The 57264-nt window shown below is 37.1% G+C and carries 65 protein-coding genes, 1 pseudogene and 1 other annotated feature (2 of these 67 running past the window's edge); of the genes and pseudogenes, 59 read left to right on the top strand and 7 right to left on the bottom strand.

Annotated features, from left to right (window positions below):
• The 6 genes from ctaD to MLOOGBEN_RS24800 form a co-directional block, all read left to right on the top strand.
• Positions 1-236: the 3' end of a cytochrome c oxidase subunit I gene (gene ctaD, locus MLOOGBEN_RS24825; RefSeq protein WP_179160963.1), read on the top strand. The gene continues 1636 nt to the left of window position 1, outside the view; only the last 236 of its 1872 coding nucleotides appear in the window; the start codon falls outside the window, past its left edge; its stop codon occupies positions 234-236.
• Positions 236-865: a cytochrome c oxidase subunit 3 gene (locus MLOOGBEN_RS24820; RefSeq protein WP_179160962.1), complete on the top strand. Its 630-nt coding sequence runs from the start codon at positions 236-238 to the stop codon at positions 863-865. Before ctaD ends, MLOOGBEN_RS24820 begins: the two co-directional genes overlap by 1 nt.
• Positions 866-869: 4 nt before the next feature.
• Positions 870-1205 (top strand): cytochrome c oxidase subunit IVB, encoded by a 336-nt coding sequence (gene ctaF, locus MLOOGBEN_RS24815; protein WP_179160961.1) that lies wholly within the window; start codon positions 870-872, stop codon positions 1203-1205.
• A 125-nt stretch (positions 1206-1330) separates the two neighbouring features.
• Positions 1331-2239 (top strand): cytochrome c oxidase assembly factor CtaG, encoded by a 909-nt coding sequence (gene ctaG / locus MLOOGBEN_RS24810; protein ID WP_179160960.1) that lies wholly within the window; start codon positions 1331-1333, stop codon positions 2237-2239.
• 96 nt (positions 2240-2335) lie between these two features.
• On the top strand, positions 2336-2800 hold the full coding sequence (locus MLOOGBEN_RS24805; protein ID WP_179160959.1) for a DUF420 domain-containing protein: 465 nt from the start codon (positions 2336-2338) through the stop codon (positions 2798-2800).
• Positions 2801-2887: 87 nt separating this feature from the next.
• Positions 2888-4060: a GNAT family N-acetyltransferase gene (locus tag MLOOGBEN_RS24800; RefSeq protein WP_179160958.1), complete on the top strand. Its 1173-nt coding sequence runs from the start codon at positions 2888-2890 to the stop codon at positions 4058-4060.
• Between the two features lie 271 nt (positions 4061-4331).
• On the opposite strand, the gene MLOOGBEN_RS24795 is transcribed toward MLOOGBEN_RS24800, so the two are convergent.
• Complete coding sequence (locus MLOOGBEN_RS24795) at positions 4332-4691, bottom strand: YugN family protein (protein WP_179160957.1); 360 nt, start codon at positions 4689-4691, stop codon at positions 4332-4334.
• 166 nt (positions 4692-4857) lie between these two features.
• Between MLOOGBEN_RS24795 and MLOOGBEN_RS24790 the strand changes: the two genes are divergently transcribed.
• Together MLOOGBEN_RS24790 and MLOOGBEN_RS24785 are read left to right on the top strand one after the other, a co-directional pair.
• Entirely contained in the window at positions 4858-5292 is a 435-nt protein-coding gene (locus MLOOGBEN_RS24790; protein WP_179160956.1) for a CBS domain-containing protein, read from the top strand.
• Between the two features lie 202 nt (positions 5293-5494).
• On the top strand, positions 5495-6526 hold the full coding sequence (locus MLOOGBEN_RS24785; protein WP_179160955.1) for a CAP domain-containing protein: 1032 nt from the start codon (positions 5495-5497) through the stop codon (positions 6524-6526).
• 34 nt (positions 6527-6560) lie between these two features.
• Here the strand turns inward: MLOOGBEN_RS24785 and MLOOGBEN_RS24780 are convergent, their stop codons facing one another.
• Both MLOOGBEN_RS24780 and MLOOGBEN_RS24775 read right to left on the bottom strand, forming a co-directional pair.
• Complete coding sequence (locus MLOOGBEN_RS24780; protein WP_179160954.1) at positions 6561-6929, bottom strand: hypothetical protein; 369 nt, start codon at positions 6927-6929, stop codon at positions 6561-6563.
• Positions 6930-6952: 23 nt separating this feature from the next.
• Positions 6953-7441, bottom strand: coding sequence for a PaaI family thioesterase (locus MLOOGBEN_RS24775; protein ID WP_179160953.1), 489 nt, complete (start codon positions 7439-7441; stop codon positions 6953-6955).
• Positions 7442-7580: 139 nt separating this feature from the next.
• On the opposite strand from MLOOGBEN_RS24775, the gene MLOOGBEN_RS24770 reads away from it, so the two are divergent.
• The 5 genes from MLOOGBEN_RS24770 to MLOOGBEN_RS24750 all read left to right on the top strand — a co-directional run bounded on the left by MLOOGBEN_RS24770 (position 7581) and on the right by MLOOGBEN_RS24750 (position 10227).
• Entirely contained in the window at positions 7581-7979 is a 399-nt protein-coding gene (locus tag MLOOGBEN_RS24770; RefSeq protein WP_179160975.1) for a YlbD family protein, read from the top strand.
• A gap of 17 nt (positions 7980-7996) precedes the next feature.
• Entirely contained in the window at positions 7997-8236 is a 240-nt protein-coding gene (locus MLOOGBEN_RS24765; RefSeq protein WP_179160952.1) for a YlbE-like family protein, read from the top strand.
• A gap of 346 nt (positions 8237-8582) precedes the next feature.
• Positions 8583-8969: a hypothetical protein gene (locus tag MLOOGBEN_RS24760; RefSeq protein ID WP_179160951.1), complete on the top strand. Its 387-nt coding sequence runs from the start codon at positions 8583-8585 to the stop codon at positions 8967-8969.
• A gap of 58 nt (positions 8970-9027) precedes the next feature.
• Positions 9028-9471, top strand: coding sequence for a YlbF/YmcA family competence regulator (locus tag MLOOGBEN_RS24755; RefSeq protein WP_179160950.1), 444 nt, complete (start codon positions 9028-9030; stop codon positions 9469-9471).
• A 480-nt stretch (positions 9472-9951) separates the two neighbouring features.
• Positions 9952-10227 (top strand): YlbG family protein, encoded by a 276-nt coding sequence (locus tag MLOOGBEN_RS24750; protein WP_179160949.1) that lies wholly within the window; start codon positions 9952-9954, stop codon positions 10225-10227.
• A gap of 32 nt (positions 10228-10259) precedes the next feature.
• Here the strand turns inward: MLOOGBEN_RS24750 and MLOOGBEN_RS24745 are convergent, their stop codons facing one another.
• Complete coding sequence (locus MLOOGBEN_RS24745) at positions 10260-10649, bottom strand: DUF7147 family protein (RefSeq protein WP_179160948.1); 390 nt, start codon at positions 10647-10649, stop codon at positions 10260-10262.
• A gap of 365 nt (positions 10650-11014) precedes the next feature.
• On the opposite strand from MLOOGBEN_RS24745, the gene rsmD reads away from it, so the two are divergent.
• Complete coding sequence (gene rsmD / locus MLOOGBEN_RS24740) at positions 11015-11575, top strand: 16S rRNA (guanine(966)-N(2))-methyltransferase RsmD (RefSeq protein ID WP_179160947.1); 561 nt, start codon at positions 11015-11017, stop codon at positions 11573-11575.
• Positions 11576-11588: 13 nt separating this feature from the next.
• Positions 11589-12071, top strand: a complete 483-nt coding sequence (gene coaD, locus MLOOGBEN_RS24735; RefSeq protein WP_179160946.1) for a pantetheine-phosphate adenylyltransferase — start codon at positions 11589-11591, stop codon at positions 12069-12071.
• A 22-nt stretch (positions 12072-12093) separates the two neighbouring features.
• On the opposite strand, the gene ylbJ is transcribed toward coaD, so the two are convergent.
• On the bottom strand, positions 12094-13320 hold the full coding sequence (gene ylbJ, locus MLOOGBEN_RS24730) for a sporulation integral membrane protein YlbJ (RefSeq protein WP_179160945.1): 1227 nt from the start codon (positions 13318-13320) through the stop codon (positions 12094-12096).
• Between the two features lie 214 nt (positions 13321-13534).
• Here ylbJ and MLOOGBEN_RS24725 point away from each other — a divergent pair, with 214 nt between their 5' ends.
• Both MLOOGBEN_RS24725 and MLOOGBEN_RS24720 read left to right on the top strand, forming a co-directional pair.
• The gene (locus tag MLOOGBEN_RS24725) at positions 13535-14314 is read left to right on the top strand and encodes a patatin-like phospholipase family protein (protein WP_179160944.1); all 780 of its coding nucleotides are present in this window, start codon (positions 13535-13537) and stop codon (positions 14312-14314) included.
• A gap of 6 nt (positions 14315-14320) precedes the next feature.
• The gene (locus MLOOGBEN_RS24720; protein WP_179160943.1) at positions 14321-15340 is read left to right on the top strand and encodes a SepM family pheromone-processing serine protease; all 1020 of its coding nucleotides are present in this window, start codon (positions 14321-14323) and stop codon (positions 15338-15340) included.
• A 24-nt stretch (positions 15341-15364) separates the two neighbouring features.
• On the opposite strand, the gene MLOOGBEN_RS24715 is transcribed toward MLOOGBEN_RS24720, so the two are convergent.
• Positions 15365-16582 carry a nucleotidyltransferase gene (locus MLOOGBEN_RS24715; protein ID WP_179160942.1) on the bottom strand — a complete coding sequence of 406 codons (1218 nt, stop codon included), beginning with the start codon at positions 16580-16582 and terminating at the stop codon, positions 15365-15367.
• Positions 16583-16841: 259 nt separating this feature from the next.
• On the opposite strand from MLOOGBEN_RS24715, the gene MLOOGBEN_RS24710 reads away from it, so the two are divergent.
• The 4 genes from MLOOGBEN_RS24710 to MLOOGBEN_RS24695 all read left to right on the top strand — a co-directional run bounded on the left by MLOOGBEN_RS24710 (position 16842) and on the right by MLOOGBEN_RS24695 (position 19196).
• Positions 16842-17369, top strand: a complete 528-nt coding sequence (locus MLOOGBEN_RS24710; RefSeq protein ID WP_095247757.1) for a YceD family protein — start codon at positions 16842-16844, stop codon at positions 17367-17369.
• An 82-nt stretch (positions 17370-17451) separates the two neighbouring features.
• Positions 17452-17625, top strand: coding sequence for a 50S ribosomal protein L32 (rpmF, locus tag MLOOGBEN_RS24705; RefSeq protein ID WP_063251584.1), 174 nt, complete (start codon positions 17452-17454; stop codon positions 17623-17625).
• 100 nt (positions 17626-17725) lie between these two features.
• Entirely contained in the window at positions 17726-18490 is a 765-nt protein-coding gene (locus MLOOGBEN_RS24700; RefSeq protein WP_179160941.1) for an enoyl-CoA hydratase/isomerase family protein, read from the top strand.
• 82 nt (positions 18491-18572) lie between these two features.
• A complete protein-coding gene (locus MLOOGBEN_RS24695; RefSeq protein ID WP_179160940.1) occupies positions 18573-19196 on the top strand; it encodes an RsfA family transcriptional regulator in 624 nt (207 codons plus the stop codon).
• A gap of 152 nt (positions 19197-19348) precedes the next feature.
• Here the strand turns inward: MLOOGBEN_RS24695 and MLOOGBEN_RS24690 are convergent, their stop codons facing one another.
• Complete coding sequence (locus tag MLOOGBEN_RS24690; protein WP_179160939.1) at positions 19349-19825, bottom strand: N-acetyltransferase; 477 nt, start codon at positions 19823-19825, stop codon at positions 19349-19351.
• Positions 19826-20140: 315 nt separating this feature from the next.
• On the opposite strand from MLOOGBEN_RS24690, the gene MLOOGBEN_RS24685 reads away from it, so the two are divergent.
• The 38 genes and pseudogenes from MLOOGBEN_RS24685 to MLOOGBEN_RS24500 form a co-directional block, all read left to right on the top strand.
• A complete protein-coding gene (locus MLOOGBEN_RS24685; protein ID WP_179160938.1) occupies positions 20141-21049 on the top strand; it encodes a 2-dehydropantoate 2-reductase in 909 nt (302 codons plus the stop codon).
• Positions 21046-21438, top strand: a complete 393-nt coding sequence (locus MLOOGBEN_RS24680; RefSeq protein WP_179160937.1) for a DUF3397 domain-containing protein — start codon at positions 21046-21048, stop codon at positions 21436-21438. The genes MLOOGBEN_RS24685 and MLOOGBEN_RS24680 overlap by 4 nt, the downstream gene beginning before the upstream one ends.
• A 79-nt stretch (positions 21439-21517) precedes the next feature.
• Positions 21518-23152: a bacillithiol biosynthesis cysteine-adding enzyme BshC gene (bshC, locus tag MLOOGBEN_RS24675; RefSeq protein WP_179160936.1), complete on the top strand. Its 1635-nt coding sequence runs from the start codon at positions 21518-21520 to the stop codon at positions 23150-23152.
• A gap of 151 nt (positions 23153-23303) precedes the next feature.
• Positions 23304-23735 (top strand): division/cell wall cluster transcriptional repressor MraZ, encoded by a 432-nt coding sequence (gene mraZ / locus MLOOGBEN_RS24670; protein ID WP_095247750.1) that lies wholly within the window; start codon positions 23304-23306, stop codon positions 23733-23735.
• A 60-nt stretch (positions 23736-23795) separates the two neighbouring features.
• Positions 23796-24728, top strand: a complete 933-nt coding sequence (gene rsmH, locus MLOOGBEN_RS24665; RefSeq protein ID WP_179160935.1) for a 16S rRNA (cytosine(1402)-N(4))-methyltransferase RsmH — start codon at positions 23796-23798, stop codon at positions 24726-24728.
• Between the two features lie 23 nt (positions 24729-24751).
• A complete protein-coding gene (ftsL, locus tag MLOOGBEN_RS24660; RefSeq protein ID WP_179160934.1) occupies positions 24752-25117 on the top strand; it encodes a cell division protein FtsL in 366 nt (121 codons plus the stop codon).
• Entirely contained in the window at positions 25114-27351 is a 2238-nt protein-coding gene (locus tag MLOOGBEN_RS24655) for a penicillin-binding protein (RefSeq protein ID WP_179160933.1), read from the top strand. Before ftsL ends, MLOOGBEN_RS24655 begins: the two co-directional genes overlap by 4 nt.
• A gap of 92 nt (positions 27352-27443) precedes the next feature.
• Entirely contained in the window at positions 27444-29363 is a 1920-nt protein-coding gene (locus MLOOGBEN_RS24650) for a stage V sporulation protein D (protein ID WP_179160932.1), read from the top strand.
• Positions 29364-29549: 186 nt separating this feature from the next.
• Entirely contained in the window at positions 29550-31010 is a 1461-nt protein-coding gene (locus MLOOGBEN_RS24645) for a UDP-N-acetylmuramoyl-L-alanyl-D-glutamate--2,6-diaminopimelate ligase (RefSeq protein ID WP_179160931.1), read from the top strand.
• Positions 31011-31012: 2 nt separating this feature from the next.
• Positions 31013-31468, top strand: coding sequence for a hypothetical protein (locus MLOOGBEN_RS24640; RefSeq protein ID WP_179160930.1), 456 nt, complete (start codon positions 31013-31015; stop codon positions 31466-31468).
• Between the two features lies 1 nt (position 31469).
• Positions 31470-32444: a phospho-N-acetylmuramoyl-pentapeptide-transferase gene (mraY, locus tag MLOOGBEN_RS24635; RefSeq protein WP_179160929.1), complete on the top strand. Its 975-nt coding sequence runs from the start codon at positions 31470-31472 to the stop codon at positions 32442-32444.
• Entirely contained in the window at positions 32445-33797 is a 1353-nt protein-coding gene (murD, locus tag MLOOGBEN_RS24630) for a UDP-N-acetylmuramoyl-L-alanine--D-glutamate ligase (protein ID WP_179160928.1), read from the top strand.
• 201 nt (positions 33798-33998) lie between these two features.
• The gene (gene spoVE, locus MLOOGBEN_RS24625) at positions 33999-35099 is read left to right on the top strand and encodes a stage V sporulation protein E (RefSeq protein ID WP_179160927.1); all 1101 of its coding nucleotides are present in this window, start codon (positions 33999-34001) and stop codon (positions 35097-35099) included.
• Positions 35100-35253: 154 nt separating this feature from the next.
• Positions 35254-36357 (top strand): undecaprenyldiphospho-muramoylpentapeptide beta-N-acetylglucosaminyltransferase, encoded by a 1104-nt coding sequence (murG, locus tag MLOOGBEN_RS24620; protein WP_179160926.1) that lies wholly within the window; start codon positions 35254-35256, stop codon positions 36355-36357.
• Between the two features lie 63 nt (positions 36358-36420).
• Entirely contained in the window at positions 36421-37329 is a 909-nt protein-coding gene (murB, locus tag MLOOGBEN_RS24615) for a UDP-N-acetylmuramate dehydrogenase (RefSeq protein WP_179160925.1), read from the top strand.
• A gap of 192 nt (positions 37330-37521) precedes the next feature.
• Entirely contained in the window at positions 37522-38322 is an 801-nt protein-coding gene (locus tag MLOOGBEN_RS24610) for a cell division protein FtsQ/DivIB (RefSeq protein ID WP_179160924.1), read from the top strand.
• On the top strand, positions 38303-39010 hold the full coding sequence (locus tag MLOOGBEN_RS24605) for a DUF881 domain-containing protein (protein ID WP_256989261.1): 708 nt from the start codon (positions 38303-38305) through the stop codon (positions 39008-39010). The genes MLOOGBEN_RS24610 and MLOOGBEN_RS24605 overlap by 20 nt, the downstream gene beginning before the upstream one ends.
• Positions 39011-39059: 49 nt before the next feature.
• Positions 39060-39797, top strand: a complete 738-nt coding sequence (locus MLOOGBEN_RS24600) for a DUF881 domain-containing protein (protein WP_179160922.1) — start codon at positions 39060-39062, stop codon at positions 39795-39797.
• Positions 39797-40182 (top strand): annotated as a pseudogene (locus tag MLOOGBEN_RS24595) (small basic family protein). Before MLOOGBEN_RS24600 ends, MLOOGBEN_RS24595 begins: the two are co-directional and overlap by 1 nt.
• 105 nt (positions 40183-40287) lie before the next feature.
• A complete protein-coding gene (gene ftsA, locus MLOOGBEN_RS24590) occupies positions 40288-41574 on the top strand; it encodes a cell division protein FtsA (RefSeq protein WP_179160920.1) in 1287 nt (428 codons plus the stop codon).
• Between the two features lie 42 nt (positions 41575-41616).
• Positions 41617-42750, top strand: coding sequence for a cell division protein FtsZ (ftsZ, locus tag MLOOGBEN_RS24585; protein WP_179160919.1), 1134 nt, complete (start codon positions 41617-41619; stop codon positions 42748-42750).
• Positions 42751-42984: 234 nt separating this feature from the next.
• Positions 42985-43923: a sigma-E processing peptidase SpoIIGA gene (gene spoIIGA / locus MLOOGBEN_RS24580; protein WP_179160918.1), complete on the top strand. Its 939-nt coding sequence runs from the start codon at positions 42985-42987 to the stop codon at positions 43921-43923.
• Between the two features lie 44 nt (positions 43924-43967).
• Positions 43968-44687 carry an RNA polymerase sporulation sigma factor SigE gene (gene sigE / locus MLOOGBEN_RS24575; RefSeq protein WP_063251599.1) on the top strand — a complete coding sequence of 240 codons (720 nt, stop codon included), beginning with the start codon at positions 43968-43970 and terminating at the stop codon, positions 44685-44687.
• A gap of 169 nt (positions 44688-44856) precedes the next feature.
• Positions 44857-45636 carry an RNA polymerase sporulation sigma factor SigG gene (sigG, locus tag MLOOGBEN_RS24570; protein ID WP_179160917.1) on the top strand — a complete coding sequence of 260 codons (780 nt, stop codon included), beginning with the start codon at positions 44857-44859 and terminating at the stop codon, positions 45634-45636.
• Positions 45637-45829: 193 nt separating this feature from the next.
• Complete coding sequence (locus MLOOGBEN_RS24565; protein WP_179160916.1) at positions 45830-46099, top strand: YlmC/YmxH family sporulation protein; 270 nt, start codon at positions 45830-45832, stop codon at positions 46097-46099.
• Between the two features lie 72 nt (positions 46100-46171).
• Entirely contained in the window at positions 46172-46996 is an 825-nt protein-coding gene (pgeF, locus tag MLOOGBEN_RS24560; RefSeq protein ID WP_179160915.1) for a peptidoglycan editing factor PgeF, read from the top strand.
• A complete protein-coding gene (locus MLOOGBEN_RS24555; RefSeq protein WP_179160914.1) occupies positions 46993-47685 on the top strand; it encodes a YggS family pyridoxal phosphate-dependent enzyme in 693 nt (230 codons plus the stop codon). Before pgeF ends, MLOOGBEN_RS24555 begins: the two co-directional genes overlap by 4 nt.
• Positions 47682-48116 (top strand): cell division protein SepF, encoded by a 435-nt coding sequence (locus tag MLOOGBEN_RS24550; RefSeq protein WP_179160913.1) that lies wholly within the window; start codon positions 47682-47684, stop codon positions 48114-48116. The genes MLOOGBEN_RS24555 and MLOOGBEN_RS24550 overlap by 4 nt, the downstream gene beginning before the upstream one ends.
• A 5-nt stretch (positions 48117-48121) precedes the next feature.
• Entirely contained in the window at positions 48122-48385 is a 264-nt protein-coding gene (locus tag MLOOGBEN_RS24545; RefSeq protein ID WP_179160912.1) for a YggT family protein, read from the top strand.
• 32 nt (positions 48386-48417) lie between these two features.
• Positions 48418-49191: a YlmH family RNA-binding protein gene (locus MLOOGBEN_RS24540; protein WP_179160911.1), complete on the top strand. Its 774-nt coding sequence runs from the start codon at positions 48418-48420 to the stop codon at positions 49189-49191.
• 92 nt (positions 49192-49283) lie between these two features.
• Complete coding sequence (locus MLOOGBEN_RS24535) at positions 49284-49799, top strand: DivIVA domain-containing protein (RefSeq protein ID WP_179160910.1); 516 nt, start codon at positions 49284-49286, stop codon at positions 49797-49799.
• Positions 49800-49849: 50 nt separating this feature from the next.
• Positions 49850-50088: a binding site (T-box leader), on the top strand.
• 74 nt (positions 50089-50162) lie between these two features.
• Positions 50163-52934, top strand: a complete 2772-nt coding sequence (gene ileS / locus MLOOGBEN_RS24530) for an isoleucine--tRNA ligase (protein WP_179160909.1) — start codon at positions 50163-50165, stop codon at positions 52932-52934.
• A gap of 145 nt (positions 52935-53079) precedes the next feature.
• A complete protein-coding gene (locus MLOOGBEN_RS24525) occupies positions 53080-53376 on the top strand; it encodes a hypothetical protein (RefSeq protein ID WP_179160908.1) in 297 nt (98 codons plus the stop codon).
• Positions 53377-53453: 77 nt separating this feature from the next.
• Complete coding sequence (gene lspA, locus MLOOGBEN_RS24520; RefSeq protein WP_179160907.1) at positions 53454-53945, top strand: signal peptidase II; 492 nt, start codon at positions 53454-53456, stop codon at positions 53943-53945.
• Positions 53917-54828, top strand: coding sequence for an RluA family pseudouridine synthase (locus MLOOGBEN_RS24515; RefSeq protein ID WP_179160906.1), 912 nt, complete (start codon positions 53917-53919; stop codon positions 54826-54828). The genes lspA and MLOOGBEN_RS24515 overlap by 29 nt, the downstream gene beginning before the upstream one ends.
• Before the next feature lie 178 nt (positions 54829-55006).
• A complete protein-coding gene (pyrR, locus tag MLOOGBEN_RS24510) occupies positions 55007-55549 on the top strand; it encodes a bifunctional pyr operon transcriptional regulator/uracil phosphoribosyltransferase PyrR (protein ID WP_179160905.1) in 543 nt (180 codons plus the stop codon).
• Between the two features lie 167 nt (positions 55550-55716).
• On the top strand, positions 55717-57027 hold the full coding sequence (locus MLOOGBEN_RS24505) for a solute carrier family 23 protein (protein WP_179160904.1): 1311 nt from the start codon (positions 55717-55719) through the stop codon (positions 57025-57027).
• 151 nt (positions 57028-57178) lie between these two features.
• Positions 57179-57264: the 5' end (the start) of an aspartate carbamoyltransferase catalytic subunit gene (locus MLOOGBEN_RS24500; RefSeq protein WP_179160903.1), read on the top strand. It continues 859 nt past the right edge of the window; only the first 86 of its 945 coding nucleotides appear in the window; its start codon is at positions 57179-57181; the stop codon falls past the right edge of the window.

Here is a 57264-nt window from a genome sequence, read left to right as displayed (position 1 = left end):
ATATTCACATGCCTAATTCATCATTCCTGCCATTTGTAATTGCTTTCGGTTTATTCGTTGCAGCATTTGGTGCATTGTTTAACATGGATGATAAAGCATGGTCAGTACCAGTTCTTATTATTGGTTTATTGATCACCTTTGGAGCTATGTTCTTACGTTCTGTTAAGGATGACCATGGGTTCCATATTCATAAAGAAGAATTGATTGATGACGAGGATAAGGGGGTTAAGGCATAATGCAAGCAGAAGATAAATTAACGTATGAAACATGGCCTGCAGAGCCTGAAAAATCAACCCTTGAAGCAAAAAATAAATTTTTAGGCTTTTGGTTCTTCCTAGGTGGAGAGACGGTGCTTTTTGCTTCTCTCTTTGCTACCTACTTAGCACTTAAGGACAAAGTACCTGATACAACACATACATTAGCGAAAGATTTGTATGACTTGCCTTTGACATTTGTAGCTACAATGCTTTTATTAACAAGTTCTTTAACAAGTGTTTATGCTATGTATCACATGAAGAACTTTAATGCTAAAAAAATGAATCTTTGGTTAATACTTACCTTACTTTTAGGTTTGGGCTTCCTTGGATTAGAGATTTATGAATTCACCCACTATGTGCATGAATATCATCATACGTTTACAAGCAGTGCATTTGGATCTGCTTTCTACACATTAGTTGGTTTCCACGGTGGTCACGTTGCATTTGGTCTATTATGGATTACAACATTAATTGTTCGCAATTATAAACGCGGTTTGGACCTTTACAATGCTCCTAAATTTTACGTTGCAAGTTTGTATTGGCACTTTATTGACGTAGTTTGGGTATTTATCTTTACAGTAGTTTATTTAATGGGAATGGTGGGATAAACTGATGGCAAATTCACAATTAAATTCAGGGAATCCAAGAGTTGACATTGAATATCGTCGAAAAAAAAGCGCTGAAGAAATGAGACATCAAGTTGTATCTTTTGCTTTGATGATTTTCTTAACGTTAATTGCTTTTGCTGTAGTAGCTGTTAAAGGATTTTCGGCTTGGTTTATCGTGCCGTTTATTCTTTTACTAGCGATTGTTCAAGTTATTTTCCAGCTTTACTATTTCATGCATATGAGTCATAAAGGACATGAGGCACCATCTTTGTTTCTTTATTCAGGCTTGCTTGTTGGCTTAGTGACAGTGTTAACATTTACAACAATTATTTGGTGGTAAACAGTAAAGAAAATCGGCGTATGCCGATTTTCTTTTTATAGGAAACTTGTTTTATTTCTTTGTCAGACGTCGAATAACGTATATAATATAATTTTGATTTAACTACTATTTAGAGGTGATATGCGGTGCTTACATTAGGTATTTTTGGCTTTAAAGCACTTTGGAGCCCGTACTTTCTATTATGTCTGCTTGCAATAACTGCAGTATACTTTTTAATTACAATTAAATTCCGCCGCAAGTTTGTTGATAGTGAACCACTAACAACGAAGCAAGCGGGGTTATTTTTGCTATCGATTTCACTAATCTATGCTATAAAAGGGTCTCCATTAGATTTAATGGCTCATTTAATGTTTTACGTCCATATGATTCAAATGGCAGTCCTAGTGCTTGTCATACCGCCAATATTTATCTTTGGTATTCCGGTTTGGATTTGGAGAAAGCTTTTCAAAGTAAGGCTAATTAATGCTTTGTTTAAGTTTTTCACAAAACCACTTATAGCATTAATTGTTTTTAATGGATTGTTTTCTTTTTATCATATACCAATGATTTTTGACCGCGTTATGCAAAACTTCTGGTTCCATGCTGGCTACTCGTCTCTTCTTTTTATTGTTGCGATTTTGATGTGGTGGCCGTTAATAAACCCCGTTCCAGAACATCAAAGATTAAGTGGATTAAAAAAGGTTGGTTATATTTTTGCGGATGGTATCTTAATTACTCCAGCATGTGCCTTAATCATATTTGCACCCGGCTCCATCTATGCAACCTATTCTGATCCCGAAGTATGGGCACAGGTGATGAGTCTTTGTGTGGGACCAGCAACATTTGCAGGTTTGAGCATTAGTGGTCCAGAGTTATTTAGTTCGATGTCATTATTACATGATCAGCAGCTCGGTGGAGTTTTAATGAAGATTATTCAAGAAATTGTTTATGGTGTAATCTTAGGACATGTATTCTTTGAATGGTACCGAAAGGATAAGGCTGACTCTGATAATGAGCTGAACCAGTCGACTCTGAAGCCTTCGCTTATCGAATAAATCTCCCAATTGACTGGGAGATTTTCTTTTTATTGAAAAAAAGGGATAACTAAACTAAAATTATTGTAGAAAATATAAAAAAGTGAGGCTAATTCCATGAATTCCCTAGCAATATTACCTACGATAAGTACCAGCTTTATCGTTTTAAGTGCTATTACGGTAGCGATTGGCTGGTGGCAAATTAAACAAAGGAAAATAGAAGCACATAAAAAGACAATGTTTACAGCTGCAATATTTGCACTTATTTTCTTTATCATTTATGCATCAAGAACTATTTTTATTGGAAATACGGCCTTTGGCGGTCCAGACAATTTAAAAATTTATTACACAATTTTTTTAATTTTTCATATCACTTTAGCAACCACTGGAGCAGTTTTTGGAATTGTGACACTCTATACAGGTTATAAAAATAACTTAACCAAACATCGAAAACTAGGTCCGATTACAAGTGTCATTTGGTTTTTTACAGCTATCACTGGTGTGGCCGTATACTTATTACTTTATGTTTTTTACACGGGAGGAGAAACAACCTCGACGATAAAAGCAATATTAGGAATATAAAAGTGCCTGCAATGGCACTTTTTTGTATTATTATGAAAGGAATTTCTGGCTATTAAGAGAAATATTTTAATAAAGGGAGTGATGGACTTGGAAATCAAAGAACTTGAGGAAAAGGATTATTTAGAATCACTTAAGCTATCAATGTATGCTTTTCAATACAAAGTACCTGAGGATCGTGTTGCTCAAAGACTAGAAATGCTGAAACGACATACAGTAATAGGAGCGTGGGAGGATAATAGTCTTTGTGCCAAGCTTCATATAATACCTTATCATATTAATATGAAGGATAAACAATGGAAAATGGGTGGTATAGCAGGGGTTGCAACATATCCTGAATTTAGAAGAAACGGGTATGTAAAAAGGTTAATAATAACAGCATTAGAAAGAATGCGATATGAAGAGCAATTTGTTTCACTATTACACCCCTTTGATATTAGCTTTTACCGAAAATTCGGCTGGGAAGTATTTACTGAAAATAAGAAGCTGCTTATTGAGAAAAAGGATCTTAAGTTTTTAGAAAATCAGCCTGGCTCCATTAAGCGGTTTACAAAAGACAGCCATCATCCTGATATAGAAGCCGTTTATGCTCAGTACAGTAATAATTATATGGGGATGCTTGTTCGTGAGAAATCGTGGTGGACGAATAACATTTATGGTGAGGGTAAGATTGCCGTTTACTACAACAAAAATGATGAACCAATAGGGTACATCTTATTTGAAGTAAAAGAGAGTAAAATGGAAGTTGAAGAGTTTGTTGCGTTAAATAGAGAGGCAAGGTGCGGATTGTGGAATTTTATTTGTCAGCATGACTCTATGGTTGATAACGTCAGCATACTAACTTCAAACCATGAGCTTTTGCCATTTATCATGCATCAACCAAAAGTAAAGATGGAGGTTACTCCCTATTTTATGGCACGTGTTGTCGATGCTGAGCAATGCCTAAATAAATATCCTTTTAATAACATCAATAATAAGGTATTCCTGCACATTGAAGATGAATATGCGCCTTGGAACAATGGCACCTATCTCCTTAGTGATGGAGAAGTAAAAGTTTATAAAGACAAGCAAGGAAGTAATTGTGTTCAGCCTCCTAAACGAGGTGTAAGATTAGATATTAATTCATTGACCGCGTTACTATTTGGTTACAAACGCCCTGCAGAATTATTTGAACTAGGTTACATACAGTGTCAAGAAACAGAAATAGAAGTTTTAGAAAAACTGTTCCCACAAAACAAGCCATATTTTTATGATTTCTTTTAAATAGGCTATGTTATGATTCATTGTTGATTTTCGTGTAGGGTTGATCATTCATAAGCGGAGAATTTCCGGCTATTGATATAAAGGAACCTTAAGAAGCCGATATAAGCGGAAATATTCCGGTTACCTGCTTTAAATAAGACAAAATCCAATGATTTGGATACCATAAGCGGAAAAACTCCGCTTATTTTCCAAACACAGTAAAATCAACATTCAGCTTGAACGCAGCCCAAATAAAAAAAGACGCATGAATGGTATTCATGCGTCTTTTTGCTTACAAAGCAAATTTATCAACTTCGGATTTTACACCCTCAAGAATTTTCTTGCATTGATTTACTAGCGATGTTGGGAAGTTTTCCCCTTCACCATATTCTACTCCGTGAGGATAATAATGTTTACCTAATAATGGCGTTATTAACTCGATAACGGCCTTATTAGAATCAACATTTCCTTCTACAGCAAAGCCTTGAACTCGTAAGTAAAATGTTCCTTCTTTTAACTCAAACTTACGGTCGTATGTAACACGGTCGTAATCCCACTGACCTTCTCGAACTAAACCGTACTCAAGCATTACATCATCTAAACGGTTTAAATCAGCTTTCATCTTTTCATAGCCAGTATTCTCGAATCTCATAATTAGTCCCTCCTAGAAACAATGCCTAACCTAAGCAAATTAATTCAATTTAATAATAGTTGAAAATGTGTAAACTTGCAATGAATACATCATCGAATAAATCATTCCTTTTTGGTAAACATAAGAAAATGGTAAAGCAAAACTATGTAAAAATGGGGGCGTAGAATTGGAAAAGATACGTGATATTATGACAGATAATGTAGAGTGTTGCACGTTGTTGGATAATGTTTTTGAAGTGGCAGTAAAGATGAAGGAATTAAATGTTGGAGCTATTCCCATTGTTGACAAGGATAAGCTTGTAGGTATGATTACCGACCGTGATATCGTGGTGAGAGGCGTTGCTGAAAAACACCCAGGTTCAACAAAAGTGGAAGATATTATGAGTAGTAAACTTGTAACAATATCTGCAGACTCTACAACCAAGGAGGCGGCAAATTTAATGGCAGAGAACCAAATTCGCCGGCTCCCTGTTGTCGAAGGGGATAAATTAATTGGTATTGTTTCTCTGGGAGATTTTGCAATTAGAGAATTGACAGATGATCAAGCGAAAGAAGCACTTACAGAAATCTCAGAGCAAAATTATAATGGGGTACAACACTAATAGGAAGAACAGATACATCAAAATGGTGTATCTGTTTTTTTACATAAATTATATTTTTCTGACAAGTTTAATATTCTCTATTACTTACAATGATAATGGTGATATAATAATTAAAATAAGACATATTATGAATGAAATGTAATAGAGAGGGTGAATACAACTGCGTACTCTCTTCAGAATCCTCATCCTAGCGTCGATTTTCGTGACCATTGGTTTTTATGCAAGTATAAATGAAAATGGCGATAATGAAGTTTTAATTACTGATGAACATACGTTAGAAATGAACAATTCATTATATCAAAATCGGGAAAATAATATCCAAGAGAAAACGTCTGGTGAACATCCAAACAGTGGTATGGGCTTACTCGTTGGTCAAAATCTCACCTATTTAAAAGGAATCCTAGGTGAACCACAAAGAATCGATGAATCTTTATATGGGTATCAATGGTATATTTATAATACTGACTACTCCCGTTATGTCCAGGTTGGTGTGGAGAATAACAAAGTGGTAACGGTATTTGCAATAGGCGATAATTTGGATGTTTCACCATTTAAAATAGGACAGCCAATTGAGGAAATTTTTAATACGCAGTCTATTGATACAAATATAGATATTGAGTTTAAGGGGAATTCTTATCGTTTTGAATTGAATGATACTGATTTGAATATTCGTCCATTAATAAAATTGGGAGATGTTTTTGCCCAATTATATATAGACAAATTTACTGGCAGCCTCTCCAGTGTACGCTTTTTGAACGATGAAACCTTAATTAAACAGCGTCCCTACGAACTAGTCTATAGCGGTGAATTAATTGAAGCGCTTGAGCCTAGTGAAGAGATGTGGAGAGTCATTGAGGAAGGAACTGAGAAAGAAATACATGATATCACCAATGTTATGCGGATAAGGCATAATGTGAAAAGTTTAAAATGGGATGAGGAGACATCAGAAGTAGCCTATGGTCATAGTAAGGATATGTCAGATAACAATGACTTCTCCCATACCTCTAAGAAGTTTGGCAGTCTTTCCGATAGACTAGAGGCTGCTAGAGTTGCCTATAAGTCTGCTGGTGAAAATATTGCTGCTAATTACACTGATGGTCCTGCAGTGGCCGAGGGCTGGTTAAATAGTAAAGGTCACCGGGAGTCATTATTAAATGAGGATTTCACTCACCTAGGTATTGGAGTGTATCAAAAATATTATACACAAAACTTTATTCAAAAATCTGAGGATTAGATAAAAGTAAAAAGGTGACTAGCTAGTCACCTTTTTACTTTTTATCTATATGCACCAGTTGGTATTCGTTAAAATGAAAATGATTTCCTTCCCAGCTGCCATATATTCTTAATACCTCCCCAACCGAAAAAGTATCAATTTCAATATTATTTCTGATTGGGATTATTTTTTTAGCTTTTATTAATTTTGTTTCGGTTTGGACTGTAAGTTCATATAAAAGTATGTACCGATGATAATAAAAACGTTGTTTTTCTTGGTTAATACTTTTTATTTCACCGGTCAGAACCGCTTCTTTTGCTACATCAGCAGCTGCTAGCCACTTACTATCATTTAGTTTCATTTCTTTTCTAGTAAACCAAAAGAAGTAAAGGCAAAGAATGGGAATGACAACCGCAGTAACCATTTTGTTCTTTCTCCTCGTTTACCCTATTTTTGAATAATAAAAAACGTTCCTGTTGCATGGGCTATTTTTTTTCCGTCCGAGCGGAAAGCTTCTCCTGAAATCACAACCGTCTTGCTGCCGTGATGAATGATTTCAGCTTTACAAAGGAGTGAGTCGCCTATTCCAGGAGCAATATAATGGATATTCAATTGATTTGTTACCGCTCCATAACCTTCTGGGAGGATGGCATTTATAACTGTCCCCATAACAGTATCAAGCAGAGTGGCAGTGATTCCTCCATGAACCATATCTAATGAATTATTCCAAACGGCATTTAATGGCACAGTGATTTCACAGGTTTTCTTTTCTTTATCTATTTTTCTCTCCATATGTATGAGCCCATCAATATATTGTGTATACTTTTTATCAATTTTCTTTTGAAATCCTTCTAATAAATAGGCAAGTGCATCTAAATCCTCTTCAGATCCTTTTTCAATACAATTGTTTAATAATTCATGTAGTGCATCTTTCATCAGTAATCCCTCTCTCGTTTCTCATTCTGAAGTCATCTTACCATTATAAATATAATTTTTACAGCAAGTAGTTTTTTCACAATTTTTAATTTAGCACATATCGTATAATAGGCACATTGGATTTGGGCAGGGGTGAAGTATTATGCAAAAAAATTTACATCCTTCCGTGATTAAATTTAAAGAGTTTGTGAAAAACAACCCGGCGTTAATTAAGGAAGTACGGAATGGGAATTCAACTTGGCAGGAGTTATATGAAGATTGGTATCTACTTGGAGAAGAAGATAATCGTTGGGAAACATTAGGGGTTAAAACTAGTCCTAGTGCTGAAAAGGAAGAGGATAAAAATGGAGACTGGATATCAACAATCCTTGGAACCGTACAAAAAATGGATCACAATCAAATTCAGCATTATGTTAATAACTTAAGTCAAGCGCTAGGGGCTATTCAAGGCGTACTTTCCCAATTTCAGGGCAGTCAACCTAAACAGGCCCCATTAAAAGTTGAACACAAACATCCTTTTTCATTTCGTAAAGACTAACAGAAGGGAAAGTTTCCATGAGAAGAGATGTACTAGAATATTTAAATGGCCAAAAAGAATTAAAGAAATTTATACGAGAACAGCCGCTATGGTATCGAAAGTTATCTAGGAACCCCTATGATTTGCAGACTTTAGAAATTGAGTCACTTCATTACTATAAAAAAACCATTCCACACAAGGTTGAGAAATTTACAAATAATGTACAAATGGCATCCATGATGTTTTACATGCTTCAGTCTATGAAAGACCAAGATTGATGATGGACCACTTAGCTTGTGGTCTTTTTTTCGTTAGGCTGTGTTAAAGGTAACTGTTGATCTTAGAACTCTGTTGATTTGTGCGGAAGGCGCGAGACTCCTGCAGGAGGACGGGACAGGGGAGACCCCGCAGGCGCTTTAGCGTCGAGGAGGCTTCCCGAACCGCCTGCGGAAAGCGAAGCGCCTCGGGACAGGCAGAGACGGCCTGTCCCTGCGGTGATTATTCGAGGTAGCATTCCTTAGTGGAGCACAAATCAACAGCCCAATTTAACACAGCCTTTCGTTAAAAAAGTAAAGAGTAAAAAAAATAAACGAGGTGAACAATACAGGTAAAAGGAGTGATGATTTGAAAAAGTACATGGAATTAACCATTCTTTCTATATTTTTAGTTAGTATCCTTTCTGGCTTCCAAGGTTCAACTGCATCACCGGTATTCAGTGAATATTCGGACAAGGCGCCCTCGTTTTTTGTTCAATCCAAAACGAATGGCAAAGATGTATTTGTTGAATGTATTTTATCTGGAATCAGCTTTCGGCAATCAGATCAAAAGGGTCAGAAAGTAGGTAAGCTGGTAGTTTGGGTAGATGGGAAAAGAACGAGGGAGGTAAACGCAGCAGCCTTTATCATTAAAGGTCTTCCTCCAGGGGAACATGAGGTTAAATTGGAGGTTGTAGATTTGCACAACAAATCATACGGATTAACAAATGAGTTCTTGGTAAATATCCCTAAGTAGTAGTTTATTTCACTTTCAGCATACATTCATGTTAAAATGTGAATGGAGGTGGGCTTACATGCTAGCTACATCAGAAAGAGTAGAACTATTAGAATACGCTGAGGAATTAGCACAAATGGTTTTTGAATCTGACATTTTAGAACAATATCAGATTTGCCTATATAAGATGCAGTCGAATAAAGAAACGCAAGAGAAGATTAACCGTTTTGTAAACCTTAAGGAGCTTTATGAAGAGGTGCAGCGGTTTGGCAAATATCATCCAGATTATAAAAGGGTAATGAGTCAAATTCGTGAATATAAACGGGATATGGACTTAGATCCACATGTAGCTGAATTCAAATTAGCAGAAAATGACCTGCAAAATCTGCTCGATGAAATCAGTATGCAGGTGGGAGGGGCAGTTTCTAAACATATTAAGGTTCCTACAGGAAACCCATTTTTCCATTCTGATTCCCATGGCGCTGGCTGTGGCGGTGGTGGAAGCTGCGGTTGCTCAGCATAAAAATTCGGCTTAATTCTGATTAAGCCGTTTTTTTACCTTTTTAACCGCGTACAATCAACGCATAGGTTCCCGCAGCAAAACATTTTTTCTTGAGGTACATAAAACCGGTGCCGATAAACCAAAAGAACTCCATCCTGCCTCACAAAAATTGTTTCACTGTGCAAACGGTGACCCTTCATTGCTACAATGGAACACTTGATAATGAATTCCTCAAGAGTCTGCTGAGATAAATTAGGGGTTATGGTAATATATAAAAACGGGATTCCAGTTATTTTTTTCCAGTGTACATTTGTAATACTTTTATTCGTTGAGAGTTTCTTAATAAATAGCTGCCAAATTGGCTCTAAATCCATATGAATCACCATTATCCTTTGGAGTTTTGGTAAAATTACCGAATCATCAGTAAAGTTTGAATTGAAAAAGAGAGTTTTAATATGCTAGACTTATTAAAATGATGGTTTATTGAAGGGGAAAATAAGTATGTTCGTTCAAAGGCAAGGATTGGTTATTTGGCTATATTCCTTAAAGCAAGCAAAGATGTTAAGACGTTTTGGGAATGTTCATTACGTTTCAAAAAAATTAAAATATGTTGTACTTTATTGTAATCAAGATGAACTTGATGTGATTATGGAAAAAATAAATTCCTTTTCATTTGTTAAGAAAGTAGAACCGTCATATAAGCCTTTCTTAAAGATGGAATTTGAAAATTCATCACCAGATAAAGCAAAAGAATATGATTATAAAATGGGTATATAAAAAAGCTTCAGCGCAAACGCGCTGAAGCTTTTTTAATGTAACGGTTTTATATAATGATTTAGTCTCAATATTGCAATTAAATGTTGATAGTACAAGTCTTTTTCATGGAAAATGGCAGATGGTTTAACTGATAATTGAATGATTTGCTTTCCAAGTTCCTCTGCAGTCTGCTGAAATAAATCATATCTTTTATTCGGAGTAAAGTTTGGATTAGGGATACCTTCACGGCAAATATAAAGTGCTTGGAATTTTCCAGGATCTGTGAGCTGCAAAACGACTGCAAGAGATGTCACTTGCTTATCATTCTTTTCTGTATGAAATGCCATCATATGAAGAAGCCGGTGTTGATTAGCCTTCGCTAGTTCAAGTAACTCATATATATCCGAATAACCCTCACCTAGTTCAATAAAGCGTTGTATCAAAGATAACTCTCCTTTGTTTAAGAATTTATTCCATACTTTATCATATTTTTGGATATAAAGCTTTAAACAAAAGAAAAAACCCTGCAGACATACATCTGCAGGGTCCTTCTACATCCTCGATAAAGGATAGAAGGCAAAGGGAGAGGAGAAACCGGAGGAAGAACTTATGGGGAAACGTAAGTCTTCTCCGCGGTTGGCAACAACATCCTCGAATTGATGTTGTTACTTACATTATTTCCACAACGCTCAAGCTTATACGTATTTAAAATAATTTTTCGCAAAATAATCCGACAAGTTGGCTAGTTTAGTCAATTATGATAGGATAATGTTAAAAATAGAATATAGAAAAAATTGTGGTGATAATATTGAGAGTCGTTTCAGGAGTTTGTAAAGGAAGAGCCTTAAAAGCTGTCCCTGGAAATACAACAAGACCAACAACTGATAAAGTAAAAGAAGCCTTATTTAATATGATTGGACCATATTTTGAAGGTGGATTAGGACTGGACCTATTCGCTGGCAGCGGTGGATTAGGATTGGAAGCGCTAAGCAGAGGTGTAGAAAAAGTCATTTTTGTCGACCGGGACGCCAAGGCGATTCAAACCATCCATGAGAATATCCAAGCATGTAAGATGGAGGATAAGGCGGAAGTGTACCGGAATGATGCAGACAGAGCATTAAAAGCCTTAGTAAAAAGGGAAATTCACTTTGATTACATATTTTTAGACCCGCCGTATAAAAAGCAGCAGTTACTCAGTTTAATGCAAAAGATTTCGGAATATAGGTTATTAAAAAATGGCGGTTACATAATCTGCGAACATAGTCATGATGTTGAATTACCAGTAAGTGCAGGGGAATTTTCACAATATAAGCATGAAAAGTATGGAATGATTGCGATTACAATTTATTCGCAGCATAGTGAGGAATAAGGGGGAGTCTTTTGTGGCTAGTATTGCTGTTTGTCCTGGGAGTTTTGATCCAATCACGTTTGGTCATTTAGATATCATCAGAAGAGGCGCAAAGGTATTTGATATGGTCTATGTGAGTGTCATGAATAATTCATCAAAAAACCCGCTTTTCAGTGTTGAGGAGCGGATAAGTCTAATAAAAGAAGTAACAAAGGATCTTCCAAATGTGAAGGTCGACGAACATTCTGGACTCCTTGTTGAATATGCTAAGTCAGTTAATGCGAATGCTATCATTCGCGGATTACGTGCGGTTTCAGACTTTGAATATGAAATGCAAATAACCTCCATGAACAGAGTGCTAAATGATGAAATTGAAACATTCTTTATTATGACTAATAGCCAATATTCTTTCTTAAGCTCTAGTATTGTTAAGGAAGTATCAAAATACAATGGCAATATTTCAGAGCTTGTACCACCTGTTGTGAAAAATGCACTAGATAAAAAATTTAACAGATAACGTAAAAAGCCTTCAGGGGAACCTAAGGCTTTTTTGGTGTTCTTACTGATTGAAAATACAAGAGCAATACATATAACGACAAGGAAAGGATGGTAATGATTGGTCCAAGTTCAATAATTTTATGGTATAAAGTATGCATCCATGTACCTTCTTCAAAAAAACTAACCGGGATTGCATTAGATGGCTGTTCTGTTTGATAGAACCGAACATAAATGGGTTTCCACAAAATAAAAGCAAAAGAACTTGCGAATATCCCTTGTGCAATTCTTGCAAAGAAGAACGGTTTAAAGCGAATATCAGTCTGTGCTAAAATACTGGCTACCTGCGCTTGAACACTAAAACCGCTAAAACCTAGGATAAAGCTTGTAATAATCGCCTGCTGGAGTAAAGTAGCGTCCCCGACACGGCTTGTTAAATCACTTCCCATTGTAATTTCAAATAATCCTGAAATGAAAGGAATACTAAGCATATCAGGAAATGATAATGATGAAAGAGCAAGATCAAAACCTTTTGCGAGCGCAGCAGTAATATGTAGATGAAAGAGAAGCTTGTTGATAACTGAAAATAATATAATAAATCCTCCAACCATTAGCAAAGTTTGAATGGAAGAACTTACGGCATCGCCTAGAAGTTTGCCAATGGGGCGGTTGTCATTTATTCTTGTTTGATGAAGTGCTGAGAAAGCAGACCTTAGTATGAATTTTCCTTGTTTGTCCTTCGCTTTATCGGGGGTTTCCCTGCCATAAAACCTCATCATAAGACCCACACAAATATTTCCTAAATAATGGGCCAATGCTAAAATGACTCCTAAATGAGGATTATGGAAAAAACCAACTGCAACCGCGCCAAAGATAAATAATGGATTTGAGGAGTTTGTGAAGGAAACAAGCCTTTCTGCTTCAATTTGGGTTAACTGACCTTCCTGGCGCAGCCTTGTAGTCAACTTAGCACCTGCCGGGAATCCAGAAGCCATTCCCATTGCCCAAACAAACCCGCCTACACCAGGAACTCTGAATAAAGGTCTCATGAGCGGCTCTAATAACACACCAATAAACTTGACTACCCCAAACCCAATTAACATTTCAGATACGATAAAAAACGGTAACAATGATGGAAAAACAATTTCCCACCACATATTAAGTCCACGGATGGAGGCTTCAAAAGACTCCTTAGGATATGCAATCATGGAACCAGCTAAAATGATAGCAGATATAGATAAAAATATTGTTTTTATTTTAGATTGAAGCAAAGAAAGAGCCTCCTCTCCGAGGGTTTTGTTATACTGTATAAATAAATAATGTTAAAATAAGGATTATTCATTTGTTTAATCATCAGGCCTTGTCCCCATATAACACAAATATACTCATATAACGCTAAATTAGACCATAAGATTGAACGAGATTCCCCTAACATATTTTGTATTGTCATAATGCTTTTAAAGCTTATGAAAAGGAGGGAATGCTATGGAGCGTCCTAAAATAGGATTAGCACTTGGTTCTGGAGGAGCACGGGGATTTGCCCATTTAGGAGTCATAAAAGTTTTGAAGGAAGCTGGAATTCCTATTCATATAATCGCCGGCAGCAGTATGGGAGCACTAGTAGGCAGTTTTTATGGGGCAGGCATTGAAATCGACCGTTTATATAAATTATCAACTGCATTTAAACGAAAATATTTTTTAGATTTTACTGTTCCGAAAATGGGCTTTATTGCAGGGAAAAGGGTGAAGGATTTTATTAGGGTTTTTACTCACGGTAAAAATATTGAGGATTTATCCATTCCTTTAGGCATTGTAGCAACCGATTTACTTACTGGTGAAAAAGTTGTGTTTAAGCAAGGTCCCGTGGCGGAGGCTGTCAGAGCAAGTATAGCTATCCCTGGAATTTTTGTCCCTGAAAAATATAACGGAAGAATCCTGGTGGATGGTGGAGTGTCAGATAGGGTTCCAGTATCCGTTGCGAAAGAAATGGGTGCAGATATTGTGATTGCTGTTGACGTATCGAGGGTAAAGCGTAATGCGGAAATCACCTCTATTTATGATGTTATTATGCAGAGTATTGATATTATGCAAACAGAAATCCTTATTAATCGTGAGATAGCTTCTGATATCATGATTCGTCCGCCAGTTGAGGTCTATAGCTCCCGTGCATTCACAAATATCGACGAAATCATTACTCTTGGAGAAGAAGAAACAAAAAAACAAATAGAACAAATAAAATATGTTATAGAGGGATGGAAGGGGTAAAATGCTATGAGAAGAAAAATATTTACAGGTTCTTCCATAGTTATAGCATTGCTGATGATTGCGGGCATTTTCTTTTCATTACCTTTTTATGTATCAAAACCGGGTATTGCCAAAGAACTAGCCCCCATCATTCAGGTAGACGACCGAAAAGAAGGTAAGGGCAGCTTTATGCTTACAACTGTAAGAATGGGAAGAGCCAATATCTATTCTTATGCGGAGGCTATGCTTTTTGACTATGTTGAACTCTATCCTGTGGATGACATTTTACATGAAACGGAAACGCAGGATGAATACAACGCAAGGCAGCTTCACATGATGGCAGGATCGAAGCTGAATGCAATTGAAGTAGCTTATAAAAAGGCCGGTTATCCAGTTGAATACGAATATAAGGGTGTCTACGTTGTTCAGGTAGTACCTGATATGCCAGCAGAGGGAAAATTACTTCCTGGCGATCGTATAATTGAGGTTGATGGTCGGAAATTTACATCTTCTGAAAGCTTTATCGAATTTGTTGGCAGCAAAAAGGCTGGCAATCAAGTAGAATTAACGATTATGAGGAATAATAAAACGAAGAAAGTAAAAGTTATGCTTCAGGCTTTCAAAGAGGAACCAAAGAAGGTTGGTATTGGGATTTCTTTGGTTGATGATAAGGAAATTATTGTGAATCCCAAAGTAACCGTTAAGACAGACGAGATTGGCGGTCCTTCGGCAGGATTGATGTTCGCATTAGAAATCTATGATCAGTTAATGGAAGAGGACTTTACGAAAGGCTACAAAATTGCAGGAACAGGGACCATTGATTCCAAAGGAGTAGTTGGACCTATTGGGGGGATTGACCAAAAAATTGTTGCTGCAGACAAGGCAGGGGCAGAAATTTTCTTTGCCCCAAATGAAAAGGGAATCAGTGATTCCAATTACAACTTAGCGGTTAAGACAGCAATTGAAATTGATTCCAAAATGAAGATTGTCCCGGTAGACTTAATTGATGATGCGATTAATTACTTGCAGAAATTACCTATGAAATAAGAAAGATGGTGCCTCAGGGAGGCATCATCTTTTTAATTCTACATAAATAGGCGGTTGTTTAAATTCTTGTTGTAACAGGATGTTCCCATATTGTTTTCCTAACCCGCAGGAATAAACACGTGATGCTTTAATATCGAGTAAAATATCGTTTTCTTTATAAGCTGATAGTTTTGAAATGAGTGGAAGATTAAATTGTGATTTATTTTTATTTAAGTATTCTTTTCCTCTTTTTGTCATTCCTAATAGTCTTAAATAAGAAGCTTTTTCTAAAGTACCGCTCATTTCTGTTTTTTTTGTATTGGTTAAGATATGGACACATATCCTTTGAATTCTGGTCCAAGTATAGCGTTTTGTTTTTACTTTTTCCATAAATTCTTTAAAGGTAGAGGACTCTAGTGCTGCTGCTATTAATCTGCTTTCTATTCCTTCTGCAACCTCGTAAATTTCTCTTAGTTCTTCTGGATTGCTATGGAGCAGGCGGAAACGTAAAAAACTCCAATAATTTTCCCATTCATGAAAATTCCCATATTCATTTAAATATTCTTTGAGCAATGTGCCTGTAGTATTAGGTACATATTGTTCAATGGAGCTATTGTTAGAAGTAAAGAGTGCTTTTCGTATACTTGTCGCACTTGCGATGGTCTCAGTGGCAAAGTGTTCATCATGGTAATCAGCATTTTTTCTCTTTATCGTAAGTGGAATGATTGAACTTTTTTGCAGTTTTAGCGCTTTTACATAATGAAAACCAAGGATATTATTTGGTTTATCTAAACTTAATAGGTTTTCAGTACTTGACAATGATTGAAAAGACAACGATAATGCTTTAGGGAAACTTACACCTGTTTTGATATTCATTTTTATTTTTTCATCTAAACAATCTTTATGCAGCTCCATATAATCCACTGTTTGCTGGAAGGTTGAAATATCACCGCTTTCACTTCCGAAGCATAGTGAATGACACCCGATGGCATCTAGAACCGAGACTGCACCATTTGCAAAGGTTTCAGCCTTTTGAGTAGCAAATTGATAGGGAAGTTCTAGGACAATATCAACGCCGCTAAGGAGAGCCATTTTTGTCCTATACCATTTAGAAACTAGAGCAGGTTCACCGCGTTGAAGGAAATTTCCACTCATAACAGCTACAGCAAGATCAGCATGAGCTGTTTCCTTTGCTGCTTGCAGATGATAGGCATGTCCATTATGAAATGGGTTATATTCAACAATTACACCAACAGATTTCATGAGTAAATATCTCCTTATTTTTTTAATATCATGGTAAATTTTACGGTAAACGTATTATAGCAAAAACTACCATAATAAGATATTCGTTCATAATAATGGTAAGCGGAGATTGTAAAAGGATTGAACTGGGTAAGCTAGTATGAAGAAAGTGTTTTGGAAAAAAATAAAATGAAAATCACGTTTTTAGGTGTAAAGAAAAAACATTGACAAAAATTTAATCGAAGGCTATAATTACCTTTGTTGCCTTGGGGTGATTCAATTGAAATGGACATTAAGCCAATTACAAAAATATCGAAACAAGGATTTTCTGATTGATGATACGATTAGAGTTGATGAAATTATTGAAACGGATCCATCGATTCGTGAAGTATCTCCGATGCATATTACCGGTCGGGGTGACATTGATTCAACAAAAGTGACATTTCATTTGAAAATAGAAGGTTATTTAATCTTACCTTGTTCTCGTACTTTAGTGGATGTAAAGCTTCCGATTAATGTCGACACAACTGAAACTTTCCTCTTACAAGGTTCAGAATATGAAACTGAAGAGGAAGTATATCAAGTAAAAGGGGAAGTAATTGATCTAATGCCAGTCATTAGAGAAATCCTTTTACTAGAAGTTCCAATGCAGGTGTTCTGTGAGGATGTTAATCATGAAGATGCTGCACCACAATCCGGTAAGGACTGGGAAGTTGTTCATGATCAAGATCAATCTAAGAAGATTGATCCAAGACTAGCAGGTCTTGCAAAGTTTTTTGACAAAAACAATTCTTCTTCCGAATCATAATCAGCAAAACAAGAAGCAAAGTGAAGAACCAGCATTCCTGGCCTTCATTACTTTCTTAATACTCTTTAAGGAGGTGGGAAGAATGGCTGTACCTTTTAGAAGGACTTCTAAAACTGTAAAAAGAAAACGTCGTACACATTTTAAATTAAACGTACCTGGTATGGTAAGCTGCCCAAACTGTGGTGAAATGAAACTTTCACACCGCGTATGTAAAGCTTGCGGAACATACAAGGGTAAAGACGTTGTTAACGACTAATTTCCATTAGGATAAAGCACAAGGCGCAATATGCCCTTGTGCTTTTGTCGTTACCCGAGATTTTATATACATACAAACAGAAAAGAAAGGTGGAAGCAGCTTGTCATATACCATTGAGAAAAGGGATAGTGGTTATTTATTATTTACAATCGCAAGAAGTGATAAAAGAAATGCGATTAATTATGATGTCATGCAGGGATTAACAGAAGCCATTTCATTAGCTGATGACCCTTCAATTAAGGCGCTTGTTATTACAGGGGAAGGTGACACTGCTTTTTGTTCAGGCGGTGACTTATCTGTATTCCACCAGCTTAAAACAAAAGAAGAGGCCTATGTAATGCTTTCAAAAATGTCAAAAATTCTTATTTCGATACTGACAATGACGAAACCAACAATTGCTCTTATTAATGGTACGGCCATCGGCGGGGGATGTGAGCTTGCTGCCGCCTGTGATTTCCGTTTAGCGAGAGAAGGGGTAAAAGCTGGATTTGTTCAGGGTAAACAAGCAATTACCACTGGTTGGGGCGGGGGCACGATTTTAGCAGAAAAACTACCAGCTGCAGGCAGTATGAAACTTTTAATGGAAGCTGATATTCAAACTGCTGAATATTTAAAAGAAGCCGGTTTTATAGACTTTATATATTCAAAGGACCCCATCTCTTCCTGTGAAGCCTATTTGGAGAAACTGTTAGCTGTTGAATTAAGTGTATTAGAATCATATAAAATGATGTGGATTCGAAAATGGAAGGAAAGTAAGCTTCCAGAAAGAATAGAAGAAGAAGTCAATAATTGTAGTGTTCTATGGGAAAGTGATTCCCATCATAGATATGTCCAAAACTTTATTAGTAAAAAAACGAAGAAATAAGAATAAAGACAATCTGTTAATCAGTCTATCTTTTCTAGTAGATGCATATGTATGAATAAAAACACTAGGAGGGATTTGACTTATGTCACCAACTCGCCAAGATGCATGGTCCCAAGATGAAGATTTATTGCTAGCTGAAGTTGTGTTAAGACATATTCGAGAAGGCGGGACACAGCTCCAAGCATTTGAAGAAGTGGGGAAACAGCTGTCTCGAACATCCGCTGCTTGCGGTTTCCGCTGGAATTCGTTTGTAAGGAAGCAATATAAATCAGGAATTGAACTTGCAAAAAAACAGCGGAAGGAATTAAAAAAACAGGGCGTGTCTGCGGAAAAAGATTATCAAAAAGAGTTAACCAATGAAGAGGCGGCATCACCTGCTTTATCCATGAGTGAAAGTGTTACATTCCAATCCGTGCTGCACTTCTTAGATGACCTTCATAAGAAAGCTTCTGCTGCGTCAAGCATCGAGGAGGCGAAAGAGAAGTCTATTCAAAAAATTAAAGATCTTGAAAAGAAATCTTATTCGCTTGCAGCCGAAAATGAAAGATTATCAAAAAACCTAAAAGCAATCGAGGAGGACTACCGTTCTTTAATTGAAATTATGGAAAGAGCACGAAAAATGGTTGTCTTGCAAGAAGAAGATAGACAACAAAAAGTAAAATTTCAAATGGATAAGAACGGAAACCTCGAAAGAGTTGAAAAATAGCAAAAAGCGGACAATTTGTCCGCTTTTCTTTATCTGTCTAGCTGCAGCGCCAAGGGGCTCGGGGTCATAAGCCAATCCGTCAAGAAGGTAAAGACCAACCTTCTCGCCGGCTCGTCTTATGCCTGTCGCCCCTGAGCAAGACGCTTCCGCTTTTATTCGTTATGAGCTGGTTCAACACCTTCGGGATACCATACAAGTGGGTTTTCGCCTCTGTCGCGCTCCATGTCGTATTCAACGTTTGTAAAGTTCATATGCTCCCAAAAGTTTCTTGATTGTACTCTTGGGTTTGTTTTAATTGGGAGACCCAAGCCTTTAGCAAACTCTACAAGTTCCTTCCCATAACCCTTGCCTTGATATTCTGGTAAAACCTCAAGCTTCCATAGTTCTAAATAATTTTGTGGAGGATAGAAATAACGATCAAACTTCGCATTAATTTGATATAGACTCATACGGGCTACTAGTTTGTCTCCGAAATAGATCCCGTAAAAAGGAGAGTCGCTATCATTATCAACCATATTTGCTTCTAAATCCTCGAGCATAGAAAGCTCTTGGATTCCATATTCTTTAAATTTTTTAAATTCCTCTAGTGTTTTAAAATTTACTTTTAATTTTTCAACCTTCATTACCATAATTTAGCCCCCTAAGAATTGGTTTGCATAAGAACTGTATATATTCATTTATTGCTGAATAATATGAAATGGGATTAATGATAAGATTATTCAAAATGAATTATATTTATTATATAACAAATACACGAAAAATTCTTTAAATAATTTGATTGAAGGAAAGCGTTTTCTGAATTTGCGGTATTAAAACGATGTTAATAATAATCTAAAAGTCCCGTTTCGATCTGATCGAAATGGGTTTTTTTCTTTTTTTAGGACAGACTTACAAACTAGTATCTGCTAAAATATTAGTAAAATAGATAAAAATGGGTGGATATCATGAATAATATTGGCATTGTTGGTGCTGGTTCGATAGGATTATTATTCGCGTCATACTTGGCTAAGGCTTTTTCTGTAACACTTTATACTAGGACGAGCGAACAAGCTGAAGTCATCAATCAAAAGGGAGTAATCCTTCAAAATGGCAGAATTCAAAGTCGGGTCCACGTTAAGGCTTTTCCAATTTCAAAGTGGAAGGGTACTGAAGAATTAACGATTATTGCTGTGAAACAATATCAACTTCATTCGATAATTGACCATTTAACTAAATTCGATTGCAGCCCACAAAATCTATTATTTTTACAAAACGGTATGGGTCATTTAAAATTAATTGAAAAAATCGATGCCGCTGCCATTCTTGTTGGGTCCGTTGAGCACGGAGCAAGTAAGGTGAATTCAAATACGGTACGTCACAATGGTGGAGGAGCTGTTAATGCAGCTCTATATAAAGGTAAATCTGAAATTCTAATGGAGCTTGCGGAGGCATGCGCACCTATACATTTTCCTATTACAATCAAAGACAATTATTATCAAATGATGGTAAATAAATTAATTGCTAATGCAGTAATTAATCCTCTAACGGCAATTCTTCAAGTCAAAAACGGGGAATTAATTACAAACACTTTTTATTTTGCTGCCGTGAAAAAACTATTTCTTGAAATTGCCTTTATTTTAAACTTAGAAGATCCTATTAGGAAGTTTAGAGATATGATTAGAATATGTAAAAAAACAGGTGATAATCAGTCCTCTATGCTAAAAGATTTGGAGGCAGGAAGAAGGACTGAGGTAGACGCGATTCTTGGTTTTTTGTTAGATGAAGCAAATAAACAACAAAAGAAGGCAATAAATATTGAGAATTACTATTATTTATTAAAAGGGAAAGAAAAGGCTAGGGAGGGAGTTAATTGAATTCATTTATTTCATCAATCATCACTATTTTCTTAACAGCACCTCTACTCGGGTTTTTCATCATTTTTGTATTAAATAAGCTAATTACTAAAAACGCTCGAAAGTCTTTTCATAAAGCCTTGGACTACTCAAACATTTTATTTATCTTGGCCGTTCATTTTTTATTAATAACCATCTGGGGAAAATCATTTTTCTGGTTGATCCTGCTATTATTAATTATTATTGCAATGGTTTTTGTGGTAATACATTGGAGAATAAAGGGCGAAATTATCTTTACGAAGGTGTTTAAAGGCTATTGGAGATTTAATTTTCTAATCTTCTTTTTAGCTTATATAACCCTAACTTTATTCGGTATATTGCGGAGTGCGGTAACTTTTACATTTTCCTAAGCAAAGATTTTTTTAATTAGGATAGATGATGTTATACTCATATGGAATGAATACGGTTGATTAGAAAGGAAGTACTTAAATGGAGATTTTAGATCTCTCATTATCAGCAACTAACCGATTTGCTTCTAATTATCTAGAGCAATCTCCTGATATTTTGTCTTTTTTTCATTATCGGTTTAATGACTTTGGCGAAGATCAGAAAAGATTGGATGAATTAAGTAATCGAAGCTTTCCGCGTGAAGAAGTAGCTGATCACATTGAGAAATTCATGGAGCGTTTTCCAACATCAGAGGCAGTAAATAACTCGCTTGCAAAACTAAAACAATTGAATAGTGTAGTTGTCATTGGCGGTCAACAAGCAGGAATACTTACTGGACCTCTTTATTCCATACATAAAATCATTTCAATTATTAAATTGGCTGAGGAAAAAGAGAGACAGCTTGGAATTCCCGTTGTGCCTGTATTCTGGATTGCAGGAGAGGACCATGATTTTCATGAAGTTAATCATCTGTTTATGCCGGTAGAGCAAAGAGTAGACAAATGGTCTTACCCAGAAAAGGTTAAACAAAAGAAGATGGTCTCGGATATTAACCTGAATAAAGAAATTTGCAGGGAATGGGTAAATAATCTTATTGAAAATTTTGGGGAAACGAACCATACAAAACAATTAATTCGTTTTGCTGAAGAAGCGTTATTGAAATCAACTACATTTGTTGACTTTTTTGCCAATATTGTTATGGAACTTTTTAAAGATTATGGCTTATTAATCGTGGATTCAGGTGACAGTAATTTCCGTCTCTTACAAAAAGAAAACTTCTCTAAACAAATTGAACACCATAGGGAAGTTACAAATAATTTACTTGAGCAGCAAAGTGTAATCGGCAAAAATGGGTTTCCTATCACAATTGATTCAACTGAAAAAGCAGCGAATATCTTTTACTGCCATCCAAAATCAAATGAACGTATTTTACTGGAATTTGATCTAGATAGTAATCATTTTGAGGGGAAAAGTGGTGCAGTTTCCTTTTCGAAAGATGAATTAATGGAAATTGCCTGCCAAGATCCTGCAAAACTTAGTAATAATGTGGTGACACGACCCCTAATGCAAGAGTGGCTATTTCCGACACTAGCTTTTATTGCTGGACCGGGTGAAATTTCTTATTGGGCTGAATTAAAGCTTGTTTTTGAGCATTTTAATATAAAAATGCCGCCTATTGTTCCAAGATTAAACATTACCTTGTTGGAAAGAGCCATTGAAAGTGATTTAAATGAGCTGCAATTAGAACTAACCGAGGTTTTAAGCAGGGGTAGTGTCGAAGAAAGAGATCGATATCTTGAGTCCATAAAGGATAAAGAAGTATCTGAACTATTCTCTTCACTAAAATCTCGAGTTTTAAAGCAGTATGAGCTGATTGAAGCGAAAACAAATGAGCTTGACAAGAGTCTGCTGCCGTTATTAAAGAAAAATGAAAACTATCTATTAAAGCAAATCGGATTCATGGAAACAAAGCTGGAAGAATCAGTAAAGTCAAAGTTTGATGTGATTCTTAGTAAGTTTAACCGTATTGATTTATCCTTGCGTCCGGATGGTTTCCCTCAAGAGCGAGTGTGGAATATATTCTATTATTTAAATCAGTATGGAACTAATTTTATTAAAGAATTAATGGAACTTGAATTCGAATTTAATGGTCGGCATAAGGTAATTAAACTTTAGTGAAACTTCACTCCCTGTGAAGTTTCTTTTTTTTTGAAAAAATTTACAGGATAAAAAAGGATTTAAGCTAGTAAGCAAGAATTATTAAAAAATAAGTGGAGGAAAGTGGGGGAATGTGGTACATTTTATATAGAAAGTGGGGGTACCGGGTATGTTTATGGGTGAATACCATCATAGCATTGATATTAAAGGCCGTATGATTGTGCCATCCAAATTCCGCGAAGACCTTGGAGAGATGTTTATCATCACCCGCGGTTTGGATCAATGTTTATTTGGTTACCCATTATCAGAGTGGGCATTGATTGAAGAAAAACTTAAAGGCCTGCCACTGACGAAAAAAGATGCCCGTGCATTTACCCGATTCTTCTTTTCTGGTGCTACCGAAAGTGAACTAGATAAACAAGGAAGAATTAACATTCCTGCACCATTGCTTCAGTATGCAAAATTAGAAAAAGAATGTGTAGTTTTAGGAGTTTCCAATCGAATCGAAATTTGGAGCAAACAGATTTGGGAAGACTATTTCTCGCAGTCCGAAGATTCTTTTGCCGAAATTGCAGAAAATATGATTGGTTTTGATATATAATGGACAAGTTATTCTATTATAGCTCCGTTTTATATCGTTCGATTGGAAAAGGTGATAATGATGTTTGAACATACAACTGTGTTACTAGATGAAGCTGTCAATGGATTGAATATTAAACCAAACGGCATTTATGTTGATTGTACTTTAGGTGGAGCCGGCCACAGTTCCCAGATACTTTCAAAACTTACTAATAACGGAAAATTGTTTGCCTTCGATCAAGACGAAATAGCTATTGCACATGCAAAAGAGAAATTGTCACTCTACGGTGAGCAACTAACAATAATCAAAAGCAATTTCTTATACCTAAAGGAAGAACTTGAAAAGCTAGGGATTGAAAAAGTTGACGGGGTTTTATATGACCTTGGTGTGTCCTCTCCTCAATTAGATACTCCAGAAAGAGGCTTCAGTTATCATCATGATGCACCGCTGGACATGAGAATGGATAATGAAGCGCAAATTTCAGCCTATGATGTCATTAATCATTGGTCTTACGAGGATTTGGTTAGGATCTTTTTTCGCTATGGAGAAGAGAAATTCTCTAAGCAAATTGCCCGAAAAATAGAGGCTAGAAGAGAGAATCAGCCAATTGAAACTACGTTTGAGTTGGTTGACCTGATTAAGGAAGGGATTCCTGCTCCTGCAAGAAGGAAGGGCGGACATCCAGCTAAGAGGATTTTTCAGGCAGTGAGAATCGCCGTCAATGATGAATTGGCTGTTTTCGAGAAATCTTTGCAAAAAGCAATTAATATTCTTAATCCAGGAGGAAGGATAAGTGTAATTACCTTTCACTCATTAGAAGATCGGATTTGTAAGGCCGCTTTTAAGAAAGCAAGTGAAATTCCAGATTTACCACATGGCTTACCTGTGATTCCCGAGGAATTCAAACCTATTATGAAGTTAATTACTAGAAAGCCGATTCTTCCATCAGAAGAAGAATTAGAACATAATAACCGTGCCAGATCTGCAAAGCTTCGTATTGCGGAAAAATTATAAAAAAATTATGTGGAGGGGAAAGAATGAGTAGTCTTGCCAGGAAATTTCAGCAACAGCAGCAAGTAGAACGGACAGTACAGGTTCAGGAACGTACTATTGTAAAAACAAAAAAGCACTGGCTAACACCTGGGGAGAAAATAATCGGAATTGTATTTACAGGGCTGGTTTGTTTTGGTGCCGTCAACCTCATCTCGAATCAAGCAGAAATTTACCAGGTAAATAAGGATATTCAGGGGGTTCAAACCTCGATTAATGAACTTAAAAAGGTAAACAGCGACCTTGAGTTACAAGTAAGTGAACTTAGTTCATACGAACGAATTTATGAAAAGGCGACACAAATGGGGCTTATAAAAAACGAAAATAACGTCAAGGTTGTGCACGAAAAATGAACAAGAAACAGCCATATATGAATTTCGGAGCAGCCGGATTGTTTGTAGTATTCGGCCTGCTCTTTTTTATATTGCTCTTTAGGTACTTTTCCATTCAATTTACTGGGGAGGTCGGTTCCCAGCCGCTTGCAGCAAAAGCCCAGCAAAAATACAGCAGAACAGGAAATTTGGATGGTGTTAGAGGCGTGATTTATGACCAAAAAGGGGAAGTTATCGCTGAGGATACCACTTCATATACGCTGATTGCCATTTTAGATAAAAAGATGACCACGAATCCAAAAAAGCCTAACCATGTTACGGATCCGGAAAAAACAGCCAGGGAATTATCAAAGTTTATTGATATGGAAGAATCAAAGATTTATAGTAGCTTGACTAAAGATCAGTTTCAGGTTGAATTTGGAAAAGCGGGAAGAGACATTTCTCACCAAACAAAAACAGAAATTGAAGCTCTAAAACTTCCAGGGATTACTTTTAAACGCGACTCAAAAAGGTTTTATCCAAATGGAATTTTTGCTTCTCATCTAGTTGGTTACGCTGACAGAATTGACGAAAAGGATGGAACCTACAATTACGTCGGGAAAATGGGGATTGAACAGTCATTAAACAAAGAGTTAACGGGCAAGGATGGGGAAATCAATTACGAAAGTGATTTATGGGGATACTTGCTTCCAAACGGTGAACAGAAGGTTACCCCTGCCGAGAACGGAAATGATGTCTACTTAACGATTGACAAGAAGATTCAAACATTCTTAGAAGATGCTATGAATAAAGTAGTAGAGGAATATAATCCAAAGAAAATCATCGCTATTGTAGCAGATCCAAAAACAGGTGAAATCTTAGCGATGGGACAAAGACCTTCCTTCCATCCTAAAACGAAGGAAGGGATTGAAAATAGCTGGCATAATGAAGCCGTCGAAACTTCTTTTGAACCAGGTTCAACAATGAAGATTTTCACGCTTGCTGCGGCTATTGAAGAAAAAAAATTTGATCCCAATGAATTATTCCAGTCCGGTTCTTATCGAGTAACATCAAAAGATAAGGCGATACATGACCATAATAGATCTGGATGGGGAACTATTTCCTACCTTGAAGGTGTACAGCGCTCATCGAATGTTGCTTTTGCAAAGCTGGCAAATGAAAAATTAGGTTTTGAAAAATTTCGTGAGTACTTAACTAAATTTGGATTGGATCGCCCAACCGGTATCGACCTTCCAAATGAAACGTCTGGAAAAATTCAATTTACCTGGCCAATTGAAAAAGCAACCACTGCATATGGACAAGGGACAGCGATTACGCCAATCCAGCAAATCCAGGCGGCAACAGCGATTGCAAATATGGGGAAGATGATGAAGCCTCATGTGGTGGACAAAGTCGTTAATCACGACACAGGAGAGATCATTCGTGATAATGCGCCTGAAGTTGTTGAAACACCAATTTCTGCTGAAACCGCAAAGGAAGTACTTGATATTCTTGAAACAGTAGTAACAAATGAAGAAACGGGTACGGGGAATCGATATCAGATTGATGGCTATAGTGTAGCAGGAAAAACAGGAACAGCAAGTATTCCTGATCCTAAGGGCGGTTATTTAGGGGGACAAGAAGATTATATTTTTTCATTTTTAGGCATGGCTCCTGCTGATAATCCGAAATTAGTTGTATATGTTGCTGTTCAACAACCGGAAATAGAGCACTATTCCCTGGGTTCTATTCCAGTTTCAATGGTTTTTAATCCTGTAATGAAAAACAGTTTACACTACTTGAATATTCAACCTTCACAACAAGAAAAAGCCTCTACTTCGAAATTAGATGATTTCGAGGGTGAAGCTGTTACAGAAACAATAAAAAAACTTGAGGAACAGGAACTTAAGGCAGTTGTTTTAGGAAAAGGTACAAAAGTAACGGGACAGCTTCCAGCTGCTGGCACAAATATTCTCGAAGGGGAGAAGATTATCCTTCAAACTGATGGAGAGTTGAATGCACCGGATTTTACAGGGTGGTCACTCAGGGACGTGATGAAGGTTGCAAAACTGACTGGAGTTAAACTAAATTCTACAGGCAGCGGTTATGTGGTTAAGCAAAATTTCAAAGAGGGTGCGCTTTTACGCAAGGGAGATTTTTTAATTGTTGATTTAAAAACCCCAGAAGAAACCTTAAAGTTAGAAGAAGAAAACAAGGAAGTTGATGAAAATAGTGAGTTATCTGAAGAAGTTGCAGAAGATGTCCCGTTTGACTGATAATAGGCTTAAAACGGTATCTGTAATCGTTCTATCCAAATAAGTACAAGCATATAAATGAACGAGTAGGATAAAGGAGGCTCGTTCATTTTATGCGTGTTTCAAATGTAACTGTCCGTAAGAGGTTAATGATTGCATTGTTCGTTGGAATTCTTATCTTTTTAATCATTGATGTCCGACTTGGTTATGTTCAGTTTGTACTGGGTGATATGTTGACCGGTCAAGCTAAAGGTTCTTGGAGTAGAAATATTCCTTTTGAACCAGAGCGCGGCGAGATAATAGACCGTAATGGTGTCCCGTTAGCCACAAATGTTAGTGCCCCAACTGTATATGTAGTACCGAGACAGGTTAAAGACCCTGCTGGAACTTCTGAAAAACTGGCCGCTGTGTTAAATATTCCTAAGGAGAATGCATATCGACAAATTACCCAGGGTGAATCGATTGTAAGGATAAAAGAAGGAAGAAAAATTTCTCATGAAAAAGCAAAAGAAATCAGGGCTTTAGGACTCGAAGGTGTTTATATTGGTGAAGATTCAAAAAGGCATTACCCGTTTGGGAGTTATCTTTCTCATGTTTTAGGATTTTCCGGAGTGGACAACCAGGGGTTAATGGGATTAGAACTTTACTATGATAAAGAGCTAAGCGGTGAAAGAGGATCCGTTAAGTTTTACGCTAATGCCAAAGGTGAAAGAATGGATGATATGGCTGACGACTACGAGCATCCTGTTGATGGTCTTGATTTAAAGCTTACAATAGATACCAAAATTCAAACTATTATTGAGCGAGAGCTTGATATTGCGGAAGCAACATATAATCCAGATGGAATTATTGCGATTGCGATGAATCCAAATAATGGGAAAATTTTAGGGATGTCAAGTAGGCCAACGTTTGACCCAGCAAATTTCAGGAATGTTCCTCAGGAAGTATATAACCGGAATCTTCCCGTGTGGTCAAGCTATGAGCCGGGTTCTACTTTTAAAATAATCACTCTTGCTGCTGCTCTCGAGGAAGGGAAAGTGGATTTAGAAAAAGAACATTTTCATGATCCAGGTTCAGTAGAGGTTGCGGGTGCAAGGCTGAAATGCTGGAAACGAGGCGGCCATGGCAGCCAGACATTTTTAGAAGTCGTCCAAAATTCATGTAACCCGGGATTTGTGGAACTTGGTCAAAGATTAGGTAAAGATAAATTGTTTAAATATATAAAAGATTTTGGTTTTGGGCAGAAAACAGGGATTGATTTAGCTGGTGAAGGTTCAGGGATTCTATTTAATTTAGACCGAGTAGGTCCGGTTGAATTAGCAACAACTGCTTTTGGTCAAGGCGTATCAGTAACACCTATTCAACAGGTTGCAGCCGTTGCCGCAGCTGTAAACGGCGGGATTCTTTATAAGCCATATATTGCAGAAGAGTTAATTGATCCTGTCACAAAAGAAATCGTGATGCGAAATACTCCTGTGGAGAAACGAAGAGTAATATCTGAAGAAACGTCTAAGGAAATTCGACATGCCCTGGAGAGTGTTGTTGCACAAGGTACTGGTTTCAGGGCTTTTGTTGACTCCTATCGAATTGGCGGTAAAACAGGAACAGCACAAAAAGCGCAAAACGGAAGATATTTGGAAAATAACTTTATCGTTTCGTTTATGGGGTTTGCCCCTGCAGATGATCCAGAAATCGTTGTATATGTGGCTGTAGATAATCCCAAAGGCGGACTTATCTTCGGGGGAACCATAAGTGCTCCAATCGTTGGCAGTATAATGAAGGATGGTCTTATGGCGATGGGAGTAAAACCTAGAAAAGATCAAATTGAAAAAGAATTAAGATGGCCGGACACGGCACCCATTACACTTCCTGACTTAACGGGTTTAACGAAACTTGAGATTACTGAACAGCTGTTAAATCTTAAAATTGACGCAAGTGGTGAAGGTGATATTGTAGTAAGGCAGTCCCCTGAGGCCGGTACAAAAGTAAAAGAAGGTTCAACAATAAGACTTTATTTTGGGAAAGAGGAATAAAGAAAGAGTTAAAAAGTTCTATCAGTTAGGCGGCCGGAATGATTTCCGCCGCCTGTTTTTTTGAAAAACCAAAGGATAAATGGAATTCTACTTGGTTTTGCTGTAAAATAAGGTGAATCTTTTTAAGAAGAAATTTTCATGTAAAAAATTGTTATTTTTGCAAAAGGCAAGAGAGGATTTGAGATTATGAAACTTCATGATTTACTTCAACATTTGCACCTCCTCGTTCCTTATCAAGGGACGGATCCTGAAATTACATCGATTGAAAATGACAATCGTAAGGTGCAAAAGGGAAGTTTATTTATTTGTATTAAAGGATATACCGTCGATGGACATGATTATGCTGAATCTGCAGTGAATAATGGAGCTGCCGCAGTACTAGCTGAGCGGGCACTAGCTCTTTCTGTACCCGTCATAATTGTTAAGGATGCAACTAGAGCGATGGCAGTATTAGCTGATGCTTTTTATAACCATCCAACAAAAAAGCTGCATTTAATCGGAATCACAGGTACTAACGGGAAAACAACTACTAGTCATCTAATCGAAAAAATATTTTCTGATGTAAATCGGAGCACAGGGTTAATAGGAACCATGTATACAAAAATAGGCAGCCAGAAGATTGAAACTAAAAATACAACGCCAGAAAGTTTAATCCTTCAAAAAGGTTTCCAACAAATGCTTGATGCTGGTGTAGATACAGCAATAATGGAGGTTTCATCACATGCCTTACATTTGGGGAGAGTCCATGGTTGTGACTACGATATAGCAGTTTTTACAAACCTAACCCAAGATCATTTAGATTACCATAAAACAATGGATGACTATAGGCACGCTAAGAGTTTATTATTTTCCCAGCTTGGAAACTCATTCGACGTGAATAAACCTAAATTCGCAATTTTAAATGCTGATGACTCTGCTTCTGAAATGTATCGAAAATCTACGGCGGCTCATGTTGTGACCTACGGAATTGATAATGAGGCAGATTTTCATGCTAGAAATATTAAGATGACTTCTGCGGGGACTTCATTTGAAATAGTATTAAAAGAGAAGAGTTATCCAATCAACATACAGTTAATTGGAAAGTTTAGTGTTTATAATGTTTTGGCTAGTATCGCTGCTGCTTTTGTTTCAAATATTTCGATGGAGGTAATTATTGAATCTATTGAAAGTGTTAAAGGGGTAGACGGAAGATTTGAGCTTGTAAATGCAGGACAAGAATTTACAGTTATTGTTGATTATGCGCATACACCAGATAGCTTAGAAAATGTGTTGAAAACGATTCGAAGCTTTGCGAAAAAGAGGGTTTTTGTAATCGTTGGATGTGGTGGCGACCGGGATAAAACAAAACGGCCTTTGATGGCGGAAATTGCCTGTCGTTATGGTACAGATCCTATTTTTACCTCGGATAACCCTAGAAGTGAAGACCCTATAGCAATATTAGGAGATATGGAAAATGGTGCCACAGGGGAAAACTACATCACCATTCCAGATAGAAAAGAGGCAATTGTTAACGCAATTAACCAGGCTGCTGAGGGTGATGTAATCCTAATTGCAGGTAAAGGTCACGAAACATACCAGATAATTGGCAGTAATGTTTATGATTTTGATGACCGAGTCGTTGCTCGGGAAGCTATCGAGGAGAGATAGAAATGTATTTAGCTTTTAATGATTTAGTAACATTATTCCCAGACTTTAAAGGTGTAAAAGAGGCGGATCATTTATATTTTATGGTTTCTGACAGTGCAGGTATAGTGCAGACAAGAGGTTTATTTATCCCATTAAGCGATGATTCAGGGGAACTTTTAGATGCCATCGCAAATGGAGCCATTGCAGCGGTTTGGGATAAAAAGAAACAGATACCTAAATATACTCCAAATCACTTTCCCATCTTTTTTACTGAAAATCTGACCTCAGGAGTCCTAGATCTTTTACGATTTTATTTTGAAAAAATAGACGGAGATAATAGAGAGAAAATGAATATGACCAATTTCGCATTTTTTAATAAAAAACTTCTCAAAGAAAATAAAGAAACATATGATATAGCTGTAATGTTGGAAAAGATATCTATGAAGAATTCGAATAATAATGTAGAAGGGAGGGGATAAAATGCTGGAGCAAGTTATTTTTTTCACAATTTTAATGGGCTTCCTGATTACCGTATTGCTTTCTCCAATTTTTATTCCCTTCTTAAGAAGGTTGAAATTTGGACAAAGCATTAGGGAGGAAGGTCCCAAATCCCACCAAGTAAAAACAGGTACCCCAACGATGGGCGGAATCATGATATTATTTTCCATTATTATAACCACTCTTGTCATGACTGGAAAGTTTTCTGAACCGACTGTTAAAACCTATTTACTTATTCTTGTGACATTTGGATTTGGTTTACTTGGATTTTTGGATGATTTTATCAAAGTCGCATTAAAGCGTAATTTAGGTTTAACTTCTAGACAAAAACTTTTAGGGCAAATTATTATTTCAGTTATTTTTTATCTTGTTTATAAAGAAAATGGTTTTCCTACGGAAATCACTATCCCAGGTAGTGATTACTCCATTGAATTAGGCTGGTTTTTTGTATTTTTCATTGTTTTTTGGCTTGTAGGGTTCTCAAATGCAGTCAATTTGACAGATGGACTCGATGGATTACTTTCAGGGACTGCCGCGATTGCTTTTGGTGCCTATGCTGTCCTTGCTTGGAATCAATCGCAAATGGAAGTGGCAATTTTTTCAGTTGCAGTAGCTGGGGCTGTTCTAGGGTTCCTAGTTTTTAATGCCCACCCTGCAAAGGTGTTTATGGGGGATACGGGGTCACTCGCACTTGGTGGTGCGATTGCTACCATAGCAATTTTAACAAAGTTAGAATTATTGTTGATAATTATAGGTGGAGTATTTGTCATTGAAACCTTGTCTGTTATTTTGCAGGTTATCTCTTTTAAAACAACAGGTAAAAGGATTTTTCGAATGAGTCCGCTCCATCACCATTACGAGCTGCTTGGCTGGTCTGAATGGAAGGTTGTTGTTACATTTTGGAGTGTTGGTTTAATATTAGCGATACTAGGTATCTATATTGAGGTGTGGTTATAATTGAAGCAGATAAATACTTATCTTCATAAAAAAATTCTTGTCCTTGGACTGGCCAAAAGCGGGGTAACTGCTGCTGCTCTATTACATAAGCTTGGTGCATTCGTGACGGTAAATGATAAAAAACCATTATCAGAAAATCCAGAGGCGCGAGGGTTATTAGAGCAAGGTATTAAAGTCATTTGTGGTGAGCATCCTGTTGAACTGCTTGATGAAGGATTTGAACTCATCGTTAAAAATCCCGGTATTCCTTATCAAAACCCAATCATTGAAGGGGCTATTGAGAAGGGAATACCTGTATTAACTGAGGTGGAGCTTGCTTACCAAATATCTGAAGCACCTTTCATTGGTATAACAGGTACAAATGGAAAGACGACCACGACAACTTTAATTTTTGAAATGTTGAATGCAGGTAATAAGATGCCTTTAATTGCCGGTAATATTGGAACGGTAGCTTCTGGTGTAGCGGAAGAGGCGACGGCGGAAAATAATATCGTTATCGAGTTATCATCCTTTCAATTAATGGGAATAGAAACATTCAATCCTAAGATAGCCATTATTACGAATTTATATGATGCTCACTTAGATTATCACGGTAATAGAGCAGAGTATTTTAAAGCAAAAGCGAATATAACCAAAAATCAAACGGCAGCAGAGTACTTTATTTATAATGCAGATCAGCAGGAAGTGATGGAAATTGCTGAACAATCCCGAGCTGCTGCTATACCATTTTCGACAAAGCGTGTGATGACGGAAGGTGCTTACATTAATGAGGGCTGGATTTGTTTTAAAGGCGAAAAAGTAATGTTAGTAGATGAAATCGCACTTCCTGGTGTTCATAATCTAGAAAATATCTTATCCGCTATGGCAGCTGCAAAGTTAACCGGTGTTAAGAATGAGTCCATACAAAGTGTTCTTAGAACGTTTACAGGAGTTAAACACCGTCTACAGTACGTATCAGAAATTGCGGACAGAAAGTTTTATAATGACTCTAAGGCAACAAATATACTTGCAACTATACCCGCGTTACAAGCTTTTAAAAATCCAATTATTCTGCTTGCTGGCGGCCTTGATCGCGGAAATGAATTTGATGAGTTAATCCCATATTTGAAAAATGTGAAAGCATTAATTACTTTTGGTCAAACTGCAGCGAAAATTCAGCGGGTAGGGGAAGAAGCAGGAATAAAACAAATAAACACGGTCGATAATGTTGAAAAGGCCGTGCCTGATGCTTTTGAATATTCAGAACCAGGTGACGTGATTTTGTTATCTCCTGCATGTGCAAGCTGGGATCAATATAAAAGTTTTGAAGTCAGGGGAGACATTTTTATCGAAGCGGTGCATAAGCTTAAGTAAGGGCTTGTCCAACGAAAAGCGGAAGCGACTTGGTCAAGGAAAAAAGTAGTTCATTTTTTCCCAGGAGCGACAGGCATAAGACGAGCCAACGGGAAGGTTGTTCTTTAACCTTCTCGTTGGATTGGCTTATGACCCCGAGCTCCTAGTCGCTGGAGCTGGACAACATCGAAGCCCTAAAACTTGCTATTCGAGGTGTTAGGTGTGCCGACAAAGAGAACAACTCCTGATTTTATATTATTAATTTGTACATTTACGTTATTAGCAGTAGGGCTTATTATGGTGTATAGTGCAAGTGCGGTATGGGCGGAATATAAATTTGATGACTCGTTCTTCTTTGCAAAAAGACAAACGCTATTTGCGGGTGTTGGAATAGCAGCCATGTTTTTTATCATGAATATTAATTATTGGACATGGAGAGAATGGTCAAAGGTCATTTTGATAACATGCTTTGTGCTGCTAATACTCGTACTCATTCCAGGGGTTGGTAATGTTCGAAATGGTTCGCGAAGCTGGATTGGCGTAGGTGCCTTCTCCGTTCAGCCATCGGAATTTATGAAGCTTGCTATGATTGCTTTTTTAGCGAAGTTTCTTTCTGAGAGACAGAAGTTGATCACATCCTTTAAAAAAGGGCTGGTGCCTTCTTTAGGCCTTGTATTTATTGCCTTTGCCTTGATTATGCTCCAACCAGATTTAGGTACTGGAACAGTAATGATTGGCACCTGTGTAGTGATGATATTTATTGCAGGTGCTAGAGTGGGACATTTTGCTTTATTAGGTTTAATCGGATTAGCAGGATTTGTAGGTTTGGTTGCTTCTGCACCCTATAGGATGAAAAGGATCACCTCTTTCTTAGACCCTTGGCAAGACCCTTTGGGTAGTGGTTTTCAAATTATTCAATCGCTCTATGCAATTGGTCCTGGCGGCTTATTCGGTCTTGGACTTGGTGAAAGCAGACAGAAGTTCTTTTACTTGCCTGAACCACAAACTGACTTCATTTTTGCAATATTAGCAGAAGAACTAGGTTTTATTGGCGGTTCCTTCATTATTCTTTTATTTGCATTGTTGTTATGGAGAGGAATACGTATCGCCCTAGGGGCACCCGATTTATATGGAAGCTTTCTGGCAGTTGGAATCATTTCAATGGTCGCCATTCAAGTTATGATAAACGTCGGAGTAGTAACTGGTTTAATGCCTGTTACTGGAATCACTCTTCCCTTCCTAAGTTATGGCGGATCTTCCCTAACCTTAATGTTGATGGCAATAGGTGTTTTATTAAACATTAGCCGTTATTCTAGATATTAATTTACCCTGTTTTGATGCAGGGTTCTTTTTATTTATTTCCTTTATTAGTTTACAATTAGATAACATTCTTTTTGCAATCCTTACGTTCTGTTAATTTTATAGTAAGATAGGATAAGAAATGAGCGTAAAGCATTTTTTAATTTGAGGTGGACATATGAAAATAGTAGTAAGCGGCGGTGGAACTGGAGGACATATTTATCCAGCTCTTGCACTCATAAGGGAAATACAAAAAGAAAATAAAGATGCGCAAGTTTTATACATAGGAACAAAGAGCGGTCTGGAGAGTACATTAGTTCCTCGGGAAAAGATACCTTTTAAATCCATCCATATTACCGGATTCAAAAGAAAATTATCCTTGGATAATATTAAAACGATTTTAAGATTTTTAAAAGGTGCTAGGGACAGTAAAAAAATGTTAAAAGAATTCCAGCCTGATATTGTAATTGGAACAGGTGGTTATGTCTGTGGGCCAGTTGTATTTGCAGCTGCTAAATTAAATATTCCAACCATTGTCCACGAGCAGAATAGTGTTCCTGGGTTAACTAATAAATTTTTAAGCAGATACGTTAACAAGATTGCTATTTGTTTTGAGGAGGCAAGAGAATTTTTTCCAAAGGAGAAAGTGGTGTTTACGGGTAACCCTCGGGCTTCCGAAGTCATTGGGCAAGATGGCATTAGGGGAAGGCTTTCGACAGGATTAAGTACGACAATGCCAGCAGTATTAATTTTCGGGGGCAGTCGTGGTGCAAGACCCATCAATGATGCTGTAGTTAAGGCGCTCTCTGAATTTGGTGAAAAGCCCTATCAAGTACTCTATATTACGGGTGATGTTCATTATGCTGATGTACAAAAAGAAGCTGAACTTGTTGGGAATCCAAAAAACGTTGTGATTAAGCCTTTTATTCATAACATGCCTGAGGTTCTGGCAGGGATTGACTTAGTTGTCTCAAGAGCTGGTGCAACGACACTTGCTGAAATCACTTCATTAGGAATTCCGAGTATTCTCGTGCCAAGTCCTTATGTCACGAATAATCATCAAGAAAAAAATGCAAGGTCACTAAGTGATCACGGAGCAGCAGAATTACTAATCGAGAAAGACTTAAATAGCAAAAGTCTCATTCAACATATTGACAAAATCCTGTTAGACCAAGAAAATCTAAAAATGATGAAAATAAAAGCAAAAAACTTAGGGGTGCCGGACTCTGCTGATAGGCTATATAAACTAATGAAACAGCTAGTCCAAGGAAAACAAAAGTAGCCCAATACAGTTTTCAGCATAAACTAAAACTATACGTTTGTTTTGAAAGATAGGGTGATAGGAATGGACGGATTATTAATAGAAATTCAAGAATTAAATATTGGCAAAGTGAAAAGAAATGAACTGCTATCCCAGCATACAACCATGAAAATTGGAGGTCCAGCTGATCTCTTTATTGAACCTTCATCATTGGAAAATATTCAAAAAGTAATGACCTTCATTAAGGAGCATAAACTTCCTTGGAGAGCTATTGGCAGAGGATCAAATCTTCTTGTTTCTGATAAGGGGATTGAAGGTGTTGTAATAAAATTAGGTTCTGGGTTAAACCATCTATCCATTAATGAGTCCACTATTACGGTTGGAGGAGGACATTCTTTAGTCAGCTTATCAACATTAATTTCGAAGAAGGGCTTGTCTGGACTTGAATTTGCAAGTGGTATTCCTGGATCAGTTGGTGGAGCAGTATACATGAACGCAGGAGCACATGGTTCTGATATTAGTAAGATTTTAACAAAGGCACACATATTGTTTGAAGACGGGTCCATTGAATGGTTGTCTAATGATGAAATGGAGTTCACCTATAGAACTTCGGTCCTTCAAAAGAAACGTCCTGGTATCGTACTTGAAGCGGAATTTAAGCTGGCAATGGGTGATAGGACTGTTATTGTTTCGCAAATGCAAAAAAACAAAGATTATCGTAAAGAAACGCAGCCATGGAATTTCCCATGTGCAGGAAGCATTTTTCGTAACCCGCTGCCAAATTATGCCGGTAAATTAATTGAGGAAGCCGGGTTAAAAGGTTTCCAAATTGGCGGAGCAAAAATATCTGAAATGCACGGAAATTTTATTGTAAATGCCGGTAATGCAACTGCCAAGGATGTACTAGATTTAATTCAGTATATTAAAGATAAAATTGAACATTTATTTGGAGTTAAAATGGAAACTGAGGTAGAAATTATTGGTCGAAAGTAATAAGAATTAGTCGTACTTATTACAAATTTTGTGGTATAATTACTCATTATAAATATGGAAAAAAACTGAGAAAATGAATGACGGCATGATTTTTCGTGCCGTTGTTTTCGCTTTTTAGGCAGGAAAAGCGGGTAGATATCATAGGTTTTCTTTTAGGACATGCTAAGCGTTATTCTTAATGGAGGGAAGTGTATGGATAAAGGTAAGATTGTCGCTCTTGAGGATAGAATTCCAAAGCTTAAAGAGCAAAGACGTCGTAAAGCCAACAGAAGGCTTATTTTTCTTCTATTTTTGTTCTTTACCATGATTGCCGTCGTCGCTTATGTACAGTCGCCATTAAGTCATGTTAAAAAGATAACCATTAAAGGTAATGATCTACTGTCAACAAATGAAATAATCAGTACCAGTCATTTATCAAAAAAGACAAATATTTGGAGTGTAAAGGAAGATTCAATTGCTATAAATCTCCAAAAGGTGAATGTTATTAAAGAGGCAAAGGTAAAAATTGTATGGCCTAATACAGTAATGATTGAGATTGAGGAACGAAAAAAAATTGCATATCTCGAGTCAGATAACTCCTATTACCCTGTTATGGAAAACGGAAAAATCCTTAAGGATAGGGTAGTTGCTGAACTACCTGTCAATGCACCCATTCTCTTTAAATTTAAAGAGGGAGCTATCCTTAAAGAAATGGTCTCTGCCCTTGAAGAGCTTCCGGATGAGGTTCTAAACGCAATCTCTGAAGTACATTATACCCCGAAAAAAACGGATCAATATCATATTTCTTTATTCATGAATGATGGTTTTGAAGTAAGTGCCACATTACGAAGTTTTTCGGAAAAAATGATCCATTATCCTTCAATCATTAGCCAATTAGATCCGAACAAAAAGGGGATTATCGATTTAGAGGTAGGTTCATATTTTAAGGCCTATGAATTGGAAGCGGACGAATCGGAGGAATCAGAAATTGAGAATGATAAAGGTGAAGGGTAAGCATGTAATATTATCCCTTGTATGCCTTGTTCTTGGGTTTATGATTGCATTTTCTTATCACTTTACTCAAAAAGAAATAAAGCAAAAAAACACAAATTTAACAAGTAAACAATGGGAAAAAACCTTAGACCTAAGAAATCAACTAATAGAGATTGAGGAATTGAATCGGAGATTACAAAAAGAATTAAACCGGAAGCAAGATAAGGTATTAGAAAACGAAAAAGATCTTTCAAAAGAAGCGGAAGCCTATTCAAACCTTGCCGAAGATGCGGAAAAATACCGAATGTTCTTAGGTAAAGTTAAGGTTAAGGGACAAGGTGTAATGGTACAGCTGTCAGACGGGGCCTACGATCCAAAGGAAGAAAATATTAATAACTATCTGGTCCATGAACACCATGTTTTTAAAGTTATTAATGAACTTTACATCTCAGGGGCTGCTGCCATTGCCATTAATGGCCAGAGATTAACAAGCCAGTCTTATATACTATGTGACGGACCTGTTATTACGGTTGATGGAATTCAACATCCAGCACCGTTTGTCATTACAGCTATTGGTGACTCTGAGGTATTGGCATCTGCATTAAACCTTACCGGTGGTGTGAAGGATCAACTCGTTAACGATAATATTGTCTTTACCCTGGAAAAACAGAACGAAATTATTCTGAATCCCATCTTAGGAAATTCATAGAAATTAAATATGTCCACATTAGATAAATTTAAAAGGTAAGGTGAAAAAAGTGGACAAGCATAAAAAAAATATTAGTTTTATTGCAATATCCACAGTAATTGGTTTTATGATTGCCATTCAGTTTCAAACTGTAAAAGAACCGGTCGAACGCGATACTCGTGATTTGTGGCAGCTGCGGGAGGCTTTGCTCCAAGAAAAGGAATTGCAATCAGAGTTGGTAAGTGAAATTAGATCCATTGAAGAAAAATTACTTGCCTATGATTCCAAGCAAAAGCAAAGTAAGGAACAGGCTTTAATAGATACGATTGAAGAACTGAAAATTGAAGCCGGATTGACGGAGGTTCAAGTTCCAGGTTTAAAGTTGAAAATTGACCCTATTTTGGAGGAAATCCAAATTGGGGCACCGGTTTCAAAGGAAGTTTCACCTGAACTGTTAAAAAGATTATTGAATGAATTGAATATGTATGACGCCATGTATATATCAGTAGATGGTCAAAGAATTATCAATACTACGGTCATTAGAGATATCAATAATGAAACAAAAATTGATGGTCATGCATTAACAAGTTTACCAATAGAAGTTAGGGTCGGTGTAGAAAGTATTGAAACAGCTGAAAAATTATACAATCGGATAAAAGCCTCAAAAGCAACTGAGGAATTTTTCACTGAAAACCTTAAGCTGATTATTTCTGAACCAACTCCTGAGGTTACCATCCCCGCATATGATAATCCTATCCGGATTCGATATATAGAGTCATTGAAAGCGAATGAAGGAGGGAATACATAATGTGGCTGCCTTTATTAGGATTAATTATTGGAGTACTCCTTGGTCTATTAACAGATATAAGGATTCCGGAAGAATATTCTAATTATCTATCAATTGCAGTTCTGGCAGCGCTTGATACATTATTTGGCGGCATAAGAGCGCATCTGCAAAATATTTATGATGAAAAAGTTTTTGTTTCTGGGTTCTTTTTTAATATTTTACTTGCTGCAAGTTTAGCTTTTCTAGGCGTTCATCTTGGTGTAGACTTGTATTTAGCAGCTGTTTTCGCATTTGGTGTACGCTTATTTCAAAATATAGCTGTAATAAGACGAATATTATTGACAAAATGGTCAACAAGCAAAGAAAAAATAGAAAAAATTTGATTTTTTTAAAGGGAATTATTTAGTTGTGACGAATAATTTTATAAGATATAGGTACGTACTTTTTTATAAAATATCTTGTGAAATATAAATGTTGTTCGACTGAAGTAATGTTAAGGAGGTGCCAAAGAATGAACAGCAATGAAATATATGTAAGTCTTGACATCGGTACATCCAGTGTAAAAGTAATCATCGGTGAAATTGTCAATGACTCTATCAATATAATTGGTGTAGGAAATGTAAAGTCAGAAGGGCTGCGTAAAGGATCTATCATTGACATTAATGATACCGTTCATTCTATTAAACGTGCTATTGAAGAAGCAGAAAGAATGATTGGGATGGAAATACGACAAGTAATTGTAGGTATTTCTGGCAATCAGGTTGCTCTTGAACCATGTCGTGGGATTGTAGGGGTTTCTAGTCAAAATCGTGAAATTACCAATGATGATGTTAGACGTGTTATAGAAGAAGCTCAAGTTGTTTCTATTCCTCAGGATAGAGAGATTATCGGAGTAATACGAAAACAATTTATCCTTGATGGTAAGGATGAAATTAATAATCCATGCGGCATGATTGGTGTTCGTTTGGAAGTAGAAGGAACACTTGTCACTGGATCAAATGCTATTATTACAAATACACTGCGATGTGTAGAACGTGCTGGATTAGAAATCACAGACATTATTTTACAGCCGCTAGCAGCTGGTGATTATGCATTGTCAAAGGATGAGAAGAATTTAGGTGTTGCATTAATTGATTTAGGCGGTGGGTCTACAACTATCGCTTATTTTGAACAAGGATACTTGGCTGCAACTAGTGTTATTCCCGTTGGAGGAGATTTAATTACAAATGACCTTTCAAAGGTATTACATACTTCTACCGAGGATGCTGAAAAAATCAAAGTAAAATATGGACATGCTTTTTACGATGACGCCTCAGAAGATGAATTCTTTAGTGTTCCTATTATTGGAAGTGATCAACATCAGCAATTTAATCAATTATATGTTTCTGAAATCATAGAAGCTAGAATGGAAGAAATTTTTGAATTGATTGCTCATGAATTGAAACGATTAGGAATAAATGATTTACCTGGAGGATTCGTTTTTACAGGCGGTACTGCAAATATGCAAGGTGTATTAGAACTTGCTCAATCTATATTCCAAAGCCCAGTTCGCAAAGCCGTTCCCAATTATATAGGAGTAAGAGAACCTCAATACACAACTGCGGTTGGTTTAATCAAATATGCATACAAGAATGCTAGATTACCAGGTGGGACCTTCGTCGCTTCGGCACCTGTTTCTGAACCAATCGAGAAGAAAGTTCAAAAACAACAACAACAAACAAAAGCAAAGCCAGAAAAACATCCGGAAGATAAGATGTCATCAAAAGTAAAAAAATTCCTTGGTCTCTTTTTCGAATAAGCATACACGAAAAGGAATATCGACGAATTAGGAGGATTTGTCATGTTAGAGTTTGATACAAATTTAGATTCTCTTGCTACTATAAAAGTTATTGGGGTTGGCGGCGGAGGAAACAATGCAGTAAACCGAATGATTGAACATGGTGTTCAAGGAGTAGAATTTATCGCAGTTAATACAGATGCACAAGCTTTAAACCTTTCAAAAGCAGAAGTAAAAATGCAAATTGGCTCAAAATTAACCAGAGGACTTGGTGCTGGTGCCAATCCTGAAGTTGGAAAGAAAGCTGCAGAAGAAAGTAAAGAGCAATTAGAAGATGCTCTGCGTGGTGCTGATATGGTGTTTGTTACTGCTGGTATGGGTGGCGGAACAGGTACAGGTGCGGCACCTGTGATAGCTCAAATTGCCCGTGATTTAGGTGCTTTAACTGTCGGTGTTGTAACTCGTCCGTTTACGTTTGAAGGGAAAAAGCGGTCTAACCAGGCTGCAGGTGGAATTGGCGCGATGAAAGAGGCAGTGGATACTTTGATTGTAATCCCGAATGACCGCCTTCTTGAAATTGTAGATAAAAGTACTCCAATGCTTGAAGCGTTCCGTGAAGCGGACAATGTACTCCGTCAAGGGGTTCAGGGTATTTCAGATTTAATCGCAGTTCCGGGTCTTATTAACTTGGACTTTGCAGATGTGAAAACCATTATGTCAAACAAAGGATCTGCATTAATGGGAATTGGTATGGCAACCGGTGAAAATCGTGCAACGGAAGCGGCGAAGAAAGCAATTAGTTCTCCTTTGTTAGAAACGTCGATTGATGGTGCACAAGGAGTTCTGATGAATATTACCGGCGGCAGCAACTTAAGCTTGTATGAAGTTCAAGAAGCAGCTGATATTGTAGCGACAGCATCTGATCAGGAAGTAAATATGATTTTTGGATCAGTCATTAATGAAAATCATAAGGATGAAATCATTGTTACAGTTATTGCAACAGGATTTAATGAAGAGGTTATCCAGCCAAAGACAGCTCGTCCAGCATTTGGTCAAGCAAAACCGCAGCTGGGTACAGTTAAGAGAGAGCAAAAACGTGAAGAGGCTCCACAAGAACCTGTTCGTCATAACAATGCTCCCCAAGAAGAAACATTAGATATACCAACATTCTTACGTAACAGAAATCGTAGAAGATAATTTGACAAAAGGCATGGTCCAAAAGGATCATGCCTTTTTTGGTTCTAATGAAATTAGACAAAATACGTTGTTTATAGTGGAAATTTCTGTTTTTTTGATTACAGAAAGTGACACACTTTAGCCCATAAAGTAGGTTATACTTTTCCCTAAACAGAATAATAGAAATGATGTTAATACACCCTGTATAATCCATAAAGCTACTAAATGCTTTTGACATTAAAAGGGGGAAACTGGTTGTCTGTATATTTAGATGTTATTTGGGCTCTTAATCTGTTATTTGATAGCCTTCTCCTGTACCTAACAGCCATTTTTTTAAAAAGACAAATTCGGATATGGAGGTTATTAGCAGGTGGTTTTATTGGTTCATTAATCATATTATTTTCGTTTACACCATTACACACCTATTCCAGCCATCCCATATCAAAGCTTCTATTTTCGGTTGTAATGGTTTTAGTTGTATTCGGTTATAAACGATTATCTTTTTTCATAAAGGCGTTAATGACTCTTTATGTAACTACCTTTCTTATAGGAGGAGCATTAATCGGAGCACATTATTTTGTTCAATTTGATGCAGAGATGTCAACAAAAGTTGTGATTGCTAATGTTACGGGGTTTGGTGATCCAATTAGCTGGCTTTTTGTTTTGTTAGGTTTTCCAATTGCCTGGCATTTTTCAAAAAGGAATATTGAGGGTATGGAAATGACCAAAATTCAATTTGATCAGATTGTGAATGTCACTCTAAGAATTAATGCTGAATCTTATACTTTTAAAGGTCTCGTCGACAGTGGAAATCAGCTTTATGATCCATTAACCAAACTTCCTGTTATGTTTGTTTCTATTAAGAATATCATAGAAAATGTCGCCGAACCGGTAAAAAAAATGGCAGTCGATCCTGAATCTCTGATTCTCGGAAATGTGGAATTTCCGGATGAATGGCAAAATAGGCTGAGGATTGTACCTTGTCGGGTGGTAGGACAAGAGCATCAACTCATCGCTGCTGTTAAGCCTGACTCAATATTGATTGAATCTAAGGGTGAAAATTATTTATGTGAAAAAGGTCTTGTATCGTTTACAATTCAGCAATTATCTGCCGATGATGCCTTTCAATGCATTGTCCATCCTAAAATGCTCACAGGGCCAAAACAGCATGATGATTCGGCGAAAGTAAGTTAATAATACTATACTCGTAAAAACAGATTTTAGAAGGAGGAACTTGTGTGAAAAAATGGAGACTTCGCTTATCCTACTACTGGTATAAGATACTAATCAAATTAGGAATTAAAAGTGATGAAGTTTATTATATTGGCGGCAGCGAAGCCTTACCGCCTCCTTTAAGTAAGGACGAAGAAGAGCTGCTTTTAAATAAGCTTCCAGGCGGTGATAAGGCCGCTAGATCGATATTAATAGAACGTAACCTTAGGCTTGTTGTGTATATCGCTAGAAAATTTGAAAATACGGGAATTAATATTGAGGACTTAATTAGTATTGGTACCATTGGCTTAATTAAAGCAGTCAACACGTTTAATCCTGAGAAAAAAATTAAGTTGGCTACATATGCTTCCAGATGTATTGAAAATGAAATTCTCATGTACTTGCGAAGAAATAATAAAATTAGATCAGAAGTTTCATTTGATGAACCGTTAAATATTGATTGGGACGGTAATGAGTTATTATTATCAGATGTTTTGGGAACAGATGATGATATCATTACGAAGGATTTAGAAGCGAATGTAGATAGAAAATTATTAACCAAAGCTCTGCATCAACTAAGTGATAGGGAAAAGCAAATCATGGAGCTTCGCTTCGGACTTACCAATGGAGAAGAAAAAACGCAAAAGGATGTAGCCGATATGCTAGGTATTTCTCAATCGTATATATCCCGTCTGGAAAAAAGAATAATTAAAAGATTAAGAAAAGAATTTAATAAAATGGTTTGAGATTACAAAAAAAGAATTTTTTTCTAGCCGAAAGACCATTGAAACCAAAGTAATAATCGTATTTTTCGACAATACCTTGGCAATTCCTAAGAATGTACAAGTGCATATTTTTCCTCCTCAAGGAAATACTGTTTTTTGTACAGCAACTCCTATGAGGAGGGAAAAGGGATTGACTCGAAATAAAGTTGAAATTTGTGGCGTAGATACATCAAAACTTCCTGTATTAAAAAATGAAGAAATGAGATTACTCTTCAGGCAAATGCAAGAGGGCGATATTACAGCACGAGAAAAACTCGTCAACGGAAATTTACGACTCGTTCTAAGTGTCATTCAGCGGTTTAACAACCGAGGCGAGTTTGTTGATGACCTGTTTCAGGTTGGCTGTATTGGGCTTATGAAATCGATTGATAACTTTGATTTAGGTCAAAACGTAAAGTTTTCCACTTATGCCGTACCAATGATTATTGGCGAAATACGCAGGTACCTGCGCGATAACAATCCTATTCGCGTTTCAAGGTCCTTAAGAGATATCGCTTATAAGGCGCTACAAGTAAGGGAACGTTTAATGAGTGAAACTTCACGGGAACCAACTGCTGAGGAGATTGCTAAAGTATTAGAAGTCCCTCACGAAGAAATAGTCTTTGCGCTAGACGCTATTCAGGACCCTGTATCCTTGTTCGAACCAATTTATAACGATGGCGGCGACCCAATTTTTGTGTTGGACCAATTAAGCGATGAACGAAATAAAGATATTCACTGGATTGAAGAAATTGCCTTAAAAGAAGGCATGCGGCGCCTAAATGAGCGTGAAAAGTTAATTTTAAGAAAGCGATTCTTCCAGGGAAAAACGCAAATGGAAGTAGCTGATGAAATTGGGATCTCACAAGCGCAGGTTTCACGTTTGGAAAAAGCTGCCATCAAGCAAATGAATAAAAATATTCAAAGTTAAAGCTGTCCAAGAGGAAACTATATTCGGGAACGTTCAAAGGGTGAAACGCTGCATTATGTGGCGGTTCACCCTTTTTATTTTGTGCTTGCAGTTTCCTCCTTTTGGACAGCTTTATTTTTTCTTTGATTTGCAGATAAATTGACCAATCTAATCATATATTTTCATTAGGATAAAAATGGCGGGAGTGAGAGATATGGTCAAAATTTCTGAATTTCAAATTAAAGATGTAGTGAATGTGTCTGATGGGAAAAAACTTGGAAATATTGGTGATATTGAAATTAATCTTTCCACAGGTAAAATAGAAGCGGTTATCGTTACCGGTAATGGTAAAGTCCTAGGCTTTTTTGGAAGGGAGGAAGATATTGTTATTCCATGGAAAAATATTATTAAAATAGGTCAAGATGTAATTTTGGTTAGATTCAAGGCTATTGAAGAACGGAATACAGAAGAAATGGAAGTATAGATATCAATATCATCTTACGGTGACCAATTAATCGATTCATGGTAAACTAGAAAAAAACAAATGAGGTTGAGTATGGAACCCTTTGCATATGATCATCAATCATTTCTTTCAATTAAAAATTGGATGGAGCAGTATCCGAGGCTTGTTGCTGGAATAACAACCAAAAAAGGCGGCAGCAGTACTGGAGTGTTTGAATATCTTAATATGGGCTTTCATGTTGGAGACCAGAGAGAAGCTGTCTGTCATAATCGGAACAAGGTGGCTGAGTTTATTCAATTTCCTGTGGAGCATTGGGTTGGGGCAGAACAGACCCATGAAACCCTTATTAGAAAAATTACAAGTACTGACCGTGGATTTGGGGCAGATACCTATGAAACTGCCTTTAAGGGGACGGATGGTTTTTATACGAATGAAGAGGGAATTTTATTAACTCTTTGCTATGCCGATTGTGTCCCTCTTTTTTTTATTTCTCCTGAACACAGGATGATTGGTTCTGCACATGCTGGCTGGAAAGGAACTGTTAATGAAATTGCACGGAAAATGGTAGAGCAATGGGGAGAGGAAGGAATACTTCCTAATCAAATTTTTGTCACAATAGGTCCATCTATTTGTGAAAAATGTTATATTGTTAATGATTATGTTATTAACTTTGTAGAAAATACTCTAGTAGATGTTGAAGAAAAACCCTATAATTTAATTAATGATGGACAGTATACTTTAGATTTACGAAAATTGAATAAAATAATTCTTCTTAAAGCCGGAGTCCCAGCAGATCATATTCAAATTACTAAACTATGCTCTAGTTGTGACCAATTTGAATTTTTCTCTCATCGCCGTGACCAAGGTAAAACAGGAAGGATGCTAAGTTATATAGGCTGGAAGGAGACCACAGAATGAAGGTTGCAGAAAATCTCATACATATTAGACAGCAAATAAGTGATGCATGCCAAAGGGTAAATCGGGCTCCTGATGAAGTGAAACTGATTGCCGTAACCAAATATGTCAGCATAGAAAGAGCCAAGGAAGCTATGGAAGCTGGTATAATAAATCTAGGTGAAAATCGGGATGATGGGCTGTTAACAAAGTGGGAAGTATTAGGGGACAAGCCCCTATGGCATTTTATCGGGACACTACAGACCCGCAAAGTTAAGTATATTATTGATAAAGTAGAATATATACACTCTTTGGACCGAATTTCATTAGCAGAGGAAATTAATAAACGAGCGGTAAAAAAAGTGAAATGCCTGGTTCAAGTGAATGTTTCTCAAGAACATTCAAAGCATGGTCTTGCTCCCGAGGAGGTCATTGACTTTATTAAAAGTCTTCAGCCATACGAGAATATTTGTATTGAAGGTTTAATGACTATGGCCCCATTTACAGATGATGAAGCGCAGCTTCGTACCTGTTTTCAAAGGTTAAAAGAGCTTCGTGATCAAGTGAAAAATTTGCATCTTGAATTCGCACCATGTACTGAGCTTTCTATGGGGATGTCTAATGACTTTGGAATTGCCATTGAAGAGGGCGCAACGATGATTAGAATAGGAACGGCACTTGTCGGTGAGGCTGGTGAGGAGGATAAAAGATGACGATAAAATCTAAGTTAAAAACATTTTTCTTTTTAGATGATGATTTTGATGATAATAATCAGGATGAATATGAGAAGGTTGAACCAATAAAGCCCCAAAAACAGCCTTCGAAGCCTCAAAACGTTGTAAGTCTGCAGAGTGTACAAAAGGGTGCAAAAGTAATTTTAGTTGAACCTAGAGTGTATGCCGAAGCTCAGGACATAACGGATCATTTGAAAAACCGCCGTGCTGTTGTCGTAAATCTTCAGCGCATCGGTCATGAAGAAGGAAGACAAATTGTCGATTTTTTAAGTGGAGCAGTCTATGCATTAAGCGGGGACATTCAAAAAATCGGCTCTAGTATATTTTTATGTACGCCTGATAATGTTGAGATTTCTGGCAATATATCTGAACTAGTGAAGGAACAAGAATATCATGATACGAGGTGGTAGTAGGAATGGATATGATTTTTAACATTTTGATCCAAATCATTGGAATATATAAATGGATGCTTATCATTTATATCCTTTTATCATGGTTTCCAAATATGAGAGACTCACAAATTGGGACAATTCTTGGTAAGTTATGTGAACCATTTCTGGAACCGTTTAGAAGAATCATTCCACCAATAGGTATGATGGACTTATCACCTTTAGCCGCATTTCTTATCTTATCTTTCGCCCCTCAAGGCTTAATAGTTTTGCAAAACTTAATTTCTTAATTTTCCAGCCTAAACGGGCTAAGGAGTTAAATATGAATATTTACCAGCATTTTCGTCCTGAGGAACGGGAATTTATTGATCAAGTATTACACTGGAAGGACTTTGTTGATTCCAGCTATACATCTAAACTCACTGATTTTCTTGATCCTAGAGAGCAGCATATTTTAAAAACCATAATAGGTGAGAATGGAAGTATTAAATATCAACTTTTTGGGGGGAATACTGACGGTGAAAGAAAAAGGGCATTAATATTGCCTGATTATTTAGTACCGACAGAAAGTGAATTTCAAATTAATCTTTTTGAGATCGACTATCCTATTAAATTTGTTTCTATAGAACATCCCCAAGTTCTTGGCTCACTTATGTCATTAGGATTAAAACGAGGAAAGTTTGGCGACATTCTCATGAAAGACGGACAAGTTCAATTTTTCTCTGCTGCTGAAATCAGTGACTATATTAAAAGCAATTTAGAATCAATTGGCAGAGCATCAATACGTTTAAGAGAGTTAAAACTTGAAGAATCCATAACCGTTGATAATTTATGGATGGAACAGGACATCACGATTTCCTCCTTACGACTCGATACAATTATTTCTGGTGTTCATCATATATCGAGGCAAAAATCTCAAGCTTTCATTGAACAAGGCTTGGTGAAGGTGAACTGGACGTCTATTGAAAATCATTCCTTTGAATGTCGAGAGGGTGACTTGTTGTCTGTTAGAGGCTATGGGAGAGTAAAGATTTTGTCAATTGAAGGAAGAACAAAAAAAGATAAATGGCGAATTGTTGTCGGAAAGCAAAAATAATTTTTTGCTTTTAGCAGGATTATCGAAAACTTTGTCGAATTTATGCTTATACACTAAATACATACAGAAGAAAGATTCTTGGAGGTGGCATCATGCCGTTAACGCCGTTAGATATTCACAATAAAGAATTTAATAAAGGTTTTCGTGGTTACGATGAGGACGAGGTAAATGAATTTTTAGACCAAGTTATAAAGGATTATGAATTAGTCCTTCGTGAAAAGAAAGAAATGGAAGAACGTTTAAATGAGATGAAGGACCGTTTAGGTCATTTTGTAAATATTGAAGAAACATTAAACAAGTCTATTGTTATTGCACAAGAGGCTGGTGAAGATGTAAAACGAAATGCACAAAAGGAAGCCAAGCTCATCATTAAGGAAGCAGAAAAGAATGCTGACCGTATTGTTAATGAGTCACTTTCAAAGGCGAGAAAAATTGCTCTTGAAATCGAGGACTTGAAAAAGCAGTCAAAAGTATTCCGTACTCGTTTTAAAATGTTGATAGAAGCTCAGCTGGATATGATAAATACAGATGACTGGGATCATTTATTAGAGTATGAGGTGGATGCAACAGAACTTAAAATCCATCAAGAGGAAGATTCCTTAGCTTGACGAATTGGTATTATTTCGCATATAATTTTCTAATAAGTTAATAAAGAATGGAAATGACAATGAGAGGGACAGTACATTTTTTCATAAACTTTTGATAGCGAGCCGGGGATGGTGGAAGCCTGGAAAAAGTGAGGAATTGGAAGATCACCCTTGAGTCCCAGGCTGAAACTCTTTTTAAGGATGGTAAGCTATGGCGGGTTATTCACGTTACGAATCTTAAAGAGGATAGTACTTTTTCGTGCTATCTATCAGGGTGGTACCGCGGGAATAAAACCTTCTCGTCCCTTTTATGGGATGAGAGGGTTTTTTTATTTGTCTATTGGCTATTCTGTTTATGACGAGTGTTACAGGAGGAATAAGAAAATGGAATATAAAGATACGTTACTAATGCCAAAAACTGAATTTCCAATGCGTGGAAATCTTCCACAAAGAGAACCTGAAATCCAGGCAAAGTGGGAAGAAATGAATATTTATAAAAAAGTTCAAGAACGGACTGCTGGACGTCCGATGTTTGTGCTCCACGATGGACCTCCATATGCAAATGGTGATATTCATATGGGTCATGCTCTTAACAAAGTTTTAAAAGATTTTATTGTTCGCTATAAATCGATGAGCGGCTTCAATGCACCATATGTTCCAGGCTGGGATACTCATGGATTGCCAATTGAACAGGCGTTAACAAATAAGGGAGTAAAGCGTAAAGAGATGACGGTAGCTGAATTCCGCCAGCTTTGTACAAAATATGCGCTTGAACAAGTAAGCAATCAGCGTGAACAATTTAAACGCGTCGGGGTTCGTGGTGATTGGGAAAACCCATATATTACGCTTAAGCCTGAATATGAGGCACAGCAAATTAAGGTCTTTGGAGAAATGGCAAAGAAGGGCTATATTTATAAAGGCCTTAAGCCTGTATATTGGTCCCCGTCAAGTGAATCAGCTCTTGCCGAGGCAGAAATCGAATATCAGGATAAAAAGTCACCTTCTATTTATGTAGGCTTTAAAGTAAAAGACGGAAAAGGTGTCCTTGATACGGATGTTCAAATTGTCATTTGGACGACTACACCTTGGACTATTCCTGCAAACTTAGGAATCTCCGTACATCCAGATTTAACTTATGTAGTAGTTGCAGCGAATGGAAACAAATTCTTAATAGCTGAAGCACTTCTAGAAGCAGTAACGAATGAAATAGGCTGGGAAAATGCTGAGGTTATTCAAAAGGTAAAAGGTAATGAGTTAGAGAATATCCTTGCAGCGCACCCACTATACGACCGTGACTCATTAGTAATGCTAGGAGATCATGTTACAACTGATGCTGGAACAGGCTGTGTTCATACAGCACCAGGACACGGGGAGGATGACTTCCATGTCGGTCAAAAGTATGGACTTGAAGTACTTTGCCCTGTAGATGATAAAGGTGTAATGACAAGTGAAGCACCAGGGTTTGAAGGATTATTTTACGATAGTGCAAATAAGCCAATCTCTCAAGCATTAGAAGAAGCAGGTGCGCTTTTAAAGCTTTCACTTATTACTCACTCCTATCCACATGATTGGAGAACTAAAAAACCTGTTATTTTCAGAGCAACTGCACAATGGTTCGCTTCCATCAAAGATTTCCGAAATGATCTTCTTGAAGCAGTTAAAGAAACAAAATGGGTACCTGCATGGGGAGAAACACGACTATTTAATATGGTCCGTGACCGTGGCGATTGGTGTATCTCACGCCAACGTGTTTGGGGAGTTCCAATCCCAGTGTTTTATGCTGAAAATGGTGAGGAAATCATTACAGATGAAACCATTGATCATGTTTCTGGTTTGTTCCGGAAATATGGTTCAAATATCTGGTTTGAGCGTGAAGCGAAGGAACTATTGCCAGAAGGCTTTACTCATTCAGGAAGTCCTAATGGATTGTTTACAAAAGAAACAGATATCATGGATGTTTGGTTTGATTCCGGCTCATCTCATCAAGCGGTTCTCTTAGAAAGAGACGACTTGGTTCGCCCGGCTGATTTATATTTAGAAGGTTCGGATCAATATCGAGGCTGGTTTAACTCTTCCTTATCGACTGCAGTGGCAGTAACAGGCAAAGCTCCATACAAAGGTGTTTTAAGTCATGGATTTGCTTTAGATGGAGAAGGCAGAAAGATGAGTAAATCATTAGGGAATGTCATGGTACCTGAAAAGGTAATGAAGCAACTAGGAGCAGATATTCTCCGCCTTTGGGTTGCATCAGTTGATTACCAGGCCGATGTTCGTGTGTCTGATGCTATTTTGAAGCAGGTTGCAGAGGTATATAGAAAAATTCGTAATACTTTCCGTTTCTTGCTTGGTAACTTATCCGACTTTAATCCTGCAACAGATAGGGTTTCATACGAAAATCTTCGTGAAGTTGATCAATTTATGCTCGTAAAATTAAATAAGTTGATTAAAAATGTTCGAAATGCTTATGAAAATTATGAGTTTGCCGGAATTTATCATGCAATTAACAATTTCTGCACCCTAGACTTAAGTGCATTTTACCTTGATTTTGCTAAGGATGTTTTATATATTGAGGCAGTTAACAATCCTGAACGCCGTGCGATCCAAAGTGTTCTTTACGACTCCTTATTTGCATTAACAAAATTAGTTTCACCAATTCTTTCTCATACTGCTGACGAAGTATGGAAATTCATTCCTGCAGTTACAGAAGAAAGCGTGCAGTTAACGGATATGCCAGAATATCAGGAACTAAAAAATGCAGCTGCATTAGAAGAAAAATGGACTTCATTTATGAAGCTCCGTGATGATGTTTTAAAAGCCCTTGAAGAAGCTAGAAATCAAAAGGTTATTGGTAAATCATTAACGGCAAAGGTTTCCTTATATGTGACTGAAGATACGAAAAACCTATTGGACTCTATTAACGAGAATGTGCACCAATTATTTATCATCTCTGGATTTGAAGTTGCAGGAAGCTATGAACAAGCACCTGAAAATGCTATTAAATTAGATACTGCTGCCATCGTTGTAACGAAAGCAGAAGGTGAAACCTGTGAACGCTGTTGGGTTGTGACACCTGAGGTTGGAAAAGATTCAGAGCACCCACAACTTTGCGAGCGTTGTGCAGATGTAGTTAAAGAAAACTATACACACTTAGCTTAAAATGAATGCCCCATGATCATTTCATGGGGTTTTTTCATTTTTTATCCTATTCCGTTAATTGTTGTTCCTGATGTCAAATGTTTTCCCGGGTTAGGTCAAATTAAGGGGAGATAATATAAGAAATGACTTAACGGAGGTTACAACTATGAATGCAATGCAGGAACAGCTGTTTTGGGAACTCCGTAAAACGCAAATAGAAATTTTAAAATCATTGAATAATAAGCAGAAAAATGAGTGGATGATTCCTATATTAGAGGATGAACTAGCGGATATTTCAACTGCCATCCAAAAGCTGGAAGAAGGTAATTTCGGTCAGTGTGAAACGTCGGGTGAACCTCTGCCAGAACATCTTTTAAAGATTATGCCGACAATAAAGTCATCAAAGGATTCTGACAACTTGGAGCATTTTTATAAGAAACCATTTATTTCCGGCTTTTTCTAACCTTCCATTGTTGTTTCGTTAAAGATTGTGCTAAAATGCTAAGGAAGTAAAGTCTTCGTAGATGGGGGTATTCCTTAGTGTATTATTATTTAATCGCAATTTTTATTATTTTATTAGACCAAGTGACGAAATGGCAAATCGTCACAAAAATGCATCTTGGTGAAAGTATCCCAGTAATTGAGGACTTTTTGTATATTACTTCTCACCGAAATCGCGGAGCGGCATGGGGAATCCTACAAGGACAAATGTGGTTCTTTTATGTCATAACGGCTATAGTAATCATTGCGATCATTTATTACATTCAAAAAGAAGCAAAGGGTAAGTGGCTGCTAGGTGTTTCACTGGCATTTATGCTGGGTGGAGCGATTGGTAATTTTATTGACCGCCTGCTTCGAAAAGAAGTTGTTGATTTTATTCATACGTATATTTTCAATTATAACTTCCCAGTATTTAATATTGCGGATTCGGCTTTAGTCATTGGCGTAGTATTATTAATGATTCAAATGCTGCGTGATGAGCGTGAAACAAAGGAGAAATCATATGGAGAAAATGGTACACACCACTCTTGAACAGCAAAAAGGCGATCGAATTGATAAAGTTATTTCAACTTTAAATGAAGAATGGTCAAGAACTCAAGTTCAGCAATGGATTAAAGAGGGAAATGTCCTTGTAAATGGACAAAAGATAAAAACAAATTACAAATGCAGTTTAAATGATGAAATCGAAATTAGTATTCCCGACCCAGAATTACTCGATGTTGTCCCAGAAGAGATGGATTTAGAGATTTATTTCGAAGATAAGGATGTTCTAGTGGTTAATAAACCTAGCGGCATGGTGGTTCATCCAGCGCCTGGACATTTAACGGGAACGCTTGTTAATGGGTTAATGGCTCATTGTAAAGATTTATCAGGTATAAATGGTGTTCTGCGACCTGGTATCGTTCATCGTATCGATAAGGACACCTCTGGACTTTTAATGGTTGCCAAAAATGACATGGCCCATGAAAAGCTAGTTAACCAATTAGTCGAAAAGACCGTTACGCGAAAGTATAAAGCGATTGTGCATGGAGTGATACCTCACGATTTCGGAACGATTGATGCACCATTGGGCAGAGACACGAGAGATCGGCAAAGTATGACGATTGTGGATAATGGTAAGCATGCTGTAACTCATTTTCAGGTGATTGAACGGTTTAAGGATTTTACATTTGTGGAGTGTCAATTAGAGACAGGAAGAACACACCAAATACGTGTCCATATGAAATATATTGGCTATCCGCTTGCAGGTGACCCAAAGTATGGTCCAAAGAAAACACTTGATATCAACGGCCAGGCATTACACGCAGGAGTTCTTGGTTTTAACCACCCAAGAACCAACGAATACCTTGAATTTGAAGCACCTCTGCCAGTAGAATTTGAAGAGGTTTTAAATCAGTTACGAAATAATCGTTGACACATTTGTCGAATTATTGTACGATAACAACAGTTGAATATGCCTTTAAATCAGTCCTGTGAGGCTGAGAAGGAAACGGAATAATTGGTTGGGATACCTATGCCCATACTGATAAACTCTTTTACCTCTCACCTCAAAGCGTGAGAGGTTTTTTTATTAAATTAGGCAGGTGTTGAAAATGAACCAAAAAGCCGTAGTATTAGATACACAAGCAATCGGAAGAGCATTAACAAGAATTGCTCACCAAATCATAGAAAAAAATAAAGGGATTGAAGATTGTGTCCTCGTAGGAATTCGTACTAGAGGGATATTCATTGCAGAGAGACTCGCTGCCAAAATCGAAGAAATCGAAGGGAAACCGATACCTGTTGGCGAATTGGACATTACCTTATATCGTGATGATTTAACTAAGAAAACAGATGATCAAGAACCACTTGTTAAGGGATCGGATATCCCAGTACAATTGAAAGATAAAAAAGTTATACTTGTTGATGATGTTTTATATACAGGTCGAACGGTTAGAGCAGGACTAGACGCGATTATGGATCTTGGTCGTCCCTCTTCTATACAACTTGCTGTTCTTGTTGACCGTGGACACCGTGAACTTCCTATAAGAGCAGATTATGTTGGGAAAAACATTCCAACTTCAAGTAGTGAAAAAGTAGTTGTAGAATTACAAGATGTCGATAAGGTTGACCAAGTAAGTATCTTTGAAAAGTGAATAGTAACCCTTTAATTGCAGTCCTGTGAGGCTGACAAAGGGGAAAATGCCATCATCAAAGATTAATTGGCATTTCCATACCCTCTTTGTACTCTCATGGACAAAGAGGGATTTTTTTTGATGAAAATAACACACTAATAAATAGAAAGATTGTGGAGGAGAAAACATTGAACACTAAACCCATCTTAGACGTAAAAGATATTCCAAATCCTGGCCAATGGCTCACTTTAAGCTTACAACATTTATTCGCCATGTTTGGAGCTACGATCCTTGTTCCTTATCTCGTTGGGTTAAGCCCAGCAATTGCATTAATATCAAGTGGTTTAGGAACACTCGCCTTCTTAATGATTACAAAATGGCAGGTGCCTGCATACCTTGGTTCTTCGTTTGCCTTTATCGCTCCGGTAATAGCGGCAAAAGCTACAGCTGGTCCAGGGGGGGCCATGATAGGTTCATTCCTTGCGGGTCTTGTCTACGGGATTGTCGCACTAATTATTAGTAAAGCAGGTCATCGCTGGATTATGAATCTGCTGCCTCCGATTGTAGTAGGTCCTGTAATCATAGTTATCGGTCTGGCAATATCCGGAACCGCTGTTAATATGGCGATGAATAATCCTGCAGGAGAATATAGCTTGCTTCATTTCTCAGCAGCACTGGTAACATTAGCTGCCACCATTATCTTCACCATATACATGCGCGGCATGTTGAGCATTATCCCAATCTTAGCAGGTATCGTGGTTGGTTATCTTTACTCATTTGCAATCGGGATTGTTGATTTTAAACCAGTGTTGGAAGCAAGTTGGTTTGAAATGCCTGAATTCATCATCCCGTTTGTAAGCTATGAGGTTAAAATAACATGGGACTTAGCACTTCTAATGGTACCAGTCGCTGTAGTAACCCTATCTGAACATATAGGTCACCAACTTGTTCTAAGTAAAGTAGTTGGGCGTGATTACATTAAAGAACCTGGTTTACACCGCTCGATTTTGGGGGATGGAACAGCAACGATTATATCTGCATTAATTGGCGGTCCTCCAAAAACAACTTATGGTGAGAATATCGGTGTCCTTGCGATAACACGAGTATACAGTGTGTATGTAATAGCCGGTGCAGCTGTTCTTGCAACAATCTTTGGATTTATCGGAAAAATAACAGCATTAATCAGTACAATCCCGACACCTGTTATGGGCGGAGTTTCCATCCTGCTCTTTGGAATTATTGCTTCATCCGGTTTACGCATGCTTGTTGACAGTAAAATTGATTTTGGTAACAAACGTAATTTAGTGATATCATCAGTCATTCTGGTTATCGGAATTGGCGGTGCTTTTATAAAAGTATCAGAATCCTTTCAGATACAAGGAATGGCATTTGCCGCAATTGCAGGTGTTCTTTTACACCTAATCCTTCCTGGTAAAGAACCAGTAAGTGAAGATATGTTTGAACAAACAGTAGAAAAAGATAAGCAAAAAACTGCATAAAGAAAATTAACCTTTTAAAAGTAGTCCAGAGAGGCTATAAGGGTGTAATACTAAATACGATTTTATAAATCGTGGTCTTAGTATGATTAAATGCACCTTGATTAAATTAAATCAGGGTGTTTTTTTACAAATAATGGGATGGGGGAAAATCATGGTAAATCACTTGCTTACCACGAATGAATTAAAGGTGGATGAGATTTATGAAATTCTTTCAGAGGCTCAGGGTTTTGCTGATGG

It is taken from the genome of Bacillus sp. EB106-08-02-XG196 (genome assembly GCF_013396335.1).
GTDB lineage: Bacteria > Bacillota > Bacilli > Bacillales > Cytobacillaceae > Neobacillus.
The sequence above is the reverse complement of the archived record's forward strand: the minus strand, read 5'-3'. Positions and strand labels throughout refer to the sequence as shown.

Excerpts from the sequence above, each read along its gene's own strand:
- bshC (WP_179160936.1), top strand. The coding sequence starts at position 21,518 with ATGGAGATTTTAGATCTCTCATTATCAGCAACTAACCGATTTGCTTCT.
- ctaF (WP_179160961.1), top strand. The coding sequence starts at position 870 with ATGGCAAATTCACAATTAAATTCAGGGAATCCAAGAGTTGACATTGAA.
- MLOOGBEN_RS24805 (WP_179160959.1), top strand. The coding sequence starts at position 2,336 with ATGAATTCCCTAGCAATATTACCTACGATAAGTACCAGCTTTATCGTT.
- MLOOGBEN_RS24545 (WP_179160912.1), top strand. The coding sequence starts at position 48,122 with ATGGATATGATTTTTAACATTTTGATCCAAATCATTGGAATATATAAA.
- MLOOGBEN_RS24650 (WP_179160932.1), top strand. The coding sequence starts at position 27,444 with ATGCGTGTTTCAAATGTAACTGTCCGTAAGAGGTTAATGATTGCATTG.
- MLOOGBEN_RS24780 (WP_179160954.1), bottom strand. The coding sequence starts at position 6,929 with ATGGTTACTGCGGTTGTCATTCCCATTCTTTGCCTTTACTTCTTTTGG.
- MLOOGBEN_RS24690 (WP_179160939.1), bottom strand. The coding sequence starts at position 19,825 with ATGGTAATGAAGGTTGAAAAATTAAAAGTAAATTTTAAAACACTAGAG.
- MLOOGBEN_RS24540 (WP_179160911.1), top strand. The coding sequence starts at position 48,418 with ATGAATATTTACCAGCATTTTCGTCCTGAGGAACGGGAATTTATTGAT.
- pyrR (WP_179160905.1), top strand. The coding sequence starts at position 55,007 with ATGAACCAAAAAGCCGTAGTATTAGATACACAAGCAATCGGAAGAGCA.
- MLOOGBEN_RS24565 (WP_179160916.1), top strand. The coding sequence starts at position 45,830 with ATGGTCAAAATTTCTGAATTTCAAATTAAAGATGTAGTGAATGTGTCT.
- MLOOGBEN_RS24515 (WP_179160906.1), top strand. The coding sequence starts at position 53,917 with ATGGAGAAAATGGTACACACCACTCTTGAACAGCAAAAAGGCGATCGA.
- mraY (WP_179160929.1), top strand. The coding sequence starts at position 31,470 with ATGCTGGAGCAAGTTATTTTTTTCACAATTTTAATGGGCTTCCTGATT.
- ftsA (WP_179160920.1), top strand. The coding sequence starts at position 40,288 with ATGAACAGCAATGAAATATATGTAAGTCTTGACATCGGTACATCCAGT.
- MLOOGBEN_RS24755 (WP_179160950.1), top strand. The coding sequence starts at position 9,028 with ATGCTAGCTACATCAGAAAGAGTAGAACTATTAGAATACGCTGAGGAA.
- MLOOGBEN_RS24795 (WP_179160957.1), bottom strand. The coding sequence starts at position 4,691 with ATGAGATTCGAGAATACTGGCTATGAAAAGATGAAAGCTGATTTAAAC.
- MLOOGBEN_RS24775 (WP_179160953.1), bottom strand. The coding sequence starts at position 7,441 with ATGAAAGATGCACTACATGAATTATTAAACAATTGTATTGAAAAAGGA.
- MLOOGBEN_RS24720 (WP_179160943.1), top strand. The coding sequence starts at position 14,321 with ATGAGAAGAAAAATATTTACAGGTTCTTCCATAGTTATAGCATTGCTG.
- MLOOGBEN_RS24555 (WP_179160914.1), top strand. The coding sequence starts at position 46,993 with ATGAAGGTTGCAGAAAATCTCATACATATTAGACAGCAAATAAGTGAT.
- MLOOGBEN_RS24605 (WP_256989261.1), top strand. The coding sequence starts at position 38,303 with ATGATAAAGGTGAAGGGTAAGCATGTAATATTATCCCTTGTATGCCTT.
- rpmF (WP_063251584.1), top strand. The coding sequence starts at position 17,452 with ATGGCTGTACCTTTTAGAAGGACTTCTAAAACTGTAAAAAGAAAACGT.
- murG (WP_179160926.1), top strand. The coding sequence starts at position 35,254 with ATGAAAATAGTAGTAAGCGGCGGTGGAACTGGAGGACATATTTATCCA.
- ileS (WP_179160909.1), top strand. The coding sequence starts at position 50,163 with ATGGAATATAAAGATACGTTACTAATGCCAAAAACTGAATTTCCAATG.
- MLOOGBEN_RS24535 (WP_179160910.1), top strand. The coding sequence starts at position 49,284 with ATGCCGTTAACGCCGTTAGATATTCACAATAAAGAATTTAATAAAGGT.
- ftsZ (WP_179160919.1), top strand. The coding sequence starts at position 41,617 with ATGTTAGAGTTTGATACAAATTTAGATTCTCTTGCTACTATAAAAGTT.
- MLOOGBEN_RS24525 (WP_179160908.1), top strand. The coding sequence starts at position 53,080 with ATGAATGCAATGCAGGAACAGCTGTTTTGGGAACTCCGTAAAACGCAA.
- MLOOGBEN_RS24645 (WP_179160931.1), top strand. The coding sequence starts at position 29,550 with ATGAAACTTCATGATTTACTTCAACATTTGCACCTCCTCGTTCCTTAT.
- MLOOGBEN_RS24695 (WP_179160940.1), top strand. The coding sequence starts at position 18,573 with ATGTCACCAACTCGCCAAGATGCATGGTCCCAAGATGAAGATTTATTG.
- MLOOGBEN_RS24820 (WP_179160962.1), top strand. The coding sequence starts at position 236 with ATGCAAGCAGAAGATAAATTAACGTATGAAACATGGCCTGCAGAGCCT.
- ftsL (WP_179160934.1), top strand. The coding sequence starts at position 24,752 with ATGAGTAGTCTTGCCAGGAAATTTCAGCAACAGCAGCAAGTAGAACGG.
- MLOOGBEN_RS24725 (WP_179160944.1), top strand. The coding sequence starts at position 13,535 with ATGGAGCGTCCTAAAATAGGATTAGCACTTGGTTCTGGAGGAGCACGG.
- MLOOGBEN_RS24685 (WP_179160938.1), top strand. The coding sequence starts at position 20,141 with ATGAATAATATTGGCATTGTTGGTGCTGGTTCGATAGGATTATTATTC.
- MLOOGBEN_RS24640 (WP_179160930.1), top strand. The coding sequence starts at position 31,013 with ATGTATTTAGCTTTTAATGATTTAGTAACATTATTCCCAGACTTTAAA.
- rsmH (WP_179160935.1), top strand. The coding sequence starts at position 23,796 with ATGTTTGAACATACAACTGTGTTACTAGATGAAGCTGTCAATGGATTG.
- MLOOGBEN_RS24610 (WP_179160924.1), top strand. The coding sequence starts at position 37,522 with ATGGATAAAGGTAAGATTGTCGCTCTTGAGGATAGAATTCCAAAGCTT.
- mraZ (WP_095247750.1), top strand. The coding sequence starts at position 23,304 with ATGTTTATGGGTGAATACCATCATAGCATTGATATTAAAGGCCGTATG.
- MLOOGBEN_RS24715 (WP_179160942.1), bottom strand. The coding sequence starts at position 16,582 with ATGAAATCTGTTGGTGTAATTGTTGAATATAACCCATTTCATAATGGA.
- MLOOGBEN_RS24750 (WP_179160949.1), top strand. The coding sequence starts at position 9,952 with ATGTTCGTTCAAAGGCAAGGATTGGTTATTTGGCTATATTCCTTAAAG.
- MLOOGBEN_RS24765 (WP_179160952.1), top strand. The coding sequence starts at position 7,997 with ATGAGAAGAGATGTACTAGAATATTTAAATGGCCAAAAAGAATTAAAG.
- murB (WP_179160925.1), top strand. The coding sequence starts at position 36,421 with ATGGACGGATTATTAATAGAAATTCAAGAATTAAATATTGGCAAAGTG.
- pgeF (WP_179160915.1), top strand. The coding sequence starts at position 46,172 with ATGGAACCCTTTGCATATGATCATCAATCATTTCTTTCAATTAAAAAT.
- MLOOGBEN_RS24550 (WP_179160913.1), top strand. The coding sequence starts at position 47,682 with ATGACGATAAAATCTAAGTTAAAAACATTTTTCTTTTTAGATGATGAT.
- MLOOGBEN_RS24655 (WP_179160933.1), top strand. The coding sequence starts at position 25,114 with ATGAACAAGAAACAGCCATATATGAATTTCGGAGCAGCCGGATTGTTT.